At 41.6% G+C, this 57,671-nt stretch carries 51 protein-coding genes (2 of these 51 cut by a window edge); 25 read left to right on the forward strand and 26 right to left on the reverse strand.

The window, feature by feature from the left end; genetic code table 11:
* The 4 genes from AC59JO_RS24250 to AC59JO_RS24265 all read right to left on the reverse strand — a co-directional run.
* A protein-coding gene (locus AC59JO_RS24250) for a BamA/TamA family outer membrane protein (RefSeq protein WP_413666837.1) crosses the window boundary here: on the reverse strand, positions 1 to 827 show its 5' portion. 388 nt of this gene lie to the left of the window's left edge; only the first 827 of its 1,215 coding nucleotides appear in the window; it begins with the start codon at positions 825 to 827; its stop codon lies off the left edge, out of view.
* Positions 828 to 983: 156 nt separating this feature from the next.
* Complete coding sequence (locus AC59JO_RS24255) at positions 984 to 1,334, reverse strand: YMGG-like glycine zipper-containing protein (protein WP_413666836.1); 351 nt, start codon at positions 1,332 to 1,334, stop codon at positions 984 to 986.
* 97 nt (positions 1,335 to 1,431) lie between these two features.
* Positions 1,432 to 2,244, reverse strand: a complete 813-nt coding sequence (locus AC59JO_RS24260) for an alpha/beta fold hydrolase (RefSeq protein ID WP_497308602.1) — start codon at positions 2,242 to 2,244, stop codon at positions 1,432 to 1,434.
* 14 nt (positions 2,245 to 2,258) lie between these two features.
* Positions 2,259 to 3,575 (reverse strand): gluconate:H+ symporter, encoded by a 1,317-nt coding sequence (locus AC59JO_RS24265; RefSeq protein WP_497308604.1) that lies wholly within the window; start codon positions 3,573 to 3,575, stop codon positions 2,259 to 2,261.
* 350 nt (positions 3,576 to 3,925) lie between these two features.
* On the opposite strand from AC59JO_RS24265, the gene AC59JO_RS24270 reads away from it, so the two are divergent.
* Both AC59JO_RS24270 and AC59JO_RS24275 read left to right on the forward strand, forming a co-directional pair.
* Positions 3,926 to 4,282 carry a response regulator gene (locus AC59JO_RS24270; protein ID WP_413666833.1) on the forward strand — a complete coding sequence of 119 codons (357 nt, stop codon included), beginning with the start codon at positions 3,926 to 3,928 and terminating at the stop codon, positions 4,280 to 4,282.
* A 1,075-nt stretch (positions 4,283 to 5,357) separates the two neighbouring features.
* The gene (locus AC59JO_RS24275) at positions 5,358 to 5,723 is read left to right on the forward strand and encodes a response regulator (RefSeq protein ID WP_413666832.1); all 366 of its coding nucleotides are present in this window, start codon (positions 5,358 to 5,360) and stop codon (positions 5,721 to 5,723) included.
* A gap of 78 nt (positions 5,724 to 5,801) precedes the next feature.
* On the opposite strand, the gene AC59JO_RS24280 is transcribed toward AC59JO_RS24275, so the two are convergent.
* The 3 genes from AC59JO_RS24280 to AC59JO_RS24290 all read right to left on the reverse strand — a co-directional run bounded on the left by AC59JO_RS24280 (position 5,802) and on the right by AC59JO_RS24290 (position 7,996).
* A complete protein-coding gene (locus AC59JO_RS24280) occupies positions 5,802 to 6,173 on the reverse strand; it encodes a hypothetical protein (protein WP_413666831.1) in 372 nt (123 codons plus the stop codon).
* A gap of 73 nt (positions 6,174 to 6,246) precedes the next feature.
* The gene (locus tag AC59JO_RS24285) at positions 6,247 to 6,753 is read right to left on the reverse strand and encodes a GbsR/MarR family transcriptional regulator (protein ID WP_413666830.1); all 507 of its coding nucleotides are present in this window, start codon (positions 6,751 to 6,753) and stop codon (positions 6,247 to 6,249) included.
* Between the two features lie 145 nt (positions 6,754 to 6,898).
* Positions 6,899 to 7,996: a DUF922 domain-containing protein gene (locus AC59JO_RS24290; RefSeq protein ID WP_413666829.1), complete on the reverse strand. Its 1,098-nt coding sequence runs from the start codon at positions 7,994 to 7,996 to the stop codon at positions 6,899 to 6,901.
* 271 nt (positions 7,997 to 8,267) lie between these two features.
* Between AC59JO_RS24290 and AC59JO_RS24295 the strand changes: the two genes are divergently transcribed.
* The 7 genes from AC59JO_RS24295 (at position 8,268) to AC59JO_RS24325 (ending at position 17,971) form a co-directional block, all read left to right on the forward strand.
* Complete coding sequence (locus AC59JO_RS24295) at positions 8,268 to 11,360, forward strand: tetratricopeptide repeat protein (RefSeq protein WP_497308607.1); 3,093 nt, start codon at positions 8,268 to 8,270, stop codon at positions 11,358 to 11,360.
* Positions 11,361 to 11,388: 28 nt separating this feature from the next.
* Positions 11,389 to 13,269 carry a hypothetical protein gene (locus tag AC59JO_RS24300; RefSeq protein WP_497308609.1) on the forward strand — a complete coding sequence of 627 codons (1,881 nt, stop codon included), beginning with the start codon at positions 11,389 to 11,391 and terminating at the stop codon, positions 13,267 to 13,269.
* A gap of 40 nt (positions 13,270 to 13,309) precedes the next feature.
* A complete protein-coding gene (locus tag AC59JO_RS24305; protein ID WP_497308611.1) occupies positions 13,310 to 14,380 on the forward strand; it encodes an HU domain-containing protein in 1,071 nt (356 codons plus the stop codon).
* Positions 14,377 to 15,090, forward strand: coding sequence for a MotA/TolQ/ExbB proton channel family protein (locus tag AC59JO_RS24310; RefSeq protein ID WP_413666825.1), 714 nt, complete (start codon positions 14,377 to 14,379; stop codon positions 15,088 to 15,090). The genes AC59JO_RS24305 and AC59JO_RS24310 overlap by 4 nt, the downstream gene beginning before the upstream one ends.
* Entirely contained in the window at positions 15,087 to 15,488 is a 402-nt protein-coding gene (locus AC59JO_RS24315) for an ExbD/TolR family protein (RefSeq protein WP_091219820.1), read from the forward strand. Before AC59JO_RS24310 ends, AC59JO_RS24315 begins: the two co-directional genes overlap by 4 nt.
* Before the next feature lie 213 nt (positions 15,489 to 15,701).
* Positions 15,702 to 16,520: an energy transducer TonB family protein gene (locus AC59JO_RS24320; protein WP_497308614.1), complete on the forward strand. Its 819-nt coding sequence runs from the start codon at positions 15,702 to 15,704 to the stop codon at positions 16,518 to 16,520.
* A gap of 140 nt (positions 16,521 to 16,660) precedes the next feature.
* Positions 16,661 to 17,971, forward strand: a complete 1,311-nt coding sequence (locus AC59JO_RS24325; RefSeq protein ID WP_497308616.1) for a bifunctional folylpolyglutamate synthase/dihydrofolate synthase — start codon at positions 16,661 to 16,663, stop codon at positions 17,969 to 17,971.
* 138 nt (positions 17,972 to 18,109) lie between these two features.
* Here AC59JO_RS24325 and AC59JO_RS24330 read toward each other — a convergent pair whose 3' ends face one another.
* On the reverse strand, positions 18,110 to 18,625 hold the full coding sequence (locus tag AC59JO_RS24330; RefSeq protein WP_413666822.1) for a lipocalin-like domain-containing protein: 516 nt from the start codon (positions 18,623 to 18,625) through the stop codon (positions 18,110 to 18,112).
* 106 nt (positions 18,626 to 18,731) lie between these two features.
* On the opposite strand from AC59JO_RS24330, the gene AC59JO_RS24335 reads away from it, so the two are divergent.
* The 4 genes from AC59JO_RS24335 to AC59JO_RS24350 all read left to right on the forward strand — a co-directional run bounded on the left by AC59JO_RS24335 (position 18,732) and on the right by AC59JO_RS24350 (position 21,762).
* Positions 18,732 to 19,079 (forward strand): winged helix-turn-helix transcriptional regulator, encoded by a 348-nt coding sequence (locus tag AC59JO_RS24335; RefSeq protein ID WP_413666821.1) that lies wholly within the window; start codon positions 18,732 to 18,734, stop codon positions 19,077 to 19,079.
* A gap of 82 nt (positions 19,080 to 19,161) precedes the next feature.
* Positions 19,162 to 20,154 carry an L-glyceraldehyde 3-phosphate reductase gene (gene mgrA, locus AC59JO_RS24340; RefSeq protein WP_497308618.1) on the forward strand — a complete coding sequence of 331 codons (993 nt, stop codon included), beginning with the start codon at positions 19,162 to 19,164 and terminating at the stop codon, positions 20,152 to 20,154.
* 95 nt (positions 20,155 to 20,249) lie between these two features.
* Complete coding sequence (locus tag AC59JO_RS24345; RefSeq protein ID WP_413666819.1) at positions 20,250 to 21,221, forward strand: Gfo/Idh/MocA family protein; 972 nt, start codon at positions 20,250 to 20,252, stop codon at positions 21,219 to 21,221.
* Positions 21,222 to 21,249: 28 nt separating this feature from the next.
* A complete protein-coding gene (locus AC59JO_RS24350) occupies positions 21,250 to 21,762 on the forward strand; it encodes a hypothetical protein (protein ID WP_497308620.1) in 513 nt (170 codons plus the stop codon).
* 65 nt (positions 21,763 to 21,827) lie between these two features.
* Here AC59JO_RS24350 and AC59JO_RS24355 read toward each other — a convergent pair whose 3' ends face one another.
* Positions 21,828 to 22,004 (reverse strand): DUF6496 domain-containing protein, encoded by a 177-nt coding sequence (locus AC59JO_RS24355; RefSeq protein WP_167516215.1) that lies wholly within the window; start codon positions 22,002 to 22,004, stop codon positions 21,828 to 21,830.
* Between the two features lie 280 nt (positions 22,005 to 22,284).
* On the opposite strand from AC59JO_RS24355, the gene AC59JO_RS24360 reads away from it, so the two are divergent.
* From AC59JO_RS24360 to AC59JO_RS24375, 4 genes are all read left to right on the forward strand, one after another.
* Positions 22,285 to 23,379 (forward strand): AI-2E family transporter, encoded by a 1,095-nt coding sequence (locus AC59JO_RS24360; RefSeq protein WP_413666817.1) that lies wholly within the window; start codon positions 22,285 to 22,287, stop codon positions 23,377 to 23,379.
* A 349-nt stretch (positions 23,380 to 23,728) separates the two neighbouring features.
* A complete protein-coding gene (locus AC59JO_RS24365) occupies positions 23,729 to 24,691 on the forward strand; it encodes an MBL fold metallo-hydrolase (protein WP_497308623.1) in 963 nt (320 codons plus the stop codon).
* 17 nt (positions 24,692 to 24,708) lie between these two features.
* Positions 24,709 to 25,593 (forward strand): alpha/beta hydrolase, encoded by an 885-nt coding sequence (locus AC59JO_RS24370; protein ID WP_497308624.1) that lies wholly within the window; start codon positions 24,709 to 24,711, stop codon positions 25,591 to 25,593.
* Between the two features lie 47 nt (positions 25,594 to 25,640).
* On the forward strand, positions 25,641 to 26,528 hold the full coding sequence (locus AC59JO_RS24375; RefSeq protein ID WP_497308626.1) for an alpha/beta hydrolase: 888 nt from the start codon (positions 25,641 to 25,643) through the stop codon (positions 26,526 to 26,528).
* A gap of 126 nt (positions 26,529 to 26,654) precedes the next feature.
* On the opposite strand, the gene AC59JO_RS24380 is transcribed toward AC59JO_RS24375, so the two are convergent.
* On the reverse strand, positions 26,655 to 27,224 hold the full coding sequence (locus AC59JO_RS24380; protein ID WP_497308628.1) for a hypothetical protein: 570 nt from the start codon (positions 27,222 to 27,224) through the stop codon (positions 26,655 to 26,657).
* A gap of 61 nt (positions 27,225 to 27,285) precedes the next feature.
* Positions 27,286 to 27,822, reverse strand: coding sequence for a GNAT family N-acetyltransferase (locus tag AC59JO_RS24385; protein ID WP_497308630.1), 537 nt, complete (start codon positions 27,820 to 27,822; stop codon positions 27,286 to 27,288).
* Between the two features lie 212 nt (positions 27,823 to 28,034).
* On the opposite strand from AC59JO_RS24385, the gene namA reads away from it, so the two are divergent.
* Positions 28,035 to 29,105, forward strand: a complete 1,071-nt coding sequence (namA, locus tag AC59JO_RS24390; protein WP_497308632.1) for an NADPH dehydrogenase NamA — start codon at positions 28,035 to 28,037, stop codon at positions 29,103 to 29,105.
* Positions 29,106 to 29,221: 116 nt separating this feature from the next.
* Positions 29,222 to 29,641 carry an OsmC family peroxiredoxin gene (locus AC59JO_RS24395; RefSeq protein WP_091219764.1) on the forward strand — a complete coding sequence of 140 codons (420 nt, stop codon included), beginning with the start codon at positions 29,222 to 29,224 and terminating at the stop codon, positions 29,639 to 29,641.
* Positions 29,642 to 30,246: 605 nt separating this feature from the next.
* Here AC59JO_RS24395 and AC59JO_RS24400 read toward each other — a convergent pair.
* From AC59JO_RS24400 to AC59JO_RS24435, 8 genes are all read right to left on the reverse strand, one after another.
* Entirely contained in the window at positions 30,247 to 30,609 is a 363-nt protein-coding gene (locus AC59JO_RS24400) for a hypothetical protein (RefSeq protein ID WP_413666810.1), read from the reverse strand.
* A gap of 238 nt (positions 30,610 to 30,847) precedes the next feature.
* The gene (locus tag AC59JO_RS24405) at positions 30,848 to 32,083 is read right to left on the reverse strand and encodes a cytochrome c3 family protein (protein ID WP_497308634.1); all 1,236 of its coding nucleotides are present in this window, start codon (positions 32,081 to 32,083) and stop codon (positions 30,848 to 30,850) included.
* A gap of 106 nt (positions 32,084 to 32,189) precedes the next feature.
* Positions 32,190 to 33,686, reverse strand: coding sequence for a RagB/SusD family nutrient uptake outer membrane protein (locus AC59JO_RS24410; RefSeq protein ID WP_091219752.1), 1,497 nt, complete (start codon positions 33,684 to 33,686; stop codon positions 32,190 to 32,192).
* 17 nt (positions 33,687 to 33,703) lie between these two features.
* Positions 33,704 to 37,120: a TonB-dependent receptor gene (locus tag AC59JO_RS24415; RefSeq protein WP_413666808.1), complete on the reverse strand. Its 3,417-nt coding sequence runs from the start codon at positions 37,118 to 37,120 to the stop codon at positions 33,704 to 33,706.
* A gap of 264 nt (positions 37,121 to 37,384) precedes the next feature.
* On the reverse strand, positions 37,385 to 38,416 hold the full coding sequence (locus AC59JO_RS24420) for a FecR family protein (RefSeq protein ID WP_497308637.1): 1,032 nt from the start codon (positions 38,414 to 38,416) through the stop codon (positions 37,385 to 37,387).
* A gap of 77 nt (positions 38,417 to 38,493) precedes the next feature.
* Positions 38,494 to 39,084, reverse strand: a complete 591-nt coding sequence (locus AC59JO_RS24425; protein WP_413666806.1) for an RNA polymerase sigma-70 factor — start codon at positions 39,082 to 39,084, stop codon at positions 38,494 to 38,496.
* A 676-nt stretch (positions 39,085 to 39,760) separates the two neighbouring features.
* Positions 39,761 to 41,335, reverse strand: a complete 1,575-nt coding sequence (locus tag AC59JO_RS24430) for an AGE family epimerase/isomerase (RefSeq protein WP_497308639.1) — start codon at positions 41,333 to 41,335, stop codon at positions 39,761 to 39,763.
* A 4-nt stretch (positions 41,336 to 41,339) separates the two neighbouring features.
* A complete protein-coding gene (locus AC59JO_RS24435; protein ID WP_497308641.1) occupies positions 41,340 to 43,838 on the reverse strand; it encodes a glycoside hydrolase family 9 protein in 2,499 nt (832 codons plus the stop codon).
* Between the two features lie 313 nt (positions 43,839 to 44,151).
* On the opposite strand from AC59JO_RS24435, the gene AC59JO_RS24440 reads away from it, so the two are divergent.
* The gene (locus tag AC59JO_RS24440) at positions 44,152 to 45,312 is read left to right on the forward strand and encodes a hypothetical protein (protein WP_413666803.1); all 1,161 of its coding nucleotides are present in this window, start codon (positions 44,152 to 44,154) and stop codon (positions 45,310 to 45,312) included.
* Positions 45,313 to 45,345: 33 nt separating this feature from the next.
* Here AC59JO_RS24440 and AC59JO_RS24445 read toward each other — a convergent pair whose 3' ends face one another.
* On the reverse strand, positions 45,346 to 45,798 hold the full coding sequence (locus AC59JO_RS24445; RefSeq protein WP_413666802.1) for a hypothetical protein: 453 nt from the start codon (positions 45,796 to 45,798) through the stop codon (positions 45,346 to 45,348).
* Positions 45,799 to 46,193: 395 nt separating this feature from the next.
* Between AC59JO_RS24445 and AC59JO_RS24450 the strand changes: the two genes are divergently transcribed.
* The 5 genes from AC59JO_RS24450 (at position 46,194) to AC59JO_RS24470 (ending at position 49,873) form a co-directional block, all read left to right on the forward strand.
* The gene (locus tag AC59JO_RS24450) at positions 46,194 to 46,742 is read left to right on the forward strand and encodes a hypothetical protein (RefSeq protein ID WP_413666801.1); all 549 of its coding nucleotides are present in this window, start codon (positions 46,194 to 46,196) and stop codon (positions 46,740 to 46,742) included.
* A gap of 22 nt (positions 46,743 to 46,764) precedes the next feature.
* The gene (locus tag AC59JO_RS24455; protein WP_413666800.1) at positions 46,765 to 47,430 is read left to right on the forward strand and encodes a hypothetical protein; all 666 of its coding nucleotides are present in this window, start codon (positions 46,765 to 46,767) and stop codon (positions 47,428 to 47,430) included.
* Entirely contained in the window at positions 47,414 to 48,220 is an 807-nt protein-coding gene (locus tag AC59JO_RS24460) for a sensor histidine kinase (protein WP_413666799.1), read from the forward strand. Before AC59JO_RS24455 ends, AC59JO_RS24460 begins: the two co-directional genes overlap by 17 nt.
* 26 nt (positions 48,221 to 48,246) lie before the next feature.
* The gene (locus tag AC59JO_RS24465; RefSeq protein WP_413666798.1) at positions 48,247 to 48,894 is read left to right on the forward strand and encodes a response regulator; all 648 of its coding nucleotides are present in this window, start codon (positions 48,247 to 48,249) and stop codon (positions 48,892 to 48,894) included.
* Positions 48,895 to 49,177: 283 nt separating this feature from the next.
* Entirely contained in the window at positions 49,178 to 49,873 is a 696-nt protein-coding gene (locus AC59JO_RS24470) for a Crp/Fnr family transcriptional regulator (protein ID WP_413666797.1), read from the forward strand.
* 27 nt (positions 49,874 to 49,900) lie between these two features.
* On the opposite strand, the gene AC59JO_RS24475 is transcribed toward AC59JO_RS24470, so the two are convergent.
* The 6 genes from AC59JO_RS24475 to AC59JO_RS24500 form a co-directional block, all read right to left on the reverse strand.
* Positions 49,901 to 50,269 (reverse strand): PIN domain-containing protein, encoded by a 369-nt coding sequence (locus AC59JO_RS24475; protein ID WP_497308669.1) that lies wholly within the window; start codon positions 50,267 to 50,269, stop codon positions 49,901 to 49,903.
* Positions 50,270 to 50,302: 33 nt separating this feature from the next.
* Positions 50,303 to 50,539, reverse strand: a complete 237-nt coding sequence (locus AC59JO_RS24480; RefSeq protein WP_413666796.1) for a hypothetical protein — start codon at positions 50,537 to 50,539, stop codon at positions 50,303 to 50,305.
* A gap of 81 nt (positions 50,540 to 50,620) precedes the next feature.
* Positions 50,621 to 51,562, reverse strand: a complete 942-nt coding sequence (locus AC59JO_RS24485) for a helix-turn-helix domain-containing protein (RefSeq protein ID WP_497308645.1) — start codon at positions 51,560 to 51,562, stop codon at positions 50,621 to 50,623.
* A 528-nt stretch (positions 51,563 to 52,090) separates the two neighbouring features.
* Positions 52,091 to 53,620 carry a RagB/SusD family nutrient uptake outer membrane protein gene (locus AC59JO_RS24490; RefSeq protein ID WP_497308647.1) on the reverse strand — a complete coding sequence of 510 codons (1,530 nt, stop codon included), beginning with the start codon at positions 53,618 to 53,620 and terminating at the stop codon, positions 52,091 to 52,093.
* Positions 53,621 to 53,645: 25 nt separating this feature from the next.
* Positions 53,646 to 56,927, reverse strand: coding sequence for a SusC/RagA family TonB-linked outer membrane protein (locus AC59JO_RS24495; protein WP_497308649.1), 3,282 nt, complete (start codon positions 56,925 to 56,927; stop codon positions 53,646 to 53,648).
* 379 nt (positions 56,928 to 57,306) lie between these two features.
* Positions 57,307 to 57,671, reverse strand: partial view of a hypothetical protein gene (locus AC59JO_RS24500; protein ID WP_497308651.1) — the 3' portion only. 514 nt of this gene lie beyond the right edge of the window; 365 of the gene's 879 nt are visible here — the last part of the coding sequence; the start codon falls outside the window, past its right edge; its stop codon occupies positions 57,307 to 57,309.

Raw genomic sequence — 57,671 nt, forward strand, 5'->3', positions numbered from 1 at the left:
GGGCCGGAGTTGGTTAACTGCAGGTATTTACGCATATCAATATATAACGACCGCCAATCGGTATGGCTTCCAAATGCTTTTGCATTAACACGATAAACCACATTGGCATAAGCGCCGGGAAGCGGGTTGATAGAGTTTTTGCGCGAATCGTATAGTAAATTGAGCGTTATGCCCGATGAAAATGCATCCTGATCGGCAGCGGTGCCATATTTATAGCCGGTAAACTTACGCAGGTTTTGATCGCCATTGCTTTCAATATCCATGTAGTAATCCAGATTATAGCCTAAGCCTGCATAAAAGTAGGGTTTGATCTGCTTTAACACGCTTTGATAAAACCGGATGTAATTATAATTTACCAGGAACTTATCTTCGGGCCCCTGATTGCCGCCTAAGCCCCATGTATATTGCGGATAAACCATCAGCCGGGTATCCCCCTGTATATTCCACTCGTTATTATTAAGCCAGATATTTGACCGGATAGGCAAACCATACCGCCCTTTTAAATTAAAATAAGGGGTAAAAGTAAAGCTCGATAAATTGGTAGTAGCCGCATCACCAAGGTAAAAACCGGCAGTTGTTGAAGTAAACAGCGCCCTGCCCCCGCTCCGGCCATCTGTTGATGAAATTGGGAAAACAGAAAAGTAAATCTTTTTTCTTTCGGTTGTTTGCTGCCGGGGCTTTACTTTAAAAAGCGAACGTGCAATATCAATAACATCTCTTTGTGGTACTGTATCTTTTTTTATGCTCACGGTATCGGTACCCGCTTCCTGCGCCAGCACCATAGCCGGAATAAAACATAAAACTAATACAGATAACCGTCCTACCATCGTGCTTTAAACAGAAAACTCACCCAGCTGTTTGATCGTTAATAATGTTATTAACGGATAAAACAGTGTAATCGCTTCAATTTAGTTAAATTTTAATTTAAATAAAAAAGGCCTGTAACTATTATTAATTACAGGCCTTTTATAAAAGCTTTTAAATTAATGGTACGTTGTTGTTTTGGTTACAGTTGTTTTGGTGGTAGTATAATGATGGTGCGGATGTGCCCTGCGCCATGCAATACGTGCTGCGCGTTGCCTTTTTTCTTCGCGCCTGCGGGCTTCATTACCAATAATGTAACCACCACCCGCGCCAAGAGCACCGCCAACTAAAGCGCCGCCTGCGCTATGCGTAATAAGGGCACCTGCAACAGCGCCACCTGCGCCGCCTATTATAGCTCCCTTACCTTGTTTACTGATTCCTTTTTTTTGTGTTGTTTGTGCACCGGCATTAATACTGATCGATAACATCAGGCCAATTAAAAAGCACATATATATCATTAACTTTTTCATTTTGGTATGTATTTAATTAATAAGTGTTAACAGAAATACCTATGCAAATAGCAGGCCGTTATTTAAAAATTCGATAAAAGATTATTAACCAGCAATTCTATTTCAGGAAATCCATCACAGCTTTTGAAAATACGGGAGTGCGGCTGGCGCTGTTATGATCGCCGGGAACGTAAACGAGCTTAGACCCTGGAATGAGTTTATTGAGGGCAACTTCATCGCCGTTGTCATGATCTTCAGTGCCATCTATAAGCAGCACCGGGATTTTCACTTTGGCTAATTCCTGTTTACCTGTTGATGGTTGCCACTTTTGCTGATAAGCCAAAGCAAGCTCGTCAAAGGGGTTGCTGCGGATGTATTTAATCATCCCATCAACATCATGAAAGCTGGTATCGCCCATTAAAGCCTTATAGGCATGGATCCGGCGCGGCCATTCGGGATTGGTATAAGCGTCGCCCATGCCGCCCATTACAGCCTTTTTAATACGTTTATCAAGCACAAACACCCGCGATGTAATGATCGATCCGCGGGAGTATCCAACAATATTATATTGTTTAAGGCCAAGGTTCGTGGCTAAACCCATAATATCTTTTGCTTCGGCATCGTTAGCGTAACCGGCGTCGGTATGTGGCTTGTCCGACCGGCCGTTACCACGCTGATCCAATATAATTACTTTGTAGCCTGCGATTAACAAATCATTATAAAGCTGTCCTTTTTTCCAGCCTTCGCCGGTGCCCGAAAAACCATGAACCAGTATTACCGGGAAGCCATCGCCTTTTACCTCGTAATAAATCTTAATGCCATCAAACGAGTTATAGTAGCTGCCTGCTGTAGCAGCCTGCTGCGCCCTAACACAGTTGCTGATGATCAGCATAAAGAAAAACAGGCACAAACCGGCTGGTAACTTTTTCATAACAAGTACAGTTTTTATTTAACAAACAGGTTAATAATCATTACACCCACAAGCCCGATAACAGAAACAAGGGATTCCATTATCGACCATGATTTGATCGTATCTTTGATACTCAAATTAAAATACTCTTTAAATAGCCAGAACCCCGAATCGTTTACGTGCGAAAATGCCAGACTACCGGCCCCGATAGATAACACCATTAAATTAGGGTTAACATGATTTTGCAAAACCAGGGGCGCAACGATACCTGCGGCTGTTAGTCCGGCTACTGTTGCAGAGCCCAAACTAATGCGTATAATAGCGGCAATTACCCAACCGAGCAGCAGGGGCGGCAAATTAAAAGCCTGCAACTGCGCTGCTATTTGGCTGCTTACGCCACTTGCAGTTAGAACCTCTTTAAAAGCGCCCGATCCTGCTATGATTAATAATATCAGTGCAACATCCTTTACTGCATCAGTAAAACTCCCTGCAAGCTGGCCCATTGTTTTACCTTGCTTTACACCCAAAGTATAAGTGGCCACAATGAGCGCTACCAGCATAACAATTGAGGGATCGCCGAGAAATGTAATAAATTTTGCTAAACCTGGGTTTTGTATGTTAAGATATGGAAAAAATGCAGTAAGCATTAACAACATAACCGGCAGTAACGCCGTAAAAAAACTGTTAAATGCTCCCGGAAGCTTTTCAGGAGGTAATTCTTCGGCCCGGAAAGTAGCCAGTGGCTCTGATGGAATTTTTTTTAGAAACAGGGCAAACACAGGCCCTGCCAATATGATGGCAGGAATAGCTATTACAAGGCCGTAAATAAATGTTGTAGCCATATTAGCGTGAAACAGGGCTACTAATGCTGATGGCGATGGATGCGGGGGTAAAAAGCCATGCGTTACCGATAACGAAGCAAGCATTGGCAACCCTATATAAACAGCCGGCAGTTTATATTTATAAACTACCGAAAATATGAGCGGTACCATCAGCACAAAACCAATACCATAAAACAATGGAATGCCGATAATAAATCCGGCAACAACCAACGCCCACTGAATATATTTTTCACCTACTGCGGCAACAAGTACGCCTGCTATTTTTTGCGCGGCTCCGCTTACCGCCACAAGCTTGCCCAGCATGGCACCAAGGCATATAATGATCAGCAACTGGCCCAAAATATCGCCCATTCCTTTTTGCAATGAAGCGGTTACTTTATTAATGGGAATGCCCAATAGCAAACCAGTTACTATTGAAACAATCAGGAATGCGATAAAGGGATTTACTTTTACAAGGCTTACCAGCAAAACCAGCAGCACAATACAAAAAAGGATAGTTAACAGTACCATTAAATTATATGTTTATGTATGGCCAGTGGTGTATAACCAGAGTATTGGACACCCGCTGCGGCCAACTAAAGTAACAACAAAATTTGAGTTTCGGATTTTTAATGGCAAAAGCTTTTAAACAGCTTGCGTAGCTTTTTTGCCCTTATAACCCGAAAAACCGGAAGCCTGCGTAATTATTCTGCAACCTGTTACTATTTATCGTCCGTTTCATTTTTTTTTAAAAAATAGTTTTAATTTTGCATTAAAGTTTTATCCGATTAAGATTAAGCCCAAACCACTATTTACAGGATACTGTATTTTAACGAGCATACTTTAATACCTTTTCGGCATTTATTTCTTTAATTTTTATTATGGTTAAGCGTATTTTAGTATTGGATGACAATCAAGACATTCTTGATATTGTTCATGAAACCCTTACTTATGAGCAATTTGAGGTTAAAAGTACATCGGTAAGCACCGATGTTCTGCCGCTGATTGAGAGTTTTGAACCAGATCTTGTTATACTTGATTACCGTGTGGCAGGTACCAATGGCGGCGAAATTTGCCGTAATATAAAAGTACACCCTAAATTTGGCAATACACCTGTAATTATCTTTTCGGCCTATGTAAATAATGAAAGCGAACTCATTAGCTACGGCTGCGACTCCATAATCAATAAGCCCTTTGATTTAACCGAACTTGTTGAAAAGGTAAATAGCCTGCTTTAAAATAAGCCACCTTGCTTTAGTCCATCAACATTGCTGCCGCCTTTTTCCATTGTACATTTTAAGCTTTAGTTACAAGTTTTTTCCATGTGATAAAAGGCTGGAATTATCAAAAAAATAAAAAAAGAACATAAAAGAGCATCGCTTTACAAATACAGTTTCATTTTCCTATTTTAATTTAATAATTATCAATATTTCAATACTCTTATTAAGATATTGATAATTATATTAACTTTGTTTTATAAGTTAATATCAATAAATAATTAAATACAATAACCCCTGATTGTATTATGGTACTATCGATAACTGAACACGAAAAAAAGGAAGTAAGGAAAGCACCGGTATGCCCCAGGTGTAAATCAGAACTTGACAGCCGCGTGCCAAGAGGTTTTTTGGTGAAAAAATTTCTTTTTTTTCTTCCCTTAAAAAGATATATCTGCTATAAATGTCAACGTAAGCGGTATATACTACGATAATTAATTTAATTAATTTCTTAAAAGTAAATTAACAAGCACTTAAAAGTACTTTTCTCTTATTTTCTTCTCCATAAATACTATAGATATTGTATTTTGGCTTCCTGTTATTTTAAAATTTGTGGAAGAAAACGAAGCCAACTCAAGAAAAAGGTATTACTGTTCGAAATGCGGAGCCCCTTATCATTTCCAGATGCGAAGAAATTGGTTTTTAAAAAACGTTCTGTTTTTTGTACCGGTCAGAAAATATTTTTGCGCAAAGTGTAAAAAATCTGCCCACGTTTTTATAAAATAACACCAGTTAGCTGCATCCATTTAGATACGTCGATATTCTGATTGCCCCCGGTATTTACAACCATTCCTATACGGCATTATTCTGTTATTTTAGAACGCCGACCTTATTTGTATACAATTGAACATCTGCCATACTTTATTGAACCTATCAGATTATTAAACCTTCTGCATAAAAACACCCCAAAACACAAATTTGGCTCTAAAACAATCGAGTATAATACTTGGTATAAAAATTGCTCAATGTAACCTGATATTGAATAAGCTATATCAAAATTTCATTTTTTGCTGATACAATTTTTAACAGATTACTTATGCGACGGATATTAGCGGTGGACGACGACAAAGACATTTTAGAGATCATAAAATATATTCTGGAAGACTCAGGTTACGAGGTTGACACATTAACCGAAGGCAAAGCATTGTTCGACCGTATAAAACAGCATGAACCTGATTTAATTTTGCTTGATATTATGCTTGGCAATTTAGACGGCCGCGAACTTTGCAAAGCCCTTAAAAATCAACAGGAAACTAAAAACATACCTGTGATATTAATTTCGGCCAGCCATAACCCCGGCGTACTTACCCAGGCCGGATCACCCGATGATTTTATAGCCAAACCATTTGATATTGATGCATTGCTGAACAGCATAAGCAGGCAATTAAAAAGCGCTGCCTGATATACGATACATATCTCCAAAAAAACGGGGCAGACAAACACTTGCCCACCCCGCCAAATCAAAACAAAAAACTAAAAATCAAACATTTATATTAAATGCCTTTTCCCGTTTAGCGCGGTTACGCAGCTTAAAGAAAATGACAAGGTTTAGGAAATGCATACCGCCTAATATTAAAATGATCCACCCCAGTTTATAGCTCAATACCTCTACCACTACCTGCATACTGGCTATAGAGCCATACTCTTTAAGGGCCAGGCTCATATAGCCTATGTTTACCAGGTAGAAGCCTACCACCAGCAGTTTGTTCACAGAATCGGCCAGCTCGTTGTTGCCGTGAAATATATCTACCAAAAAGATCCGCCCGTTTTTAAACAGCACTTTGGCCACCCATACAGTTAATGCAATACTTGCCAGCAGATAAATAACATAGGTTAAAATAAAGTAATTCATGACGCCTAGGGTTTTATTTATTATTAATAATTTAGAATTTTCAGAAAAAATTGAAATTTTGATTTAAAAAAAATTATTTAAATACTTTCAGTATCGAACCGAAAAACCAGTTCTCTTCGGCTTTAAGCATGGTATCAAGTGTTTTGTTCACATTGTTAGCCAACTTGTTGATATCAGTAACCGTGGTTTTAAATGTTTTATAAGCCGGATCTTTTGCATCACCTTCTACCCCTGCCAGTTGGTCAAGGATTTTAATGATAGGTGTAAGCTCGCGCTTTTTACGTTCTTCGGCTACACGGCGGGCAATAGTCCATACATCCTTTTCGGCGTAAAAAAACTCTTTGCGTTCACCGGTTTTATGCTGCTTTTCAACCAGGCCCCAGTCAATTAAATCGCGCAGGGTCATGTTTGCATTGCCTCGCGATATGCTTAACTCGGCCATTACTTCTTCGGTAGTCAAGGCTTCCGGCGAGATCATCAGCAAGGCATGTACCTGGGCCATGGTGCGGTTTATCCCCCACTCCGATCCCAGCTTACCCCATGCCTCAATGAATTTTAACCTTGCCTCTGTCAATTCCATGCACAAATATAGATAAGTTTTTAAACTTTCAAAAAAAAATGAAAATTAAGGCTAAAGGCTAAACGAACTCATAACTTTAGGGTTACAAAACATTTTCAACAAGGACATACAGTTTGTCTCCTATCTCATGTCTCACATCTAAAATCTACTGCCTCAACCACCCATCTATCTTCGTATTCCACTCCTGCTGATAGTATTGGTTCGTACCGTGATTAGTTTCATTATCATACTGTTCCTGCAACAGGTTCATCTCCCGGTACGAGTCGAGGTATTGTACATTAATGTAGCCATCATAATTATCAACCGGCAGTTTCATAGCTATAAGTGCCTGTTTAAAATGCCGGGCCACCACCTTTACAATATCAAAATGTCGCTGTTCGTGGTTCAGTGCAAACGCTGTACGGCCCTCGGGTTTTACCCAGGCAGCACTTTTAGGTAAAAATACCTTCATGCTTATCCTCACAACAACAATAGCTTTGCTCACTTCTACCTGTTCGGTATAACCAAAACCAGGCATCACTTCGGCAACGTACTTCCCGCCGCGGGCCTTATCCTGAAAATCATTCCAGGTCAGGGGCCTTTTAGCCGAATAGTAAATGGTGTCCCCTTCGGGCTGTTCCGAATAATCTGTGAAGATCAGCTTCACCCCCTTGGCAAGTTTAATATTGGTATCAGCTTCGCGGTTTATCCATTTATTAAAAAACTGAAGACCGGCTTCAAGTGTCCGGCTTATCAACAGCCCTGTATCGTATTGCTGTGTTGCGCTGCGGTAGTAGGTTGTGGAGGCCGGGTAGTCAATCAAATGCACGTTTCCGTCATCTTTTTTCAATTCAAACCATAACTGTATCTCCAGCCGGCCTGCTATCCTGCCATCGGACATAGGCGTTTCATTGAGTTTCAATTTTTTTATGCGGATGTTTACCGCACGCAGTGTTTTATTTACAGGGATAGCATAGTCGGCAAATTGCTTAACTGCTGTGGATGCTCCTCCCTGTAAATCCGCCTTATATTGCACCGCCGGTAAATTCCCCGGTGCAGGCAGTAACCAGGCAACGGCATTGCGTTCTGCCCGTTCATCAATAACATTAGCTATATAAAACTCATTTGGTTTGTCAATTAACTGCCTGTTTGTTAAAACAATTTCAGCATTTGTTTTTTGTGCTTTTGAATTTAACGGACAAAACACAAACATGTACAACATTACCGGCAACCACAATCCAGCACTGTTAAAAACCCTGTTCATAATTGGTAAAAATAAAAGATGCGATATAGCACCCCAAGGTTATTATAATGCTCAAAATACAAATAAATTGCATCCCTGTATGCTTAATTGTTAACTTTGGGTACTCTTCGCCGAAGCCCCGGCAATACTCAACAATTTTAAAGTTTTCCACACGGGTATTATCTTTAGTATTACCTTCGTTAAAAGAAGTGTTATCCACAATTGTTAATTTCTAATGTGAAAAGCCTCTTTTTGGTTTAGCTATTTTCGCACTATCGTTAGTATGCGCTTTATGATCAAAACAAGATACATCACCCTGCTCATTCCCGTATTTTTAGTTTCAACCGCACGAGCCCAGCAAAACCCTTCCACTCAAATCTACCGCACCTATCATGCGGCTTTGGACTTGATGGACAAAGGGAAATTTTCTTCGGCTGCCGAACAGTTCCGTTTGGTTGAAGCTTACAAAATTAAAACCAGCACTCAGCCGCAGTTTGAAACCGAGCTGTCGCTCACCAAAGAAAACTGCCAGTATTACGAAGCCTATTGCGCCCTTAATTTAGGGAACGATGATGCTGAAAGCATGTTCCTTCGTTTTATAAAAGAACATCCGGAAAACCCGCTTACCAAACAGGCTTTTTTCCAGATCGGTAAATCATATTTTAAACAAGGTAAATATGAAGATGCTATCCGCTGGTTCAATAAAGTTGAAGCCGGCGAGCTTAACGGTCATGACAACACCGAGTATAAATTCCGTAAAGGTTATGCCTACTTTGAGTTAAAGGATTTTAAAAACGCACAATTACTTTTTGGCGAAGTAAAAAATAAGCGCACTGAGTTTACCGAAGATGCTACTTACTATTTTGCCTACATCGCTTACTTAAACAAGGACTATCACCTTGCCCTGGTAAACTTTGAAAAGCTTAAAAACTCTAAAAAATACGAAAACAGCTATCCTTATTACATCTCAGCTGTTTACTTTTTAGATAAACGTTATGATGATGTGATCAATTACGCTGTGCCTATTGTAAACAGCACCCATCAGCAAAACGAAACCGAAATGCTGCGCATCATAGCTGCGTCATACTTTGCCAAAGCCGATTATGATAACGCGGTTAAGTACTATGGCCGTTTTGAAGACCGCGACCAGGGCCGTACCCAAAATACGCAGGACAGCTACCAGATGGGTTATACCTATTATAAAGTAGGCAACTACGCCAAAGCCGCCAGCGAGTTAGAAAAACTGGTTGAACAGCATGATGTTTACAGCCAAAGCGGTAACTATACCCTGGGCGATGTGTTCCTGAAAATGAACAATAAACAGAGTGCCCGTAACGCTTTCCTTAATGCATCAAAATTGGATTACGATAAGCAGTTACAGGAAGACGCCCTTTATGAGTACGCCAAACTATCATACGAGCTTGACTTTAACCTGCAGGCTTTAGGCGCTACAAGGTTATACCTGGCTACCTACCCGCGTTCAAAACGTATTGATGAGGTTAAGGTATTATTGGGTGAAGAGCTATTGAACTCGCGCAGCTACAAAGAAGCTGTTGAAATCCTGGAACCAATCCCTAATAAAAGCCAGAGTGCACGTTTAGCTTATCAAAAAGTTACTTACTATCGCGGTCTGGAATTTTATAATGAGCGTGCTTTTGAAAACGCTATTGGTATTTTCCTGCGTTCGTTAAAAGATCCGGTTGATAGTAAAACCGAGGCATTAACTACCTACTGGATGGCCGAGGCCATGTTTGAGGTGCGTAAATACGGCGAATCTGTAGAGAATTTCGAAAAATTCCTGAGCATGCCTGAGGCTAAGGAAACCGATGTAGCCAATTATGCAAACTACGCTTTAGCTTATGCAGCCTTTGGCGATGAGCAGTATAAAAAAGCAGCCAATTACTTTGAGAAGTTTTTACAGGGCGATGTAAAAGACGCCAATACCCAAAACGATGCCATCACCCGCCTGGCCGATAGCTATTTTGTGATGAAAAGCTATGGTAATGCGATGACCTATTATAACCGCATCATAGCTATGCACAACCAGGGCGAAGATTACGCACTGTTTCAGCGTGGTATGATCCAGGGCTTACAGGGATCGTTAGACACCAAGATCAGCACCCTGAATGACGTGCTGAACAAGTTTCCAAACTCTGATTATGCCGACGATGCATCCTTCGAGATAGCTTATACCTACTTCCTGAAATCAGACGGAGAGAAAGCTAAAACCGATTTGAACGCCATGATCCAGAAATATCCGCGCAGCAGCTACATACCGCGTGCACTGGTTACCATCGGTTTAATCGATTATAATGCCGGCAACGATGACCTTGCTATTGAATCATTCAAAAAAGTAGTACAGGATTACTCTTCAACAGATGAGGCCAAACAATCTTTGAAACAGATCGAAAAGATCTATACTGATAAAGGCGATGCCCAAACATTTATCAACTATGCAGGTACCACCCCTATCGGTAACTACACTACATCTGATCAGGAAAGCATCATGATCACTGCGGCTAACAACCTTTACCTTAAAGGAGATTGGCAGGGTACTGTAAGCGCTGTAAACGCTTATTTTGATAAATTCCCGGGCAAACAGATCTATGAAAAACAAGCCCGCTTTATTCGGGCACAAGGTTTAGCAGCATTAGGCCGTACAGACGAGGCCGTAGTTGATTATAACGTGATCCTGAACGACTGGACAAGTGCCTACAGTGAAAAAGCCCTGATCAGTATGGCTAAACTGTACATGCAGCAAAAGAAATATAACGAAGCTGTAGTGTTCCTGAAACGTTTGGAAACTAATGCCGAATACAAGGCCGATTATACCTTCGCTATTACCAACCTGATGTACTGCTACTCCGAAATGTTAATGACCGACGATGCTATCAAGTACGCAGAGCTGGTTAAAACCAATGATAAAACATCGCAGGAGGATAAATTCAAAACCGGTCTTTACGAAGGTAAAGCTTACCTGGCAACCGGGGACACCGCTATTGCTGTTAAGCAATTTACCTACACTGCAACAAACACTAAAACCGTTGCAGCTGCCGAAGCCCGTTACAACCTTGCCTATATCGAATACGATAAAGGCCGCTACAAAACAGCTCAAAAAATGTGTTTTGATTTAGCCAAGGAAATGCCAAACTATGATTACTGGGTTGCCAAAATATACATTTTATTATCAGATACCTATGTAGGCTTAAAAGATACCTTCCAGGCTAAAGCAACCCTGCAAAGTATCATTGATAACTATAAAGCCGATGACGACATATTACCTACTGCTAAAGAAAAGCTGGATAAACTGAGCGGCCGCAAAACCAAAGCTCCTGCTGCAAGTACCAAAGAAACTGCCCAGCCAGATACAACTAACAAACAGTAACAAAGAGTAATATAAAAAAAGACAAGCAATGAACTCAAGATACACATATACGCTGCTTACCTTAATAATAGCATTATACTTTGTTCCTGCCCAGGCACAAACAAAGAAACCCGCGAAGAAAGCAACTGTAAAAACTGCAACAAAAAAACCGGCTACCAAGCCAGCGCCTAAAAAAGCCGCACCAAAACCGGTAACCAAAAAAGCTGCTGACAGCAAAAGCTTAGGTGATGCAGCTGCAAAAACTGTGGCAGATACCACTAAAAAAGGTGGTGGCAATAACCCTAATGCATCTGCCAACGGTGGCAGTTTATCAGAAGAGATTGTGGTAACTACAGCCTACAAACCTGTACTGGCCGATGCTGTAAAGATCCGCCGCAATCCTGACCTGGAGGATAAAGTGCCGTTTAAAGCGCCACTAACCTATTCACCGCTTGATAAACGCCAGGAGCAAAACTCCGAGATAAGGCAGCTGGACCCAATGAAAAGGCCAGCCGAGCAGGATTCTGTTTTAACCAACAACTTTGCTAAAGTTGGTTTCGGCAACTTAAAAACCATTTATGGCGAAGGTTACTTTGCCAATGGCCGCGATCAGGCATTACAATTTGGTGGTTTTGTTAAACATCTATCTCAGTCAGGCTCGTTACAAAAACAAACTCAAAGCCGTGATGATGTAGGTGTATTTGCCAAAAGCATTATTGGCGATAACAACATATCGGGCAGGATCAACTATAACCGTTTAGGCACTTATTTTTATGGTTATAACGGAGATGTCCCCCCAGACAATAGCTTTGTGCCAACTAAACAACACTTCAATACCATAAGCGGTGAGGTTGAACTGGCCAAAAATTATAAAGATGTTGAAAACGATTTCACCTATGCTGTAAAATTAAAAGGTTATGCATTTAGCAATGCTTACCAGGCACGTGAAAACAATGTGGTTATCTCGGGCTTTTTAAACCAGACCGTTAAACAATTTTATGCAGGCTTAAGCGCTTCCTTAGATCTGGCCACCCAGAAAGACAGTCTTTACAGCCTTGGTAATAACATTGCAAGGATTAACCCTTACATCAAATTTCAGGGTACTAACTACAAGATAGATGCGGGAGTTAACATTGTGAAGGAGTTTGGCGACTTTGGCAAGTTTTACATTTTCCCGGCAGCAAAGCTTGAGGTACAGGTAGTGCCTAAATATGTGCGTTTGTTTGTGGAAGCTAAAGGTGATGTAAACCGCTCTTCACTGCACGATTTTGCGATGATCAACCCATTCCTTGGTCAAAACCTCAATATTAAAAACTCAGTTGATCAGTTGGATATTGCCGCCGGTTTAAAAGGCACCCTTGCTCCCGGTTTAAGTTTCAAAGCTTCGGTATACCGCAACAGCATTAAAAATATGCCTTTAATGGTGAGTAACTTCAATGCAGAAGACAACAAATTCACCGTTATTTATGATGACGGCAAAGCCCGTGTAAACGGCTTCAACGGTGAGCTGGACTTTAAAGCAACAGACGATTTTAACATTTTCGGTCGCGTTGAAATAAAAGATTACCAGATGGCATCTGAAAAAGAACCATGGAACCTGCCTAAGTTTTTATTAACTGCAGGTACTTCAATACATATCGACAGCAAATTGACTGTTACCGGTTCGTTGCTTATCCGCGGTGCAACTAACGACAGGTTATTGGTATTGGCGCCAACACCAAATACACCAGGCGGCAGCCCGGTTTACAATCAGGTTAAACAGCCAATTAATGGCTTTGGCGATTTAAGCGGCAGTGTAGAATACAAGATCAACCGCAGGTTTTCGGTATTTGCGCAGGCTAATAACATCCTGAGCAGTTCGTACCAAAACTGGTTATACTACCCTAACTACGGATTTAATATATTTGGTGGCGTTGGATACTCGTTTTAAGCCCTGTTTGATGTTTTAAAATTAACTGTATTTTTACCGGATGGATATAGCCAATTATTTAAGCGAACTACTTGGCCGGTACACTGAAGTAAGTGTACCCGGTTTAGGCTGCTTTTCGCGCTTGCGTGTAAATGGCTATTATGATGATGCACAGGCAACATTTTATCCGCCAGGTCATAAACTGCATTTTGATCATCAGCCTAAGGACGACGAGATCTTAACGCAATATATTGCCGAAAAGAAAAAGATTTCGCTGGCATCATCCAAATATTTCACCGAAAAATATATCAACAGCCTAAAGCAGGAGCTGGCACTGCATGAAGTGTCTTTTGCACAGTTAGGCTGGTTTTATATGCAGGAAGGCAAAATTGCCTTCAGGGCACAGGAGCAATCACAAGGGACTGATCCTTTGTTTTTTGGCCTTACACCAGTTACACTTAACAAGGTGAACTATGTACCGCCACCACCTCCGCCGCCGCCTTTGCCAACGGCTATACCTTTACAGCAAACTTATACGCCTCCGCCAATTACCACAATTCCGGTTAATAACGAGCCCGAGTATGTTGCTGATGAGCAGGAAGCAAAACGGGGGGTAAGTATCTGGATTATTATTGCACTGATAGTAGCTGCACTTGCGGCTGCAGTATTTGGCGTTTATAAATATAACCCTGCATTGTTACATCTTAATGATAGGGATACAACAGAGCAGCCAAAGGTTGAACAACCAAAGGCAAATCCTGTTGTTAAGCCGGATACTACTAAAAAAGACTCTGTCCCTGCTCCGGCCGATACCACTAAGGCAATTTCACAACCGGTTGCTGCGTTAAATAAATCAACTGTTAGCGCCGATACCGTTGTAAAAACCGAATATGCTATTTTCCTGGGTTCGTTTAAAACCGAAACCAAAAGCGAAGAGGCTGTTAACGATTATAAAAGAAAAGGCATTGATGCCCGCATACTGAAAGGCCCCGGAACCGGTCCGCGTATCAAAATCATTATCGGTGGGTTTGCTTCATCAGATGAAGCTGAAACCATGAGAAAAAAACTTATATCACAAGGAAAAATAACTAAAGACACATACTCAAAACAAATTACTGATTCTACGAAATGACTTTATTATTAATACAGCAACTTACCGATACCGCCAAACACCTGGCAGACACCGCAAATCACGCAGTAACAACAGCCGCCGCACCAGCAGAAGAGCTTCGCTTTGGCGACCTGCTTATTAAAGGTGGTTGGGTAATGATCCCGATAGGTATTTTAGCTGTACTGGGGCTGGTAATATTTTTTGAGCGTTACTTTACTATCCGCAAAGCATCGCGCGATGAATCAAACCTGATGGTACAGGTACGTTCAAGTATCCACTCGGGCAACCTTGAATCGGCTATTGCTATTTGCCGTAATAACAACACCCCACTGGGCCGTATGCTGCAGAAAGGTTTATTACGTATTGGTCGCCCCATAAAAGATATCGAAGGAGCTATCGAAAACGTTGGTAAGCTTGAAGTATCCAAACTGGAAAAAAACATCGGTATTTTAGGTATCGTAGCAGGTATCGCCCCCATGTTTGGATTCCTTGGTACTATTGCCGGTGTAATCAAGATCTTTTATGATATCTCAAAAACTGATAACATCAGCATGGGCGTAATTTCGGGTGGTTTATATGTAAAGATGGTAACATCAGCCGCTGGTTTGTTTGTAGGTATCGTAGCTTATGTGTGCTACCACATTTTAAATATGATGGTTGATAAGGTAATTCTTAAACTTGAAACTGATGCCATTGAATTTATTGACCTGTTAGAAGAACCGAGCAAATGAATTTAAGAAAACGACACAGGGGCGCATCGGCAGAGGTACATACATCGGCAATGAACGATATCATGTTCTTCCTGCTGCTGTTTTTCCTTATAGCATCAACAGTTACCAATCCTAACGTTATCAAACTGGTATTGCCTAAATCATCAACAGGGCAATCGGTATCTAAGAAAACTATTACGGTATCAGTAACTAAAGACCTGAAATACTACGTAGATAAAAAGGAGATTCCGGTAGATGCCCTGCAAACCACGTTGGCAGGCTATAAAAACCTGGCTACAGAACTTACCATCGTTTTGTATGTTGATAAAACTGTAGCTATACAGGATGTAGTACAGGTGATGGACGTAGCACAAAAATTAAATATTAAACTGGTTTTAGCAACAGAACCTAAGGGATAACAGTGGCAGTTGCAGTTTAACGTTTGCAGTAGCTTATTGCAGTAATATACTGTAACTGCTTAAACAAACTGCCACTTTTTTAAAGTAGCAGTTGTTCTTTAAGTAGCAGTTGCAGTTTTAAGTAGCAGTAATCATTAACATAGTAAGGTAAACAAACTGCCACTCGCTACTGCCACTGCAACTAATTAAAAACTTATTGCGTTAATTAAAAAAATGGAGTACAGGGAAGAAAATAACTATCCGAAGGCATTTATAGCAACAGGCATTATTATGGCTGTGCTGATAGCGGCATGTTATTTTATCGTATTCAAAAACCCGCCGGTTGAAGAAAACGGAACAGGCGGCATATTGGTAAATTATGGTACGGTTGATGAAGGTATGGGCGATGATTACATGAGCACCGAAGAGCCCTCTGTAGCCGAAAAAGCCAACCACACCAAACCGGATAAGGTTACCGAAAGCAAACCAACCGAAGAAAAGCCTACGCCCGAAAGCAGTGAAAAAACGGTAGTTACACAAAATAATGAGGATGCGCCTGAAGTGGCTGCACCTACCAAAAAGCCAAGCCAGAATGTGGCCCCTACTCCACCGGTAAAAACTCCGCCGGCGAAACCTACTGTTAACCAAAATGCCCTGTACAAAGGCAAAGCCTCAACAGGTACCGGTGAAGGTGATGGCACAGGCAAAACTCCGGGCAACCAGGGTAAAACTACAGGTACTACACTTACCAATAACTACAACGGAACAGGCTCAGGAAACGGTGGCAGCCTGAATATGGCACAGCGTAACTTTGTAAGCCGTCCGTCGGTAACTGATGCTAACCGTCAAAGCGGTAAAATCGTGGTTGATATCAGGGTCGATAAAGATGGTAACGTAACTTATGCACGTGCCGGTGCCCGCGGAACTACCATATCTGATGACGCATTGCTTCAGAAATGTGAGGATGCCGTACGCAATTCCAAACTAAACCCACTCGATAATGCGCCCGATCAGCAACAGGGTACCGTTGTTTTTGTATTTAAGGTAAATTGATCTTTTTGAAAGCGAATGGACCATAGTTCATAGTGTTTGATCGAATAATATTACAATTACCCGTTGTCTTTTAGTAAGCTTCAGTAGTATTTTTGCTTCGTCAAGTAGTGGTTCAAACCATGAACCATGAACCATCACCCATGAACTACAAACAAACCATCCAATACCTATATACCCAGCTGCCCATGTTTACGCGTGACGGGGCTTCGGCTTTTAAAAAAGACCTTACCAATACACTTGAGCTTTGCAGACGGCTGGACAACCCTCAGCACAAATTTAAAAGTGTTCATGTAGGCGGCACCAACGGCAAAGGTTCAACATCGCACATGCTGGCGGCCATTTTGCAAACTGCCGGTTACAAAACAGGGCTTTACACTTCGCCCCACCTTAAAGATTTTCGCGAACGCATCCGTGTTAACGGGCAAATGATCAGCGAGCAAACAGTTATTGACTTTGTTGAAAATCATAAGACTGATTTTGAGGAAATAGCCCCTTCCTTTTTTGAAATGACTGTCGCCCTTGCTTTTGATGTTTTTGCAAAGGAAGAAGTAGATATAGCCATAATTGAGGTAGGTTTGGGCGGCAGGTTGGATTCGACTAATGTGATCACCCCACTCGTATCGGTAATTACCAACATCGGCTGGGACCACATGAATATGCTGGGTAATACTTTGCCACTTATAGCAGGCGAGAAAGCAGGGATTATCAAACCGGGCATTCCTGTTGTTATTGGAGAGAAACAAGAGGAAGTAGCTAAGGTTTTTATTGATAAAGCTGTACAAGTTGATAGCAAAATCCGGTTTGCATCTGAAGAGTGGGTTACAGAAAAGGTGAAAGCTGAAAGGCAAAAGGCGAAAGGAGATACCGAATTATTGGAACTCCACGTCCAAAGTAAAAACTTTGAAGTCAAGACTTGCGACTTAGCACTTGATCTCCCAGGAACCTATCAGCTTAAAAATATAAAAACGGTTTTATCTGCCAGTGATGAACTGCGTGAGCAAGGGTTCAATATTACTGATGACCATATTCAAACGGCCTTGTCTCAGGTCAAAACGCTCACAAGCTTGCATGGCCGTTGGGAAACTCTGAGCCAAAATCCGCTTACCATCTGCGATACCGGGCATAACCCGGATGGTATTGAGGAGGTAATGAAAAACATTGCCGCTGTTAAATACAATCACCTGCACATGGTTATCGGGATGGTTAATGACAAGGACACCGGGAAAGTATTGCCGATGTTTCCCAAAGATGCTACATACTACTTCTGTAAACCGGATATCCCCCGAGGACTGGATGCCGAAATCATGAAAACCCAGGCTGAAGCTCATGATTTAATTGGTGATGCTTATCCATCTGTAAAAGAAGCATTGCTATCGGCACAAAAAAATGCAGGTAACGATGATCTGGTGTTTATTGGGGGCAGCACTTTTGTGGTGGCAGAGGTGGTCTGAATCAGAATTTACAGAATTTAAGGATTTTCAGAATCTTAATGTAGAAATAGATACCCTTTGCATCAGGAGCTCTCTTATAAAAAGCATTTTCTGTTGCTTCAAACGCTATAAAATATGAACCTGAAGTAAAACATCCTGCTAATTCTTAAATTCTGTAAATTCTGATTCTGACAATTTCTTCCAAACTACTTCCCCCGTTGCCGCACCTCCGGTAGTTGGAGCAGGCACAATATACTTAAAAATATCTCCCGAAATTATAAACGGCCGCTTTTGCTGCGTTCCCTCCCAATTGGGGAATGACGCATGTTGGATATTAAAGATGATATTCCCCCCTTCAATTTTATACGTGCCATAGTGGGCGTTGCATCCTTTAACAGAAGCCCGGTTTTCCTCATCGGTTCCCTTACTTTTATCACCTGCTGCAAATTTAGGCCGCCCTTCACTGTAGATTTGTAAAGTATAATTTCCTTGAGTATCGAACATCAGGATCCCTTTTGGCGAATCTCCATAAAGATGAACCCGGCTACCATCGGCAGCAATATTATCAACAACCACCAGTTCATAAGTCCCGGTTAAATTATTAGCGCCGATTTTGTTTTGTGCCGATGCCATGCCTGCAATCAGCAAAAAGATGAAAAGCAATTTATGTTTCATGCAGCAAATTTATATTTGCTATATTCCATTAACAATAAGGCACAAAAAAGTAGCCTGGTTACTAAAAAGTTACCATGCTATAAATCAATTACATTATTTTTAATTGATGGATAAAAAATCGAATCATCCTACACCAAAATGTGGCATTGACTACGCTTTTCAGCGGATAGGCGGTAAATATAAGGGCCGTATCCTATGGCGTTTGCGCAATGGCACCATGCGTTACGGTGAATTACGCAGGACAGTAACGGGTGTAACTTCAAAAATGCTGACACAGGCCTTGCGCGAATTGGAAGATGATTGCCTCATTATAAGGCAGGTTTATGTTGAAGTACCTCCAAGGGTTGAATACACCCTTACCGATACCGGTAAAGAACTTCTTCCATTTTTACAGCTACTACGAGATTGGGCCAAACACCAAATGCAGGTTAATGACATAGTTGCTATGCCTTAGTTTTAATTTCAGCAAAGTCAAAAATACCTTTATTAATCTGCCTAAAGTCCTATTTTTATCCGTCCAATCTTCACCTTAAAATATGACATATATAGCATCTGCCAACAGGTATCAAACCATGCAGTATCGTCGCTGTGGCAACAGTGGCATCAAGCTTCCGGCAATTTCACTGGGCCTTTGGCACAATTTCGGTCATGTAGATGTGGCCGATAACTACCGCAAAATATTACACCTGGCTTTTGATAGCGGTATCACCCACTTTGATTTAGCCAACAACTACGGCCCGCCTCCGGGCTCGGCCGAAGAAAACTTTGGCAAAATCCTGAAAGAAGATTTTCGCGATTACCGCGATGAGCTCATCATATCAAGCAAAGCCGGTTATACCATGTGGCCCGGCCCTTACGGCGACTGGGGCTCAAAGAAATACATGGTAGCTAGTCTTGATCAAAGTCTTAAACGCATGGGACTTGATTATGTAGATATTTTTTATCATCACCGCCCCGATCCAAACACACCGCTTGAGGAAACTATGGCAGCATTGGATCTGATCGTTCGCCAGGGAAAAGCCCTCTATGTTGGTATTTCCAACTATCCTGCCGAACTGGCTTCAAAAGCCATCAGGATATTGAAAGAGCTCGGCACACCATGCCTTATTCATCAGCCCAAATACTCTATGTTTGAGCGCTGGGTTGAAGGTGGCTTACTGAACGTTTTAGGTAACGAAGGCGTAGGCTGTATCCCCTTCTCGCCATTAGCGCAAGGCTTACTTACGGATAAATATTTACACGGGATACCTGAAGATTCAAGAGCGGCGCGGCCAACCGGTTTCCTTCAAAAAAGCCACATTACCGACGAACGCCTGAGCCAGATCAGGGATTTGAACAGCCTGGCTGTACAACGCGGGCAATCACTGGCTCAAATGGCACTGGCCTGGATCCTGAAAGATGAGCGGGTAACATCTGTACTGATAGGCGCCAGCAGACCTGAACAATTATCAGATTCTTTGAAAGCTTTAGATAACATTCAGTTTTCGGCAGAAGAATTGGCGAGGATAGAGGAAATTTTGGCCCCCTAACCCCCTAAAGGGGGAACTATGGTGGGTATTCTATAATTATAAAAATTAATAATTAAAAAAATCTCCCCCGAAGGGGAGATTTGGAGGGGCTAACAATGATAAACTGGGGTATTATAGGTTGCGGTAACGTAACAGAGAAAAAAAGCGGACCTGCATTTAAAAAAGTGGCGGGCAGTAACCTTGTGGCCGTTATGCGCCGCGATGCGGCAAAGGCAGCTGATTATGCTGCACGTCACGGTGTAAGCAAATGGTATAGCGACGCCGGTGAGTTGCTGAATGACGGGGAACTGAACGCGATCTATATAGCTACTCCTCCGGCTTCTCATCTTGATTATGCCATTACCGCTCTAAAAAAAGGCTTTAATGTGTACGTCGAAAAACCGGTAACCCGTAATTCGGCCGAGGCAAAGGCTATGGCAGCGGCTGTAAAAGAAGGTGATTCAAAACTTACGATTGCTCATTACCGCAGGGCTCTACCTATGTTTTTAAAGGTTAAGGAGTTGATTGATACGCGGGTAGTAGGCGACATCCGTACGGTGCAGATCAGGATGTGGCAAAGCCGCAAACCCGGTTTGGTTGCCGATGTAGAAACAAACTGGCGTGTACAGCCCGAGCTATCCGGCGGGGGATATTTTCATGATCTTGCCCCTCATCAGCTCGATTTGATGTTATACTATTTCGGCGAGCCGGAAATGTATCATGGATTTTCGCTCAACCAATCTGGCGCAACTCCCGCCGATGACCATGTTTGCGGGCAAATCCTGTTCAAAAACAAAGTAGTGGTAAACGGATCATGGTGTTTCAATGTTGCCGAAAGTGAAACTACCGATACCTGCGAGATCACCGGCACCAAAGGAAAGATAACCTTCCCCTTTTTTGGCAATTACATTAGTTGGAAAACTGATACGGAAGAAGAAACCATAACCATTACTCATCCCGAACATATCCAACAACCATTTATAACCAAAATAGTAGCTTATTTTAAAGGCGAGGGCCCTAACCCCTGCCCTATTGATGAAGCCGTAACGCTGATGGATATCATCGACGCTTTTACATTAAAAAAATAATTAGTTACCCTGACCTTACCGAATAACGATGAAGAAAATTATTTTCCTGCTTTTAGCTGTTGTTACTCTTAGCTTCAAAACAAAAGCACAAACTTTCCATGTACCTGAAAACTATACGCTAAAAGAAAAAGCCGACTATAGCAAATACGAAGACGATGTTATAAAAGGAATTGATTGGCTCCAGGATACGCCATGGCCGCTTGAAGAACAAAAACGCATGGAAACCAACGCTTTTTTGATGAAATGGATTCAAGGGAGCCCCACGGTTAGCATTGAAATTAATGGCAGCGTAGCCAAAATGACGGAAAAGAATCCGCAGCTGCTAATGACCTTTATGGGCGGTTATACTAAATATGCACTTCAAAACAAAACAGCATTTGATAAAAGCAAGGCCAATCAGGCAGGGGTAAAAGCCGTGATTGATAAATATGTTGTCGAAACAGATCATAAAAACAATAGTCTGCTCAACAAACTTGCCAAAATTGATAAGGACGGTAAGTTAGCCGACTGGATGGCATCTGATTTTAATAAAATAAAGTAAATCCCCAGGGCAAGCTCAATGAAAACAGCAGCAAGTATTATTCATTGAGCTTGCCTGGGCCTTTATCAACTTTTCTTTTTAGGCACTTTGGCCCCCTCTTTCCGGGCTTCGGATAGCCCGATAGCTACTGCTTGTTTTTTGCTGGTAACCTTTTTGCCGCTGCCGCTTTTCAGCTTCCCTTCTTTCATTTCGTGCATGGTTTTCTCAACCTTTTCTCCGGCTTTTTCTGAATACTTTGCCATGGTGTTAATTTTAAAGTAAATGATATTATTACAATGCAAAATATTTGCCAAACATTAAATAAATAACAGTTTTTTGATGGTGATAATGGCAGTTTGTTGTCCATGTTATTATCGTGGTTAAAGCTGCTGCTTAAAACTGCCACTGCTATTAAATCCGCCCGGATCAATAATTTAAACGTTTCACGTTTTTCACCCAATCGGTTTCCAATTATTTCCTATCTTCAAAACATCTGAAAAACTTACGTGTTAAGCCATCATAAATACCCCAACATATACCCGTATGCCAACAAAAAAACTCCTCGCACCATTTTATGAACGTCTTGCTTTAGTACTTATCGGCTTTATGGCCCTGGGATACCTGGTTATTATGGGCAAGGATCTGCTTGATCCAATGATCTTTGGTTTCATCTTCGCTATCCTGTTGCTTCCGGTTTGTAATTTTCTGGAACGTAAGCTTAGGTTGCCACGAAGTATGGCATCGCTGGCTTCTATATTGTTATTGGTTGGCGCTATTAGCGGTATACTGTATTTGGTTGGTTCACAAATCTCAAACATGGCCAACGATTGGCCTATGCTTCAAAAACAGGTTAAACAATCAATACAGGACCTTCAGGAATGGATCCAGCATGCTTTTCATGTTAACGCGGCCAAACAAATGGCCTATGTTGATGATACTGCAAAAAAACTCATGGAGTCGGGTACCGATGTACTTGGCACTACTTTCGGAGCAATTTCGTCGCTCATGCTGTTTTACGTATTCATCCTGATATTTACTTTTTTTACACTGCTCTACAGACGTTTACTTATCCGGTTTATAGTATGGGTTTTCAGGGATGAAAATGAGCATGTGGTAATGGATATTGTTGAAAATATTCAAAGTATTTTACGGCAATACATACTGGGCCTGCTGCTGGAGATGGTGATCGTTGCTGGCGTGGCCATTACTGTTTTTTGGATGATAGGCATTAAATATGCCGCTTTGCTGGGCATCATAGTAGGCCTTTTCAATATCATTCCATACATCGGCATCTTCACTGCCCTGCTTTTAAGTACTGTTATAACTTTTGCTACGGGTAGTATAAGTAATACCGTAGCAGTGGCCGTGAGTGTTATTGGCATTCATGCTGTTGATGCCAACTTTTTATTACCCACCATAGTTGGTTCAAAGGTTAGGCTTAACGCCCTCATCTCTTTTATAGGCATCATTCTGGGTGAAATGATTTGGGGTTTATCGGGCATGTTCCTTTCTATTCCGGTTATTGCCATATTTAAGATCATATTTGACCGTATCGAAACCCTTAAACCATGGGGCTATTTATTAGGTGGCGATTATGAATACAAGAAATCTGCAGCCAAGGCTATGAAAACGGAATAAAATTCCAAAAAGGGGTAACCATATCTGTAAACTTTCGTTTAAATAACCTAAACTTTTAATTTTGCAGAAACTATTGATGCCCCTAAACAATGGAAATTGTAAGAGATACCCCTCGTGTTGTTTACAGATGTAAAAAATGTAATGAGCCATTAAACAATAGGCGCAAGCGTGGTTTGTTGCTTAAGGTAACGTTATTTTGGCTCCCTATAAGAAAATTTTTCTGTGAACGCTGTCTAAAAACGCGTTATGTAATGTAGCTATTCATAAAAACACGCAGCATTTTACTTTGATTATTTGGGCATATCCTTAATTTAGTAGCGTAGCATACTAAAGCTAAATCTGCCTAAAAATGAACTTCAAACGTAAATTACTTTCGTTTACTTATATTTTTCTGCTGCCTGCCATTGTTTTGGCACAAAGCCCCAAGACACCTGCTTTCAAACTGGTTCCGTTAGGTGTACTCGGAGGTATTGATGAAAGTAACCTGTCGGCTTATATGCTTGCCCCAACAGGCAGTAATAACTATATCTGTCTTGATGCGGGCACTTTGCATTATGGTATTGAAAAGGCTGTGGCTAATAAAACCTTTAATGTGCCTGCAAGCACTGTGCTCAGGCAGTATATCAAAGGCTATTTCATCTCCCACTCGCACCTTGACCATATTGCCGGACTTATCATTAATTCGCCTGAGGATAGTACAAAAACCATTTATGCACTCAATGATTGTATTGAAACTATAAAAACCCACTACTTTACCTGGAAAAGCTGGGCCAATTTTGCCGATCAGGGCGAAACACCGGCACTCAAAAAATACCACTATAAAGTATTGGAACCCGGCACTGAAACCGCTGTCGAAAACACCGGACTTAAAGTTCAGGCCTTCCCCCTCAGTCATTCCAATTTAACCAGCACTGCTTTTTTAGTAAATAGCAATGACAATTACTTGCTTTACCTGGGCGATACCGGTCCGGATGAAATTGAAAAAAGCAGCAACCTGCAAAACCTGTGGCAAGCCATTGCCCCGCTGATAAAAAGCAAAAAACTGAAAGCTGTCTTAATTGAAGTATCCTTCCCTAATGAGCAACCGGATAAAACCTTGTTCGGTCACCTTACCCCGAAATGGCTGATGACCGAGATAAACAAACTTGCGACGATTACCGGCACCGATGCAATTAAAGGTTTAAATATCGTAGTAACGCATTTAAAACCACCTGTTACCAGTATCAGCAAAATCAAAACTCAGCTAAAAGCTGCCAATAAATTACAGTTAAACCTTATATACCCACAACAGGGCAGGGCACTTAATTTTTAAACCTAAAAATCTGCACTATGAAATTACTTAAACCTGTTTTTTTATTTCTGCTGATTATAAGCAGCTTCGGTTCGTTTGCCCAACAAGGCAAAGTGCTTGAAGAGCAAAACATAAAAAGCAAAATCTTAAAGCGCCACGTCAACTATGCTGTTTACCTCCCTCCCGATTATGAAAGTGCCAACCGGACTTATCCCGTAGTTTATTTACTACATGGCTATACCGACGACCATACCGGCTGGCTGCAATTTGGCGAGGTTAACCGCTACGCTGATAAAGCCATTGCTGATGGCACTATCCCACCAATGATCATAGTAATGCCCAATGCCGATTCGAGCTGGTACATCAACTCGTACGATGGCAAGGAAAAATACGAAGACTTTTTTTTCAAAGAATTTATGCCGCATATCGAAAAGGTATTACGCATTAAGGCCGAAAAAAAGTATCGCGGTATAGCGGGTCTTTCGATGGGTGGCTACGGAACACTGATCTATACGCTTAAACACCCCGATCTGTTTGCCGCGGGTGCTGCCTTAAGTGCTGCAGTTTTCCCGGATGATCAGCTTAGTAGCACTCCTGATGATACTTATGAAAAAATATTTGCACAGCTTTATGGCCGGGGGTTAAAAGGAAAAGATAGGATTAATAGTGCGTGGCAAAGTAATTCTGTTTTAAACCTGGTACAATCCAAAACTACCGATGAATTGAAAGCTGTAAGATATTGGATAGATTGCGGTGACGACGATTTTCTGAGCAAAGGCAACTGCCTCCTGCATATCGCCCTTACCGAAAAAAATGTACCGCATGAGTTCCGCGTACGTGACGGGGCACACACCTGGACCTACTGGCGTACCGGCATTACTAATGCTTTGCAATTTATAGGTGACAGTTTCAGGCAGAAGTAGTAAATGTGCAGATATGCAAATGGTAATTTGGTTGAAGAAATAAGAATATGAGTGTTATAAAAAGAATTTTTCTGGTTTGCTTATTGTTAGTTTCTGTAAATGCGTTTGCACAAACTACAGGCAAGGTAATTGAAGAGCAATACGTAAAAAGCGATATTTTAAATCATAACATAAAATACGCGGTATACCTGCCTGCTGATTATGAAACATCTAACCGTACCTACCCCGTGGTATACCTATTACATGGTTACGGTGATGACCATACCGGCTGGCTGCAATTTGGCGAAGTAAACCGCTATGCCGATAAAGCTATTGCCGATGGTACCATCCCCCCGATGATCATTGTTATGCCCGATGGTGGAACAAGCTTTTATATCAATGCCTACAACGGCAAGTTAAACTATGAAGATTTCTTTTTCCAGGAGTTTATACCGGCTATCGAAAGAGAATACCGCATAAAAGGCACTAAAGAATATCGCGGTGTAGCAGGCCTTTCCATGGGTGGGTTTGGAACATTGGTGTATAGCATTAAACACCCCAATATGTTTTCGGCAGCGGCAGCCCTGAGTGCGGCGGTACGCAGCGATGATGATTTTATGGCCGTAACCGATGAACGCTGGAAAGAAGTATACAGCAAAGTATTTGGCCCCGATCTTAAAGGGAAAGAACGCCTTAACGCTACCTGGCAGGCTAACTCCATACTGGGTTTGGTGCAAAGTAAATCGGCCGATGAGCTTAGTAAGGTACGTTTTTGGATTGATTGCGGTGACGACGATGCCCTGAGCAAAGGCAACAGCCTGCTGCATATTGTCCTAACCGAAAAGAAAGTGCCCCATGAATTCCGCATCCGCGACGGTGCCCATACCTGGACGTACTGGCGCACCGGTATTACTGATGCATTGGCATTTATTGGGGATAGTTTCAGGCAGAAGTAACGAACAACAACTTCATGTCATTGCGAGCGCAGCGTGGCAATCGCATACTATACAGGGCGGCTATGCTTCCGTGCGGTTGCCGCGCTGCGCTCGCAATGACATATTTTATACTAATCATATTTTATACTAATCAATCAGTATATCCTCACACTTCACTTGCAAAGCTTTCAATCGTTTATCCAGCCCGCTTAACCTGGCGGCATCCCCTATGTTTTTATAAAGCGTTTTAATCAGCGCAAGGGTATTATCATCGGCATCACAAGCCTGGGCTTTCTCCAATTGAGGCAGGGCCTTTTTAACGGCTTTAATATAATCAACATCTGTGGATGGATTATTTAAAAGCTTATTGGCATCGGGGAAGTTTTTGAGATACAAATATCCCAAAGCCCGGTGGGCTACATAATAATCGGGTTCGGCAGCAACAACGCGTTCATATAAGGGTATTGCATTTACACTTTGATTATCATCTTCATAAAGCTTAGCCAGCGAATTAAAAAAATTGATCTTTACTTTGGCAGATAGCTTAGCTGTATCCTGCATGATCTGCCGGGACAGGTCCATTGCCTTATCCTGTTCACCCTGCAGGCGTGCCAAATTAAAATCGAGGTATTTATTATAAGTATCTTCGGCGGTTTGGGCGTACAACGCTGAAACGTTCACCAATAAAAATACAGCTACCACTAATTTCCTGAACATGATTACGGGCTTGGTTTTAGCTATAACGCAGAAAAAAGTGGTTTAATATGAATCAATCCCACTATAAAACCTTAAACATCTTAACCAAAGGTAATATGACGCCGTCGGGCATAGGCTGATCGATGTTTTCCATCGCCTGATAGCCCATAGCTTCATAAAGCGGCACACCGGGCAACGTTGCACCTAATTGCAGACTTTTAAAGCCGTTATCCTGCGCAGCAGTTTCGCAAACTTTCATGATATAGCTTCCTACACCCCGCCGGGCATAATCAGGATGAACAAAAAATGCCCTGATCCTTGCCGCATCATGTTCCGGATCAAGCATCGGGTCTTCGGTTTCTTTATGCTGATCGCCGCCATACAGGGTATTGCGTTTACTCCAACCACCACAACCAACAGTAACGCCTTTTATTTCGGCCACGTAATATGTACCATCCGCAACCAGTTGTGTATCTACCCCAAAAATGTACTTAATGGCACTTTCAATTTGCTGCTGATCATAATAATTGGTACTCAAACCGCGAACAGAAAGAGCGATCAGTTCCTGTAATTCGGGGATATCATTGAAAGTTGCCAAGCGTGTTGTTATAGTAGACATGGCGGTAAAAGTACTGTTTTAGCTCTTACTGCAAAATTCGACACTTAAGAATGACCTTATTCTGAAAATTCTATAGTGCTGCAATTGCTGATTTCAGACAAGTTTTTCGCCACCAAACTCACCCCAATATCATTTTATTAGCTTTCCGGTTATTTTACAAAAACAGTACCTGCACACTGCTTGTTTTGACCATATTTGTAAAAACAAACAATATGTCTACACTATTTTCTCCCCTTAAAATAAAAAATATCGAACTAAAAAACCGCATCGTAGTATCCCCCATGTGCGAATATTCGAGCGAAGATGGTTTCGCTAACGACTGGCACCTTGTGCACCTTGGCAGCTTCGCTACCGGAGGCGCAGGCCTGATCATTACCGAAGCTACGGCCGTATCACCAGAAGGCCGCATTACCTTTGCCGATTTGGGTATATACAAAGATGAACATATCGAAAAACTAAAACAGATCACTAATTTTATAAAGGCACAAGGTGCCGTTCCCGGAACTCAGCTGGCCCATGCAGGCCGTAAGGCAAGTCACCAGGAACCATGGACAGGCGGTAAACAGATCCCTTCCGATCAGCCAAACGGCTGGAAAAGTGTTTCGGCCAGTGCGGTTCCTTTTACTGAAAATGAAGAGCCACCCGTAGCTTTAGATAAAGCTGGAATTGAAAAGGTAAAAGCTGATTTTAAAGCTGCTGCCGTAAGGGCCGTTGCTGCAGGATTTCAGGTGATAGAACTGCATGGCGCACATGGTTACCTGATTAACCAATTCTTATCTCCGTTCAGCAATCAGCGTACGGACAAATATGGAGGCAGTTTTGAGAACCGCATCCGCCTGCTGCTTGAGATTATTGAAGACATCAAACAGGTGTGGCCCGAAGAAAACCTGCTGTTTGTACGTATTTCGGCAACAGAATGGGTAGAGGGCGGCTGGACTGCCGATGATTCGGTAGCATTGGCTAAAATTTTAAAAGATAAAGGTGTCGACCTTATTGACTGCTCAACAGGCGGTAACATACCAAATGTTAAAATTCCGTTAATACCAGGTTATCAAGTCGAATTTTCCGAAAAAGTTAAAAAAGAAAGCGGTATACTTACAGGTACCGTAGGTTTGATAACCAAAGCCGACCAGGCTAACGAAATTATAAAAAACGAACGCGCTGATCTGGTGTTTTTTGCGAGGGAAATGCTCCGCGATCCGCACTTTGCCCTGCGTGCTGCACATGAGCTTGGCGAAGAAATAAAATGGCCGGTACAGTACGAGCGCGCTAAATGGCATTAATTGGTTAATGGCTAATAGTTCATGGTTCATAGCAAACCCTGAAACTATTGCCTTACAAATTAAGCCATGAACTATGAACCATAAACTATGAACTAAATACACAAAAACCGCAAACTATGAAACGTACAGCAAACGCCCATTGGAATGGTACACTACAGGCAGGTCAGGGAGAGATCACTACCCAAAGCACTGTATTAAACAAAACTCAGTATTCATTTAAAACCCGCTTTGCCGATGGCATTGGCACCAACCCGGAAGAGTTATTAGCTGCAGCCCACGCAGGCTGCTTTACTATGGCTGTTGGCGCTGCTTTAACCCAGGCAGGCTTCACCCCGAATGATTTAACCACCGACGCCATCCTTGACCTTGATATGCAGGCATTAGAGGTTACTGGCATTCACCTGGAACTTAAAGGATCAGCAATTGATGGTGTATCTGAAGAGCAGTTTAAACAGATTGCTGAAGGTGCTAAAGCTAATTGCATCATTTCAAAAGCACTGAGTGTGCCAATTACCTTAAGCGTTACTTACGCTTAATCATATTTTATATCAAGAAAAGAGGCTGCATCATAAATCATGATCAGCCTTTTTTTATTCAGTTACTTAAGCGATATAATTTGGACTGGATTGGCTCTACTAATAAGGGTAATCGTCCATAAAAAGACAGTGGCGGTAAATGACAAGCCGTACAGTTGACTCACCCGGTCTGCGCTACGCTGGACCACCCTCTCTATCATTCGGATAAAGAGGGTAAGAAAAAAAACAAATTAAAATCCCCTCTTTACGATTGCGTAGAGAGGGGTGACGAGCGCAGCAATGTCGGGGTGAGTCGATATGGCGGTTAGTTCTTTACTTATGTTTTTTCATGGGCTATTACTCTAATAAGGGGGGTTAACAGGGTTAACAGAATTTAGTACTAATATTTACATATATTGTTTATAGTCAGATAATTGAGCGTTTTTTGTGCGAAAAAAGTGTTAACCCCCTTTTTATAAATATTATCGGCTATTCAGTTCATAGGTAATACAACCCAAGGGTAATTTGATTTGTGATACAGCCCCTTATCGCCAACAACAAAGCCGCCGGTTTTGCTCCCGGCGGCTTTTGAGCACATTATTAAATTAGGGATAAATAATCAGTATTTATAGCATGAATACCAGCAACATGGTAATATGTACCAGCACGCTGAATGCAAACAACCCGAGTAAGCTACGGATACCTAAACCACCCATGCCGGCTATAATGTTACCAAAGAATAGCACAAGCGTAACAGCCAGTATAGCTATTGGAGCATTATAGTAATAAAGCAGGAAGGCAGGTATAGGTAAAAAAAGAACACCTTGTGAAACAAGAGAAAACATGAACCAAATGGTTTTATTGGGAGCCTGACTATCGGCAAAGGCTATTAATTTATTCCAGATATTGTTATTTACTTTAGTATTGGTAGTATTAGCAGAGGTGTTTGCAGCGGTCCATTCAGGAGCATTTATTTTTAAAGTAGCCATGATTGTTATCTTTTAATGATACAAAGATGCCCTATGCTGCTTACCTGCACCATGATCATAGCGCGTAAAAAAAATGATCGTGGTCACTTCTCAAAACGACGGCGTTGGGTAGATAAAAACATGTCATTGCGAGGAGGAACGACGAAGCAATCGCACGTAAGCATAGCCACTCTGTATAGCATGCGATTGCTTCGTACCTCGCAATGACATAGATTTTGTTTACTTGGAAAGCAAAAAGTTACTTCCCGGCTACTCTTAAAAACGCCAAGATCTTTTTAGTTTCATTTGGATAGATAGCAATACGGTGGGTACGTACCAGGTAGGGCGACGATTTTTTATTCGCGGTATCATTCACAGCGATGGTGTTTGATGGCTTAAGCGGCATATGACAATCGATACAATTATTTTGCATAGCCGCGCTCAGCTTCGGCGCTACTTTACAAAGGTTATGATTGGCTTCGGTATGGCAGCTCGTACATTTTTTTGAATATAGGGCAAGGTTGCCGCCGTTATTTACGTGGGTGTTATGGCAGGTACTACAATCCATATTGCTCATCATATAACACTTGCTGGCAGTAAGGAGACCATTCTGGTTGCCATGCACATCAAGCGACGCGGCATTAGTCTGAATGTTTAAATAATCAGGCTCCTTAAACCGGGCCAGGGTATCCCCCATTTTAAACTTAAAGGTTGATTCCTGGAAAGCCTGCTTGCTGCTTGAGTGGCAAACCCCGCAAGCATCCATTTTTTGCGCACGAGTAAGCGATGCAAAGCGAATTATATATTTGGCCTGCTTTTCCTCCGGATAAGCTTCGTGATAATTTACATGGTTGGCAGCAGCACCGTGGCAGCGCTCGCAATCGATACCATAAATGATGGAAGCAGGCTCAAACTCAATCTTGCGGTTCTGCATATCTACATTTTGTTGCGATGCCTGCCTGATGAACGATGCATGACATTCGAAACATCTTTGCAGAATAGGTCGGTTAAAATCAGGCTTACCACCTTCATATCCCGGGCTATTTGCCCAACCATGCACTGTGTTAAAATAAGATACCGGCAACTCAAACAGTTGCTTATCCTGCCAGTACATGTAGGTTTGGGCTTTGTTTACCCCAAAAGTGATATCCATTTTATGGGCAATATTTTCTTTACCTGCGGTATAACTTACCTGGTAAAGCTCACTGTTACGCTTCTCCATTTTTACTACCGTACCATCAGCATATTGCAGGGTATTACCATGAGGATCAAAACTTCCATGAACGATTTCAGGAGATGTTGGTCTTGATGAAAGATAATGCGCTGTATGCAGGTAGCTATCATAAACATCCTTATGGCATTTTTCACAACTTGCCGATCCTGCGAATATCTCCGCCCTTGGGTCCTGGGGCTTATCACTAAGGCATTGTACCAGTAAAAAGCTTAAAGGTATCAGTAACAATAAAGCCAAAAAGAATGTTCGCCGTTTAAGCATAATATTATCTGCTAAAAATCAAAGAAGCCAATGCAATGCCCCTCTATATAAAGATAAAAAGGCTGCCATGTAACATGACAGCCTTTTTATTAACTACCGGTCTAAATTAATAACCAGGATTTTGTTTAAGCTTGGTGCCGTTAAGGGTTTCATTTAACGGGATAGGCAGAATTTCATTAACACCTGCTTTAAAGCCTTTAGACGCTAATACTGTTGGCGCTTGTCCCCAGCGTACAAGGTCAAACCAGCGGTGGCCTTCGGTAGCCAGCTCAAGTCTGCGCTCATCATAGATGTTTTGAAGAGTTGCAGGTTTTGAAGCTAAACCAACACGGGCACGCACGGCGTTATATAAAGTCTGCGCACGGCCCTGGTCGCCGCCGCCGTTCAATTCGGCTTCAGCTTCCATCAGGTAAGTATCAGCCAAACGGATCTCGATATAATCATTAGGCCAGTTCAGGTCGGTTGTACCGGTGGTAACTTTATTAGCCAATACAGGTGCATACTTTTGTATAAAGTAGCCTGTATTCTGATAACTTGGCGAATAAGAAGTCTTGGTAGCTTTTGTTAAACTATCAATATTAACAACAGTATAGCCATAGCGTGGATCGCCTTTTAAAGCGGTAGCCAATTCGGTAGTAACCGGGTTAAAACCATAACCGCCACCATAATACACCGGACCGGTATAGCTACGAGGGCCGATCATCTGCGTGTAGATGTTTGATTTAAACTGGTTCCAGTTACTCCAGGTATAGCTTTGTGAGCCTGAGTGAACCAATTCAAATATCGACTCGCTGTTGAACTTATTTTTAGGGCTGAATACATCACCAAAGTTTGGAAGCAGTTTATAACCGTAGTTGGTATTAACATCCTGTAACATAGCGGCAGCATCTGCCCATTTTTTCTCGTACAGGTAAACTTTACCTAATAAAGCTTTAGCAGCCCCTTGTGTTACACGGCCACCTTCTGTTGCCGGAACTGTAGTTGGCAAACCGGTTATAGCAGCTTTAAGATCGGTCTCGATTTGTGTATAAACAGCTTCGGGAGTAGCCTGTGGCTGATCATATACGTTAGTAATGTTCAGGGTGGTTAATATCAGCGGTACATTTTTAAATAACCTTACCAGGTCAAAATAATAATGAGCACGTAAAAACTGGCCTTCGGCTGTATATCGTTTTAACAAATCAGCGCTTAAACCCGGTACGTTAGCCAATTTTGAAAGCAATACGTCGGTACGGTTAACGCCCTGAAAGTTAATTGCCCAAAACTGGTTTTGCGGACCTAAAGCCGGCGTAAGTGTATAGTTATTGATAGCTTGCCACTGCGGTACGTCGGACGAGCTGCCGCCACCTGCATAACAATCGTCAGACGCTGAATTGAGTGCACCAAGCGGATCAGAGTAAGTGTTATCGATACCACCTGTTTCAGTAACCAGCGGATCATATGCCGCTACTACCGCAGTAAGCGCCTCATCAGGATTTGCGTAATAATTTGACTCTAAGAATTGTCCTTTAGGGTCAAGCTCCAGGAATGATTTTTTACAAGATACTATCGTACCCATCCCCAATAAAACAATCCCTGTATATAGATAATATTTCGATTTCATGATAATTGTAATTTCTGTTATAAAGTAATATCCAAACCTGCCATAAATGTGCGTGCCTGAGGGTAGATACCCATATCAATACCGCCGCTTATTTCAGGATCATATCCTTTGTAACCTGTAATAGTTACCAAATTGTTGCTGCTCAGGAATACCCTAACCCTTTTAACATCGGCCGCTTTTAACCATGCTGCCGGTAAGCTGTAACCCAATTGCAAAGTTTTGATACGGAAATAGGCACCATTTTGCAGATAGAAATTTGATGGGTTTTTGAAGTTGTTGTTCGGGTCGGCATCACTCAAACGAGGATAGTTGCTACCGCTATTGGCAGTTGTCCATGCATTAAGCGCTTCAATTGGATAGTTAGCAGCCGGGATATCTAACCTGCGGTAAGCCTGGTAAATTTTGTTGCCCCAAACGCCTTGTCCAAATAATTTGAAATCAAAGTTTTTGTAGTTGGCACTCAGGTTTATACCATAAGTAAAAGTTGGCAGCGGGTTACCTAAAAACTGACGGTCGGCCTGGGTTATTTTGCCATCACCATCGGTATCCTGCCATTTGAAATCGCCTGGTTTTGCATTAGGCTGAATCAGCTGGCCATTTTTGGTATATGCATTAATTTCGGCCTGTGAATGGAATACACCCAGTTCTTTAAAACCATAAAATTCGCCCAGAGGTTGGCCCGGAGTAACACGGCCAATTTCATAAGTTGAGCTTTGTACGGTACCAAGTGTAAAATGGTCTATCTGGTTGCCCAAGCTCAACACGGTATTTTTGTTGTAAGAGATATTGCCGCTTACGTTATAGCTAAAATCACCTACTTTATTATTATAGCCAAGGCTTAACTCAATACCTTTGTTCTCCATATCACCTACGTTATCATAAGGTTGATCAGAGAAACCTGCATACGAAGGCAATGATACCTGCTGTAACATCCCTTTGGTAAGCTTGCGGTATACATCAACAGTTACGCTCAGGTTGTTTAACAGGGTTGCATCAAAACCGATATCGGTAGTATGGGTTTCTTCCCATTTCAGATTGGGGTTGGCCGGTGCGTTAGGGCTGTAGCCGATATACACCTGGTCGCCAAATACCGCGTTACGGCCACTGCCTATTGTGGCAGCATACCTGAACGGCTGAAGCGCCATTTCGTTACCTACCGAACCGTATGAAGCACGCAGTTTGAAGAAATCAACAAATGAGTTTTTAGGGAACCAATCCTCACGGCTCATTACGTAACCGATTTGACCGGCCGGGAATACACCGTAAACATTGTTGCTCCCAAATTTTGACGAACCATCACGACGGATGATACCTGAGAAAAGGTATTTCTGATCGTAGTCATAAGTTACCCTTCCAAAGTAAGATGCCAGAGTATGTGGCTGTACGGCATCTAAACCAAGCGCACTTGCTGCAATCCTGTTGGCAGCCGGCAAAGCGAAGTTGATAGAAGCATCGTCAAGTGAACCTACCGGTTCGCCTAAAAATGTTCCCTGCAAACCTGATGACGTAGTTTTTTGTGCACTGGTACCTACTAAAGCGGTAAGGTTGTGTTTACCAAATGAACGGGTGTAAGTAGCTGTATTATCCCAGTTCCAGGTAAGGTTCCTGTTATAAGCAGTTACCTGCGATGTTGTAGTATTTGAGGTACTTGAGTTAAGATAATACAATGGCGTAAAAGCATCAGAGCCATAATAAGCCTGCTTAGCGCTAATCTGCGAACGGATCTTTAAACCGCGGATAGGTTCAACTTCAACAAACGCGCTACCTAAAAGATTGGTAGCATCATTATAGTTACCTGCAATTGTTTGTGCGTAGGCAAACGGGTTAGTGATTTCCTGGCCTACATAACCTGAGATACCGTAAGGTAAACCTTGCGCATTGCGGATGATGTTTGCATTGGCGTAATCACCCTGGTTTGGCTGGGCGCCAACGTTATTTACGGTAACCGGGGTAATAGGGTCGAGGTTTAAAGCAGAGCTTAAAGGGCCACCGAATACGCTATTAGTGTTACCGAACGCTTTGTTTTTGCTGTACGCATAGGTAAAGTTTTCACCTACCGTAAGCCATTTCTTTAATTTGTATGAAGTATTAACCGTGAAGTTAAATTTCTTATAACCCGAAATTGAAGGCATAACCACACCCTGCTGATCAAGATAACCGAATGAGGTATAATAGTTAGCTTTATCAGAAGCGCCGCTGATGCTCAGGTTATGGTTATGAATGATGGCGTTACCTTCAAAAATCTCGTTTTGCCAGTTAGTACCCGTGCCGTATGATGCCGGGTTTGCAAAAAGAGCAGCTTTACCATCATTGGTCAATGACTCATTCCTCAAAGTAGCATATTGGGTTGCATTGGTTAGTTTAGGCTTGCTTACCGGCGACTGGATACCAACATAACCATTGTAGCTAATCTGGGCATCGCCTTTTTTACCTTTTTTGGTTGTAACGATAATAACACCGTTTGATGAACGAGAACCGTAAATAGCGGCAGATGCATCCTTTAATACGTCTATCGATTCAACATCATTAGGGTTAACGTTATCCAAACCGCCGTTATCAACCACAATACCGTCAATTACATATAACGGATCGCTGTTTTGCCTTGAGGTAATACCCCTCACCCTGATCTGAGGTGAAGAACCCGGCGAGCCTGAGCTTTGTACTACACTAACACCGGTAACACGGCCTTTCAAAGCATCGTCAACGCGGGTAACCTGCTGATCTTGCAAATCATTGGCTTTAACGCTGCTGATGGCGCCGGTAACAGTAGTACGTTTCTGCGTACCATAACCAACAACCACAACCTCGTTAATTGTTTTTACGTCTTCAGTTAATACAACATTAATAACAGTTTGGTCGCCTACTACAACCTCTTTTTTAGCGTAGCCGATAAACTGCACCACAATAACCGATTGCGGGCCGGCTACCGATAATTTGTAACCGCCATCAACACCGGTAGTGATGCCATTGGTAGTACCCTTTTCGGTAACAGTAGCTCCAGGAACCGGTTGGCCTGTATTATCGGTAACCTTACCGGTAATGGTAACTTTGGCTGCAGCCTCCTCAGTAATTACAACGCCAGGTTCAGTAGTGTTAATTGTTGGCACAGTAGCAGCCTTTTTTTCAAGTACTACCCTATCGTTCATTACATCGTAATTGATACCGTTGTTTTTAAACACCTGGTCAAGTACGGTTTTTAATGTTTGGTTGTTGATATCCAATGAAAAGCGTTTGTCGGCATCCAGTGAGCTGGCGCTGTAAATAAACTTTACATTGTTGTTTTTTTGAAGGTACTGCAAAGCCTCAAGCATGGTTGTGTTGCTAAGCGTAACATTTACCTTTTTATTAAGGATACCCTGAGCTTTAATTGGGCTTGAATAAGCTATGCTGCTTACCATTATTGCTATCAGGATCTGGCTAAAAGTGATCTTCATGATTTTACCCCACGGTATGGGCCTTCGTAAACGAAAATTCATATATTTGTTATGTTTCTTTGTTAAAAATGAGACAATTAATAGCCCGCACACCTCCCCGAGGTGTTCTTAGCGGAACGGGCTTTTGATCCTTAAAACTTAGGGGTGCTCGCAACACTTCTAAGTTTTTTTATGCAGATCATTTCTGGGTTGTTTTGCTTTCTTTCTTCTTTAGGTTTGTAGTTTTTTGTACATCTTATAATTTTTGAGCGTTTAAATGGTTGGTTATTTAAGTTCTATATGGTTATTCACAATAGCGTAATCAACATTGAGCGATTTTTTTAGCGCGTTAAGCACATCAGGTAAATTAAACCCTTCAAAATCGGCATTCAGGATGTAGTGGTTCAGCTTTTCGCTGCTCACTTTGATATTTACATTAAAGCTTGAATCAAGCACCGGGATGATATCCCTGAGCGGTTTGTTATCAAAAACAAGATGGGTGCGCTGGTACTGTTTCACAGTTGATTTTACTTCTACAGCCTCTGATGTAAGCATATGCTTATCATTTAAATAAACTGCCTTTTGGTGCGGATAAATCATTACCTCATCCCTGTTAAGCTTTGTGGAGATAGCGCTACCGCTAACCCTGGCACTTACAGAAACTTTACCGGTTAATACAGATACATCGGCCATATTACTCTGCTCATTGTCGCGCACCAGGAAACTGGTACCCCAAACTTTAGTAACTATGGAGCGGCTGCTGATAATAAAAGGGCGTTGAGGATTTTTAGTCACCTCAAAAAAGCACTCGCCCGATATGCTCACCTGCCTCGAATCGGCGGCAAACACATTAGGGTAACTGATTTTTGCCGAAGGGCTTAACCACACCGCACTGCTATCGGGCAGGGTTACTTTATAAATATGGCCGGTATTATTTGCTACGTTAAACAAGCGCGCATCACTTACTGCGGAGGTGGCCAGTTGTTGCTGATCTTTTGATTTCCAGCTATAGATAACTGCCACGGCCGATAAAGCAAATACAACCACAGCGGCGGCAGCAACGGCGTACCACTTGCGCAGCGACTTAACTTTTGGCTGTTCTTCAGCTGTTTGCAGGTGTGCAAGATTAAGATTACTGATAATACTGAAGTAGATATTTTCTTCCAGTTGCTTCTCGTCGGCAGGTGACAGGTCCGAAACATGATCATTTTCATGCTCAAAGCCGAAATACCATTGCTTTACCAAAGCTATCTCGGCTTCGGTGCAATCGCCTTTAATGTATTTCTCGAGCAAATCAATGCGTATAGGTTCTTTCATGAAAGAATATAATTCCGGTTTATAAATCACATGACGTACGGGAGATAGTGTACCCCCTACACCTATGTAACATTTTTTTAAAAAAATTTGTGCAGGAGTGCAGCCATCGCAATGAGCAGGTGATGGCTCAGGCTTAAACGAAGTCGTTTAATTGCCTTAGTAATTTGATTTTCAACGGTTTTTTCCGAAATCCCAAGCAATTGGGCTATCTCCTTGTTGCTTTTATATTCCTTACGGCTCAACTCAAAAACAGATCGGCATTTATCGGGCAGGTGGCTTATCTCGGTTTCGAGCGTATGGGTCAGATCGCGCAGCATGATCGCGTCTTCTGTTCCGGTATCGGTCTCGGTAGTTAGCAATTTAAGCGCTTCAGTATGTTTTGCGCGGATGGCTTGTTTACGGTACTGGTCAACCACCTGGTTTAAAACTGCAAGGTGCAGGTAACCGCCAATGGTAGTATTAATTTGCAGCGTATGACGTTTATGCCAAAGGTTTGAAAATATCTCCTGAACAACTTCTTCGCACAGCTCTTTGTTTTTTAAACGCTTGTAAGCATCGCCATACAGCTTCTTCCAATAACGCTGATAAATTTCCCTGAACGCACTAAGCTTATCCTGCTGCAGCAATCCCAACAAATCCTCCTCTGTCAGCCTGGTAAAATCGTTCATTTGTTAAATAACGTGGCAATTAATATTAATAAGATTGGCAAAACTCAAAATAATTAAGGCAACTAACAAGTCATGAATTGTAATACTTTTAATATAAAACCCTCATTATGTTGCTTTGACACAATAATATAAACACGTTGTACTGTTGATTTTACAGCAAACAGGGCGGGATTTCATGCCCCGGCTTGTTCGATTTTAAGCAGATTTATATTGACTGTAAATTGACACAAAATAACATTTTTTGCTACGGAGTGGGGTAAATACCGTTATGAAGAATAGAGAGGTATGATTTATAATAATAATCTTGTGGAAAAGGTTTTAATCCCGATATGATTTATCCAAAACTAACAAGCAGTTTAAAAACGATAAAAAATGGCGTCATTGCGAGGAGGAACTACAAAGGAATCCCCTACTTACAGAGCTGCCACGTATAGTTTGGGATTGCTGAGTACCCCGCAATGACGTGATTGTAAGTTATTGATTATTAGCTATATTTTCCTGATCAGTTTTATGAATATGGGCGTTGCCTGCGGCCGGGCTATCCGCTCATACGCCTGCAGGCATTACGCTCGTTGGCCGGTATCCGCTCCTATCCCTAACGCAAATTGAGAGTGTATTATATAAATTGTTCTAACCACTCGTTATCCTCCCTGTAATAATTTCTCATTTAGCCAATTCACAAAGCTTTAGCCTGAGTCGACTCATTCCCCGCCAAATCAACAGCTCCCACACTCAACTTACTGCCTTTACTTACCACAAAATGATTTAACGGTGTAAAACCTATCCGTTTGCCATTACTGTAAATATTATAACCCAGCATCCGCTTATTATCTGTAGATGTCTGCCATTTTAAAATTCCGGTAGCTTTAACCAATTTTACTTGCTTTGGTGCAGTTGGCGGTATTTTATCCGGATCGAGCTGTGCCACGCAGTTCATCAGCGCACGGAAGGTGTGGTAAGTACCTTTCCAGATCTGGCCTTTGAGGGCTGTTTTATATTGAGGTTGCTTATCTATACCGCCCTGGTACCAGTCGCCGCGCTCATGGTCAATGAGGTAGGTTTGGGTGTATTGCCAAAGGGCTTTAAACTTGTCAAAGTAGTGATGCTTATCCTTCGGATATTTGGCAGCCATGATGAGCAGTGTGTTAAGCCCCTCGGCTTGCGCCCACCAATTTTTGGTATCCTCGGTAATGGTAAGTCCGGGTTTATCTTTAAAATAATATCCTTCATCATAAAAACCGCCCACTTTGTTATCCCAACCGTTATCCAATGCGTCATCAACCATTTTTTTACCTATCTGTAAGGTTTTGGCATCATCTTCTATACCTAAAGCATGCGAGGCTTCAAGCATGAGGTAAGCCGTTTCCACATTGTGGCCGTACGAAATATGATCAAGACTATGATGCTGTTTATAAACCGCCAGGCTCGAATCGCGGTAAGAAACAGGCGTCCAATCCGGTTGAAAAAACAGGATGAGGTTACCCTTGTCGTTTGTGATCTTATCGCGTACGAGCAGCAGCATTTCCTTCAAACGTGTTTTGAGTAATTCATCGGGCCAAACGCTGTACAGTTCGGTAAACGATTCGAGTAAGTGAATAGATGAGTTTTGATCTTTATAGCCTGTTTCGGCAGTTGATTTTATGCTTGCATCCCTTACAATAGGCGTACCATCGCGTTGCATATGCTGGTAGTAACCTTTATATATCGGGTCGTGTGCATGTTTCTCCAGCCACCAAAAACCTTGTTTAGCCAGATTTAATGCGCTGGTATCGCCCGAGGCCTGGTAATAAGCCGCAAGCGCGTAAATGGCAAAGGAGTTTCCATAGGCTTCTTTAGGTGCAAAGCCGCCCTGTTTTGGATTGCCTTGTTTATCCGTAAAAATATAAAAGCCGCCATATTGTTTATCCCAAAACTTATCTCTCAAAAATTCAAAACCGTGACGAGCCCCCGCTATATAATATTTTTTGTCGGGGAAAAGTTCAGCGGCTTTACTATTGCTCCAAACATGGCGCGCCTGGGTTACTATCATTTTATCCTGATTACCCGTCGGCTTAAAATCATACGTAAACGCGCTTAAAAAACCTCCATCGACAGTATCAATGGCAGCCGGATACCAGGGTTTAAGCAATTCATCAACCATGGATATTTGCATTTCATGAGCTATCTCTTGTTTTTCGGTTTGGCTATTTTGGGCAAATACAGTGGTTGTGGTACTTATTAATACTGAAAGTAAAGTGATCTTCAATTTCATAAGCTTACTTTTTATTTAAAACATGATCAGCAGCCAAAACCAGGAACAGGTAATCGGTTGTGCCGCCGCCCAAAACGTATTCGCCCTGCTGCCACAGGTAAGGCCAGTTAAGCAATTCAGGAAAATCCGGGCGGATAAGCGCCGTGCCGGATGTGATACCACCGGGAATATACGAGCGGTCGGCCCGGTTAAAGCCGTAAGCTGTAGTCATTGATCGTGAACCCACGCCCGATACAAATGAAGCAGTATTGGAACCCGGATGGCAGCCCAGCACAAAATCAATGGCATGCAACATATAGGTATCGCTGAAAACGGCCGGGAAACCTGCATATAAAAAGTACTGTTTATAACCAAAATTCTGAATGCCCCAACCTGCTCCCCAAATGTTTGGTTCATATGGTACACCATAAGGTGTTTTGGTTCCTTGCAGCTGAATTTGAGCGTAAAGCTTTTTAACAGCTTCAATTATTTTGTTATGATAATTTGCGTCGTTGATGAGCCCCATGGTACGGCCAACAAGCCATCCTGTATTATCAATACTATTAGCGATGGCATCAGTATTGTTAACCAGATAATCGGCATAAGTTTTATCTTTTGTGGTAATGAACAGTTCGACAGCCAAAGCTATACGGTGACGCAGAGTTTGATCGGCTGTATTTTTCCAAACCTCCTGTGCTATTTGCAGACATTGCGTAGCAAGCGTATCATTATAACCCTTCATCACACGACTGGCTGCGGCCAACGCTGCCGCAGTTTCCAATGAGCGACCAGGATTATCCTCTGTAAACACCCACCTGTCGTCAGCCGCAGCGGGAGTTTTCAGTACGGGATCGATGTTATTGGCATTGGTTACAAAAGGTTTGTTGTCAGTAATATTTGCGGCATCGCCCAAAATAGTGTATTGCCTGATGGTTGGCTCTATAACGCCACGGTAAAAGCGGCCCATAGCCTGGTAACCACCTGTAATGGCTAATAAACCATGCTCAATCTGTTCCAGCATATCCGGCTTACCGTCGGGCTGGTGAATTTCTACAATATGGTTCTTTTGGTCGATAGTGGTATTATCATACTTCACGTCAAAAGCCTCATAAGCTAATGTAAGCCCATGTACCGTTTCGGCCTGCGATTCAACCCTCAGGTCAAAATCACCTGCATCATGCCAGGCACCACGGTCAAGGAAGGGCACGTTATCACCGGGTTTATATTTATTAAGCATGCTGTGTCCCTGGATATAGCCATCAAAATGATTGGAATCAATTGGAGCCATCCGGGCATCATCCATATGGCACAGGCCATGCCATACGCGGTACTTTTCGTTAACACGCATATGACACATTTGTATCGGCAAAAAGTAGGAAAGTGTTGGCTGCCATACATCATTCTTAAATACATCGGCACTGATCTGGAATGGCTCTGTTTGATAACTGCCGTATTTCACAACATACATACCCTGCTTGGTGATCTTGGTAAAATCAAATTGCAGGTAATGATATCTAAGGAAATCGCCCCAGTTGGCGGGTGTAGCCTTTAAAGCCGTTGTAAGTCCACCGTTTTCATTTATCCTTAGCAGCGATACCGGCAAAACCTTTTTATCATTTTTATCCAGCTCAATTACAGCTATCTTCTGCTGCGCCGGATGATATCCCACCTGCGATACCTGCACCACCGGCTGCGACTGCCAGCCATCTACTGCATTTGGTGTTACCAGCCATTCTATCGCATTTTTTGAAGCGCCTTTGGCAACTAATGACCTTACCACAAACCAGCCATTATTGTGCTTAGCCCGGCCGTCAAGCAGTTGCAGATTACCGCCCGAAAGGTTTTCTACAACCATGCGCTGCAAATCGGATTCAGGCACTATAGTAAGCTTTTTACCCTCGGCCATTGGCATTACCTGTGTTTCGCCTTCTTTGTCGATATAAGTTTGTCCGTCGGCTTGCTGAGGGAAAATACCGAACTGCTTATCCATATAGTACGATTTGCCAAACAGAATGCCGGGGAATAACTCCAGGTTAAAACCAACTTTACCTATCCAATTATCCGGCAGCGGTTTATCCAAATCAACTATAATCCTAAATGCTTTACCTGCCGGAATCACGCGGATATTATAAGCAAAATTCAGATCGGGATAAATAATAGGGTTAAAGCCATGACGGTTCATGTCCGGGTTAGGGAACTCCATGCGCACGCTTACCTCGCCGGTTGCTTTATTAACCACACGCTTACCTACCTTGGGTATAGGTGACCACTGCCCCGGCGTAGGTTCCAGCCGGATATCGCCATTGGTAGCTACACGCTGCCCGTTTTGGATAATGCCTACCCCACCCTGGTGCCCCTCGGGATAAAAATCATGGGCAAGCATCACGTTTACGCCTTTATATTCAAGATACTCCTGCGCGTTAAGCTTCATTAAATTAGCGGCAGGTTTAACCTGCGCGCGTAAAAAACGGGGTGATACGCAACAGGCAGCAATTATTGTTGCGAAGATAAATTTAGATTTCATCAGGATATTGGTTAACCGGTAATATGCAATACGATATTTGCACGGCTAAAAATAGTCCGGTGGCAGGGGCACGATATAATGATATATTAACATTTTGTTGCTGATTTTATACCATAACAGGGATTTTACATTGAAAACCCATCAACTAAAAACCAGCAAACACAAACACAAAACACTAATTACCAATTAATTAAAAATAAAAATACCTGCCATTGGGTATTCATTTTGTTCATTAATTGATTTAAATTTGATTACCAATTAATACCTGCGTGCCGAAAAAGGGATCAAAGAGTAGGCAACAATCCTTAAACCAATGGCCTTTCCTTTATTTTTAGCTGCAACGGCTTCACGGCCTTTGCAAACTCCCTGTTTAAAAAAAAGCGTTTTTAAATTATTGGCAGGCACTTTTATTCTTGGTCACCCGGCATTAGTTTGTGCTCAACCGGCAAATTCTGATAGTGTAAGAAACTATACCGGTAAAAAAGATTCTGTAGCTCAAAAAGCAATGCTTCCCGATTCTATCTTAAATATTTATAACCTGAGCGGGCGAAAAGATTCGGCCAGGCTCAATGAAATTATCGCTATCAGGCTCAAAACCACACTCCCTATTGATTCGTTCAAAACCCTGTATGTTGATGACATTAAAGTGGGAGAAACTGCTTTTTGGAGCAGTAACGATTATGAAAAAATAGTTTATTTCAAGATAGATGAATCGGTACAAAACCTGGCCGTTCAGTTTTTAGCCAGCAAATCCATTGATAAAGCCCGTATCCCGGTATATTTTTCTGTAGGTTATTCGGGTGGTTACATAACCAAAGGACTAATAAAAACGCAACTTGAGGTTAAACAAAAAATAACCCGGGTTTGGGTATGGATAATGGCCGTTGTAATGGCCGGTTTTCTGGCGATGGGTTTAAAAAACAATATCTTAAAAGATGACGCCAATTTATACTACAGCCTGAGCCGCACGCAACTACTGTATTGGACAGTAATTTTCTCGGTCACTTATTTATATATATGTAATGAAACAGGCGCCTTGCCGGATATTCCCGGTTCGCTGCTGGCTATCCTTGGCATAAGTGCCGCAACAATGGCTACGGGTAAGCTTATAGAAAACGACCAAAAACCTAAAACCGAGATTGATCCTAAAGCACATAGCGAAGGTTTTTTTCATGACATCCTTTCCGACCGGAGTAGCATTAATATCCAGCGCCTTCAAAATGTGCTGTTCAATATTTTGTTCGGACTAATTTTTATACAGAAAACAGTTTCATCAAATCTGTTACCTGATTTTGACAACAACATTTTACTGATGATGGGGATCAGCGCGGGAACTTACGCCGGTTTAAAAGCCACCGAACCCACCAAAGACCAGGTAACAGAGCAACATGACTCAACTACTGTTGGGAATGAAAAACCAACTGACCAACCCGCCGGAGATGACAGTAAAGGAACAGGGGGCAAAACAAAATAAAGTATCTGAATACCTTAACTTAAAACTATCTCTTTAAATTTCCATGTAAATCTCAGTTGTTACTTCCCCTTCGGTAAAGGTAAGGATCTGATAACCTGCGTTGGATTTTAATTGGATTTGATGTTCCTTAATATAGGTAAAAAGATCACCATAACCTTTCATGATGGCTTTCATGGGGTCGCCGGTAACTTTAGTGTACAGGAATGTACCTGCCATATCCATAGCTGAGAGAGAAGTTGACGACAGGTCTGCATTGCCTTCTGATACCACGCCCTGAAAGCTCCTCTGTTCGGCCGCAGGGGTAACCTGTGGATCGTCATAATAAATGCCGCAAATTTTAAATGGAATAAAAGCAATCTGAGCTGCGGTTAATTCATTTTGTACAGCTGTAACATATGACGAAGCTTCTGCATAGCTTCCTGTAAATATTTTCCCAATAAGCTTTATGGGATTGTTAACCTCTATAATCTGTACAGTACCTTCCATATCGGTTCGCTTTAAGATCAGCTAATATAACTGCATTTTCATAACAATTTACATCACCTTGCATTTGTTTGCCGTAGCCTTTCCTAATTGGTTACCCTCCCGGCTTATCCCCATGCAGCCCCTGCTTATTTAAAAAACCTTATTAGATAATAAAATACAAATAAAAAAATAAGTATTTATACGTTTCCAAACCATAAAAACACCCTTTCACACAATTTCACACTTGTTAACTTTGCCCCATAAGAAAAAATACAGAAATCAACACGAACAATAAATAATTTGTGAGAAATTTTTTCACAGTAGTATAAATATTTTCTCACTTATATAATTTATCACTACCAACATAAAATACAATTAATACAGCTATATTACCCGCATATTAAACCTATAATATCATGAAAAAACAACCTCTTAACTTATTCAGACCAATTGCTGCCGCGGCTATTATTTGCTTGTTTTTTGCCATGACATCATGCAAGCAGGCTACCCAATTTGCGCAGGTAAAGTACACTGCTGCCCAGGTTAACCATTGGCTTGACTCGTCAACAACAGACAGTTTCATTTTTCAGTTTTACAGCCCCCAGGTTGATGATGTTAAAAAGCCCTACCAGCTTGTATCATATATTCTTGATACCGCAGGCAATTACCTTAATCCGCTGCATCCAGACACGCTGGCTATTGCGAAAGACACATCTGTTAACTTAACCGGCCCCGTGGTTTTAGGCAATACCTATCTAACCAAAAAAGCAATAGTAGCTGTAATATCTACCGATGCCGGAGGCAAACGCGATTATGACTATCTTGTTTTCACACCCAAGATCGTAGCTTCAAATCAGCATCTGGTATACGCTATAGGTTTGGTAAAAGACGGAAAGTTCATTAATTATGCAGATAAAGACACGCAGGATATTGATTCAAACCCATCTCCTCCGGCAAAAATGTAATATCGGCTAAAACTGTTGCATAGTGGAACAGCTAATTAAAGGCATATCTGACTGGTCGGAGGTTTGGGCACTGCTCATTCCTTTGGCCATTCTCTGTTTAAAGAAAAAACAGCCCGCCTTTAATAAACCTGTTGTTATTTATTTATGGACAGCGCTGGCAATTAATGTAACTATTGATGTAATATGGAAGCTTAAAACAATAATACCGCGCCCGTTTAACACCAATAATTACCTGTATAACGTACATTCCGTAATCAGATTGTTATTGTTCAGCTCATTTTTTATAAAACTAAACCAACAGTTTTTATCCAAAACCAAACGGATAGTTCCGTATATTTTTTTAGGGTTTGTGCTTGTCAATTTCAGTTTTTATCAAAACTTTTTTGATTACGGGCAATTGAGTAGCAGACTGCTTTCGTTTGAGGCGGTAATTATGATGTTTTATTGTATGCAGTATTACCTGTTTAAAATAACAGACGATGAAGAGCCAGGTAAAAAACAACCCGAATTTTGGATTGTTACCGGGCTGGGCATTTACTACACTATAAATTTTTTCATTTTTTTGCTATACAATGAACTTACAATACGCCTGCACAATTTTGCCATAAGCCTGTGGAATATCCACAATTTCACGTATACCATTTTATGTGTATTTATAGCGAAAGGGTTATATGAAACAAACGAATGATGATATCAGGCTCCTGCTCTTTATGGGTATTGCGGTTATGCTTTCCTTATTCGCAAGTATATTGCTCATTTTTATATTTTTTCAGCGTAAGAAATACCAGTACCAGCAAAAAATTCAAAAACTGCATCAAACCCAGCAAAACCAGTTGATTGAAGCCGCCGTGCGAAGTGAGGAAACTGAACGCCATCGCATTGCCGAAGAGTTACACGACGAAGTGGGCGCTATTTTATCAGCATCAAAATTGCACCTGCAGGCAGTAAAGATCAATGTTATTGATAAAAACAACGAACCGAGATATGAAAAAGGACAGGAACTGCTTGACATGGCCATTAAACAGGTGCGCGGTATTTCGCACAATTTGCACTCAAGTATCCTGAAGGAGTTTGGCCTGAATGAAGCGATCAGACATTTTGTTGAGAAGATAGCAAATAACGACCTCATTTTTATTACCACAGATCTGGATGATTCATACGCAACCGAAACCAATGAAAATGATATCAGCATCTACCGCATGGTGCAGGAGTTAATGAACAACATACTTAAACATGCCAGGCCTCAAAAAATCCATATTACATCAATTTATAACCAGGATGCATTAAACATCAGCATTTTTCATAATGGAAAGGGACTCAGCCACGCACAATACGAAGAGCTGAAGTTTAATAAACAGGGCCTTGGCCTCAAAGCTATCCAAACCCGTATTATTTTGCTGAAAGGCGAAGTAGCGTTTAATTACAAACCCGAAGGATATTACATCAATATCAGTATCCCCCGGGCAATTACTATTTAACCATTACAACAATCAAAAATAAGGCGATGAAACCTATTAAAATTGCCATAGCCGATGATTATACCATATACAGGGATGGCCTCAAAATTGGCCTTACCCAGGATGAGAACCTGGAAGTAATGCTTGAAGCCGGCGATGGTGAAGACCTGATAAAGGGCATTGAAACGAATATGCCTGATGTAATTATCATGGACCTTAAAATGCCCGTTATGGATGGCATGGAAGCAACCAAACACATCAAAAAGAAGTATCCTGATATGAAAATTTTAGTAGTGACCATGTACGACGATGAAAAGTTTGTGATCCACTTAATGGAGATTGGCGCTAACGGATACCTGTTAAAAAATGCAGAAGCAGAGGAGATCAGGAGAGCAATATATTCCGTATACGAAACAGGTTATTACTTTAACAATATTGTAAGCAACGCGTTATTAAAGAAACTGGTGATAAAAGGCAACGTCAAACCATCTTTTAAAGAAGGGGTTGAACTTACCGAACGAGAACAGGATGTACTGAAACTGATTTGTGCCGAAAAAACAGCCAACGAAATGGGGCAGCAACTTTTCCTTAGCCCACGCTCGGTTGAAGGCATCAGACAACGTTTGATAGATAAAGTGGGAGTACGCAATACGGCCGGGTTGGTAATGTTTGCTGTAAAGAACGGAATAATATAAAGCTTCTAAAACGGCATTACAACTGCAACTTCTTTAGCAAACGCCATTTTACTTTAACAGTTCACCATCGTTTTACTTAAAACAAAACAATAGAAAGCAAAATCAACAGATATAACCTATAAAAAACAGATTATAAGTGCAAAATCAGAAGCTCGAAATAGTAAAAATTCATTCAAATGGAAAAAGTTAGTAAAAAATTACCATAAAAATTCAATTTATTACCAACAAATACAATTTTCATTGATATTTTTACAACAGATTTGACTGATTGATTAATATTTGAATGAAAAGAAGTATTCAATGCGATAATAACACCTGTTTTTTATGCAAAGGATGTATAAAAGAGTGGCTCCCCGCAATAGCAGCTAATAAAAAGAACTTTGCTGTAAAAAAAGGGCAGGTTATTTTCAGTGAGGGCGACCCTGTAAAGGGAATTTACTTTGTTTATGAAGGCAATATAAAAGTTCACAAAAAATGGGGAGCAGATAAAGAACTTATTATCCGCTTTGCCAACAAAGGGGCTATTTTTGGCCATCGTGTGCTGGGTAAACACGCTACCCACTACCCTATTTCGGCAACCGCTTTAGAAGCCGGCATCATATGTTTCATCGATATGGACTTTTTTGAGGCTACTTTAAAGGTAAATCCTCAGTTTACCTATCAGCTGATGCTATTTTTTGCCGATGAACTGCAGGAAGCCGAACGCAAAATGCGCAACCTTGCCCACATGCCGGTAAAAGGCCGCGTAGCCCAGGCCCTCATAAGCCTGAAAGAACAGTTTGGCATAAACCCCGATGGACATATCGATGTTGAACTTACACGACAGGACCTTGCCTCATACGCCGGCGCTACTTACGAAACCGTTTTCAGGGTGGTTAACGAATTGCTGCAGGAAAAACTGATCAGCACAAACGGCAAAAAGATCAGTATTATCAATCATGACAAGCTTTTTCTTTTAACGCAGGATGACGAACTGTAAAAGGAGGCTTTTAAATTAGAGCAGAATTTAATTTAATCCTTTAAATGGATTTATAATTTCCAGTTGTGAATCTATGATTTGACCATCATTCATATCTTCGGAATATAATATTGAACAACCGGACTCCAATGCTGTCGCTACAATTATTGAATCAAACAACTGAAAATCATATTTATTCATAATCTCCAAGGCACGCAGCATCATAGGTTCATTTACCGGAACATAAACACATTGCTGCAAATACATCTTTATCAGATCAGCAACTTTATGCTTTGAAAATTTCCATTTCCGCAGACAAACATTAATAAATTCACTAAGGTTTTGAGAACAAAAGATAGGATTATCAGCAATTATTTGAATAGCTTCTGCTTGCTTTGGGGGTAAAAAGCATCTAATGCGTAAAGCAAAATATTAGTATCGACAGCGATATCACTCATAATCATTGGCTTCATCCCTGTCAAACCTATAACCACCACTATTGAAGGTAAACCCCTTTAATCTGTCTTTCAAATACCCAACTCTTATTTCTATAGGTGTAGTTTCTTTTTCAATTGATTTAGTTTCATCGACTGAAAATGCGATAATTTCAATCATCTTTCCAACCAAATCGTCCGGTAGCTCAAGCGTAAGACTCTTTTTGTTAGATTTTAATATTGTTCTTATCATAACATCAAATTTACAAAATTCAAGCCATCATTACGATATTGATAATCATTTTCGACATTTAATAATTACAGCCAACCAACCTTACCCCGCCAAATTCCTAACCTCCACAGGCGATAAAGATGTTTGCTTTTTAAAGAAATTTGAAAAATGTGATAATTGTTCAAAGCCCAGACTATAAGCTATTTCTGAGATATTCCAGTTAGTTTGTTTGAGCAGGATACGGGCTTCCTGAACAACCCTTGCAGCTATATGCTCGGTAGTGGTTTTTCCGGTGCTTTCTTTTAATACTTTATTGAGATGATTGCTATGAACGGCAAGCCTGTCGGCATAATCTTTAGCAGTGCGGAGGACGATCTTTTGGTCGGGCGATGCTATCGGGAACTGCCTCTCCAGCAACTCAATAAATAGCGATGATACCCTTGCCGATGCATTATGGCTATTACCATAATTGGTAAATGGCTGTAATTTTTGACCGTAATGGATGAGTTCCAGTACATAGTTCCTGATCAGGTCATACTTATACAGATAATCTGAAGCTAATTCCTGTTGCATTTTTTTAAAAATAAGGGACAACTCATCTGCCTGTTCATCACTGATTTCAAACACCGGGCAGCCACCAGGGCTAAAGATTGGCAGCGCATCCAATACCACACCACTTTTCGACTGTACTAAAAACGCATCGGTAAAAACGCAGAACATTCCTGACTGATCCATACTTTGCGGCTTCCAGCCATAAGGAATTTTGGGAGTACCGAATACCAAAGCATTTTTTTCTATATGAATCACTTTATCAGCATATTCGGCAACATTGCGTCCTCTCACCAGGTTTATCTTATAGTACAGCCTCCTGTTGTAAGGTACATATGAAGGATCTTTTTTTACTCTGTTAAATATTTCCCCAACGTTAAATACGTTAAAATGCCCTATCTCTTTATTAATATCAACCGGAAGCAAATCTGCTACTGCGCCATCTGAATGTTTGGCAGCATTTTTATAAAAATCTTCAACAGTTACTGTTTTCATATGCTTATCCCTGTTAACAAAGCTACTTATAAATCCCAGGCCAAAGCACACTGATAATTGAATATGATAGATACCTGTCAATAATCAACACATTAAAAGTCACCATTCAATATAGGATCGTCAATTACAGATAACACCATTACTTGAATTTGGTAAACAACAGCGAAAAGAATAAAGTGTTACTTTATCACAATTAAACTGTCACAAGCATGGGGAACCGTGTTTTTAGCTATTAAATATGCCCAGCATGTTACAAATTAAAGGTAAAACACATGGCGCAGCCAGTCCTTTAAACGGGAGAAACTATTACGACCGGAAACATCAAAACAGAAGTATGGAAATACCAAAAGATAACGTACTAGCTTATTGTGCCGAGTGATTAGCACCAATAGCCCCGAATATCAGCATTGCGACGATATCTTCTAAGCGCCCCGGCCACCCCGGCCTGTTATTCATAACATAAAAATGGCCGGAATTTCTTCCGACCATTCGTGGGCTGAAACCCTCCTCTTCTATGTAATATCAATATTAATAACCCGGGTTTTGGTACATCTTAACAGGGTCAAGTTTGTACTCATCAAATGGGATTGGGTAATAACGATCTTTAGTAGTAAAGTTTGCCAGTGAAGCCAAACCAAAATCAGTTTGCTTTTTAGCGTGGAAGTAAGCAACCAGCTCGTCGGTTGTAAACGTGCGCAGCAAATCGAACCAGCGATGGTGCTCAAATGCCAGTTCAACACGACGCTCGTGTAAAATAGCCAGTTTAAGTGTTGGGTACCTTGCAGCGTAATCGCTGTTGGTCATTGATACCGCGTAGGTTGGCATACCGGCACGGGTACGCACCTGGTCAAGGAAGCCTGTTGCAGTAGCCTGATCGCCAAGGTAATTATTAACTTCGGCCAATGAAAGGATCACATCAGCATAACGCATCAGGATCCAGTCGTTACCACCGTAACCGTTAATACCTGCAGCTGTGCTAACATCCCTGAATTTGGTAACAAACCAATCTTTTACAATTGGATCATTTGCATATTTAACAGAGAAAGTCATACGCGGATCGCCGGTTTCGTACTCATTGATCAAATCGTGAGTAACGTTATAACCTGCACCTGTAGATACTTTTTGTGAGTTAATAGTTTCGCCTTTAGCCTGAAAGTTAGCAGCAATTGACGAGCTATAGTTCAAATCGCCCTGGATGTTAACGATCTGGAAGATCAACTCCGGACAAGTTGTTTTTTTTGCAACATCAAAAACGTCAGTGTAAGGAATGGCATTCAACGCGCCGAAAGTGCGCATGTTGTAAGCATTCATTAAAAATGTTTTGGCATTGTTAAGGTTAGTTGTACGGTTAGCCTGATCCTGTGTTGTTGCCATGGTAAGGTAAACCTGACCTAACAGGAAGTTAGCAGCGGCTTTTGAAGCACGACCGGTTGATGCCTGCAGATTAGGCAGCGGGCTGGCAATCACATCGGTTAAATCGGCAACAATTTGCTGATAAACAGTTGCCTGTTTTTCGCGGAAAGTTTGTGCTGCAACATCACCTGCTGATGATAACGCTTTAGTTACCAAAGGCACATCGCCCCAGGTACGTACCAGGTCGAAATAAATAAAGGCACGCAAAAATTTAGCTTCAGCAGCATATTTTAGTTTTACATTATTATCAGGAAAAGTAACCTGATCAATATGCGATAATACAGAATTTGCACGGCTAACTGTAGTATACAACGATACCCAATGGCTTTTCAGATAAGTATTGGTTGGCAATATAGAAAAGTTACCAAACTGGAACGGTTCGCCAGAGTTTGACTGGTTATCCTGTGTACCGGTATCATCCGAGCGCTGGTCTGTCCAAAGGTCGCTGCTTTCGCCAACGTTATTGCCGCTTCGTAATGATTGGTATATACCGTTTACTGCCAGCAAAACATCATTAGGCGTTTTGTAACTCGCATCGACTGATATGGCGTTCGGATCGCTTTCGTTCAAAAAGTCTTTTTTACAAGACGGGGCTATCGCCACAACGGCAGCAAGGCAGGCCATGGCTATAAATTTCTTATTCATCATCTATATCTCTTTAAAAAATTTATTAAAAAGTAACATTAACACCTAAGTTGTATGACCTAACCAGCGGATAAGTACCATAATCGATACCTGGAGCAAGGTTAGGGTTTTGAGTGTTGTTTGAGGCAGCACCTGAGTAGTTGTAATCAACATCAGGATTATAACCTTTGTATTTGGTGATGGTAAATGCATTAACCACACTTGCAAATACACGGGCTTTGCTCAGGCCTAAAGTTTGTTGTAAAAAGCCAGGTAAAGTATAACCTAAAGTCAGGTTGGTACAACGCAGGTATGAGCCGCTTTGCAGGTAAAAGGTTGATAAACGGGTGCTGTTACTTTGTGTACCTGCACGTGAAGCGCGGTAAAATGAACCGTCCCCCGGATCAGCTTCGTTACGGTAACGTTGTGCAACGTTAGCATACTGGTTGCCTGAACCTTCACCATTGTACAGGTAATAATCCTGTCCGTCAAGGATCTGGTTGCCGTATGAGCCGTTGAATGAAGCGCTTGCATCAAAACGTTTGTAGGTACTGTTGAAAGCAAAGCCGTAGGTAAATTTAGCGTACGGCGAGCCGATAACGGTTTTATCAGCATCGTTAACAATACCGTCTTTATTGGTGTCAACAAACCAAAGATCACCAATTTTGGCAGGGTTGGTTTGTGAAGCTGACGGAGCGGTTTTACCAAGGTTTGAAGCATTGATTATACCACCAACTTTAAAGCCATAAAACATACCTAAAGGCTGACCTTGTGTTGTAATGCTGGTTAAATATGAACGCTCTGCACCGTTGATGATGATTGTATTTTGCGCAGGCAATTTAACTACCTTGTTACGGTTTAATGAAATATTACCGCTTGCACCAAAAGTAAAGTCTTTGTTGTTGATGATCTTACCGTCTAACTGCAAGTCAAAACCGGTGTTACGGATCTTTGAATCGCGCAGGTTGGTAAGGATGGTAGTACTACCCGAAATAGCCGATATTGGCTGGTTGTACAACAGGTTGTATGAATAACTCAGGTAATAGTTGGCAATAACCTGTAACCTGCCGTTAAATAAACCTATGTCAGTACCAAAGTTATACTGTGAAGTGGTTTCCCATTTCAGGGTGTTGTCTTTAAGGCCACCAGGGTAAGTAGCTGTTACAGCGCTGTTACCATCAAGCACTACACCGGTAGGGCTTGCCAGAGTTTGCTGAATGTTGTAGTTACCAATGTTGTAGTTACCACTTTTACCCCAGCTTGCACGAATTTTAACCGTTGATTGATCACCAAGGAAGTTGTGGTAGAACGATTCGTCAGAAAGGTTCCAGCCTGCTGCTACTGAAGGGAAATAACCATACTTATTTGCCGGGCCGAAACGTGATGAACCATCAGCACGGAACGACGCTGTTAAGAAATATTTGCCGGCATAGTTATAGTTAGCACGACCAAGATATGACAACAAGGTGTAAGCATTTTTGTAAGCTGAGTTTAAGCTAAAGTTAGCCGCCAAAGCTCCTTTGTTTGATATTTCAGGAATATTATCATTCTGGAAACCATCAGCCCTAACACTAAAATAGTCGTTAGTTGTACGTTGCGCGGTATAACCAGCTAAAGCGTCAAAATGGTGTTTACCAATCTGCTTATTGTAGTTTAGGGTAAACTCGGCAAGCTTATCAACTGTTGTTAAGTTTGAAGCCTGTGCGTTGGCAGCCAATATTGATTGCTGAGACCCCGGAGGGAAAGCACCGCTACTCAATGTAGTAGGATAATAATAATCGTACTTTTCGGTATAAGTTTGAGTACCTAAGTTAGTTTTAAAATTAAAACCAGGTAATATATTATACGTTACGTTAGCATTATAAGTGCTGCGATAACCTTTCCTGTTAATTTTAACGCGCTCGGCAAGGGCCACCGGATTTTCGATACCCTGGTAACCATACTGAGTAGAGCCTGCAGCTTCGGCATTAGTAGCCAATGAACCATCAGCGTTGTAAGCCGGCAGATATGGCATGTAGATCAAAGCGCCCAATACCGGTCCATGGTCAAAACGGCCTTCAGGAATTTCCTGGTTAGTGTTTTGAGTGTATGCTACGTTTGCACCGATGTGGATACGTTTGCTTACATCCCCCTCAACGTTTGAACGGAAGTTATAGCGTTGCTGACCTGATGATACAATTATACCAGGGTTGTTTTGATAAGAACCGCTAACATAGTAACGCACATTATTAGCTGCACCACCAGAAAATGAAAGGGTGTGTTTTTGGAAAATTACATTATGGTATAATTCATCCTGCCAATCGGTATTTACAGTTTGTTTGATAGGGGTTTGAGTAGCAAAGTTGTATAAACCATCCGGAATACTAACGCTGCCGGTGTTACCAACATTGGCAACACGAGTGCTGTTAGGGTCAGAGTACATGGTGTCATTCCAGGTATGGCCCGAATTTACCCAAAGGTCATGGTAGGCATTGTTACGACCATCGATAACCAGCAACGCAGCCTGATCGGCATCTAAAAGTTTCACTTTGTGGGCAAGCTGATCAACACCTGTCTGAACGTCATATTCAAAACGGCCTTTACCCTCTTTACCTTTTTTAGTAGTGATCAATACCACACCGCCAGATGCACGAGAGCCATAAATAGCAGCCGAAGCAGCATCTTTTAAGATGTCGATGCTTTCAACATCATCAGGGTTAATGAAGATATCATTACCTGCAGGATAGCCGTCAATTACATATAGGGGATCAGAACTGGCATTTAGTGAACCAACACCCCTCACCCTGATCTTGGTGCTTGTGTAAGGTGCACCGCTGGTTTGAGAAATCTGCACACCTGCAACCTTACCTGCAAGGGCCTGACCTAATGAAGGGGCTGAAAGATTAAGATCACCCGGTTTTATACTGGCAATTGCACCGGTAACATCGCTTTTACGGATAGTTTGGTAACCGATGGCTACAACCTCGTTAAGCATGTTTGATTTTGGCTTCATCTTAACGTTATAAGTTGACGAGTTGCCAATAGCTACTTCCAATTGTTCGTAACCAATAAAGTTAAAGAGTAACACGGCACCTTCTTCGGCAGAAATGGTGTATTTACCGTTTGTGTTAGTTGAAACACCCTTATCGGTACCCTTAATACGTACCGATACACCGGGTAAAGGAAGGTTAGTTTCGTCGGTAACAGTACCGGTAATTTGCTTTGCAGCTTCAGACACTATATTTTTTGCCGAAGCGTTTGAGATAAAAGGTTTTAGCAAAACCAGTAAAAATAATGCAGGGATGAAAAAAAACCTGCTCAAAAGATTTGGATTAATCTTTTTATTCATATTTTTAAAATTGATTGTTGAAAGAAATGACTTAAAGCCTTGGACCGCTTTTGAGTTATTTGACAATTATCCCGGACCAGGTGAGTGTTAGCGCATTCACCGGTTCTTAGTTTTATCGCCGAGCTCGATGTTAAGTTGAAGTTAATGTTACATAGGCGACTATTTTTAAAGAAGTGAGCAAATAATTAATAATTTCATAATTATTATTGCGTTAATATTAAACAATATTAATACAGAGTTATTAATATTGCAATAATTACAGCAAAGCTAAACCAGTTATCTTAATCAAAGGATACCTTAGTGTTAAATTTGCATTAATAAAAAATAAAAAAATCACCACCCTTTTACAGGCTTTTTTACTTTGGTTCATTTATTTAAACTACCATGAAGTAGTGGTAAAATTCACGTTATTTTTACGTGATGAGGTTACGGCTATCCCCTTTTCATCACCGCCAAGCAATGAAAAGCCTTCCAGTTCATCCCCCCTGTTTATACCGTCAACCTGGCTCAGCACTACCTGTTTACCTGCCTCAATCGACTTTTTAAGATCAACATACGTAAACCGCCATTGCCTGCCCTCAAGCTTGTTTTGGATAAGGACTAAAACACCTTTATCAGCTTTCCAAAACAGATTTTGCACCCAGGGTGTACAGGTAAACTTTTTGTAAAGAACACCGGGTTCCTTAGTGCTTTTAGCTTTGGCCAGCTTTTCGGGATCGTATAAACGTACTTCGTTGCCATGGT

It is taken from the genome of Mucilaginibacter sp. A5337 (genome assembly GCF_059690695.1).

Excerpts from the sequence above, each read along its gene's own strand:
- AC59JO_RS24255 (WP_413666836.1), bottom strand. The coding sequence starts at position 1,334 with ATGAAAAAGTTAATGATATATATGTGCTTTTTAATTGGCCTGATGTTA.
- AC59JO_RS24260 (WP_497308602.1), bottom strand. The coding sequence starts at position 2,244 with ATGAAAAAGTTACCAGCCGGTTTGTGCCTGTTTTTCTTTATGCTGATC.
- AC59JO_RS24265 (WP_497308604.1), bottom strand. The coding sequence starts at position 3,575 with ATGGTACTGTTAACTATCCTTTTTTGTATTGTGCTGCTGGTTTTGCTG.
- AC59JO_RS24270 (WP_413666833.1), top strand. The coding sequence starts at position 3,926 with ATGGTTAAGCGTATTTTAGTATTGGATGACAATCAAGACATTCTTGAT.
- AC59JO_RS24275 (WP_413666832.1), top strand. The coding sequence starts at position 5,358 with ATGCGACGGATATTAGCGGTGGACGACGACAAAGACATTTTAGAGATC.
- AC59JO_RS24280 (WP_413666831.1), bottom strand. The coding sequence starts at position 6,173 with ATGAATTACTTTATTTTAACCTATGTTATTTATCTGCTGGCAAGTATT.
- AC59JO_RS24285 (WP_413666830.1), bottom strand. The coding sequence starts at position 6,753 with ATGGAATTGACAGAGGCAAGGTTAAAATTCATTGAGGCATGGGGTAAG.
- AC59JO_RS24290 (WP_413666829.1), bottom strand. The coding sequence starts at position 7,996 with ATGAACAGGGTTTTTAACAGTGCTGGATTGTGGTTGCCGGTAATGTTG.
- AC59JO_RS24295 (WP_497308607.1), top strand. The coding sequence starts at position 8,268 with ATGATCAAAACAAGATACATCACCCTGCTCATTCCCGTATTTTTAGTT.
- AC59JO_RS24300 (WP_497308609.1), top strand. The coding sequence starts at position 11,389 with ATGAACTCAAGATACACATATACGCTGCTTACCTTAATAATAGCATTA.
- AC59JO_RS24305 (WP_497308611.1), top strand. The coding sequence starts at position 13,310 with ATGGATATAGCCAATTATTTAAGCGAACTACTTGGCCGGTACACTGAA.
- AC59JO_RS24310 (WP_413666825.1), top strand. The coding sequence starts at position 14,377 with ATGACTTTATTATTAATACAGCAACTTACCGATACCGCCAAACACCTG.
- AC59JO_RS24315 (WP_091219820.1), top strand. The coding sequence starts at position 15,087 with ATGAATTTAAGAAAACGACACAGGGGCGCATCGGCAGAGGTACATACA.
- AC59JO_RS24320 (WP_497308614.1), top strand. The coding sequence starts at position 15,702 with ATGGAGTACAGGGAAGAAAATAACTATCCGAAGGCATTTATAGCAACA.
- AC59JO_RS24325 (WP_497308616.1), top strand. The coding sequence starts at position 16,661 with ATGAACTACAAACAAACCATCCAATACCTATATACCCAGCTGCCCATG.
- AC59JO_RS24330 (WP_413666822.1), bottom strand. The coding sequence starts at position 18,625 with ATGAAACATAAATTGCTTTTCATCTTTTTGCTGATTGCAGGCATGGCA.
- AC59JO_RS24335 (WP_413666821.1), top strand. The coding sequence starts at position 18,732 with ATGGATAAAAAATCGAATCATCCTACACCAAAATGTGGCATTGACTAC.
- mgrA (WP_497308618.1), top strand. The coding sequence starts at position 19,162 with ATGACATATATAGCATCTGCCAACAGGTATCAAACCATGCAGTATCGT.
- AC59JO_RS24345 (WP_413666819.1), top strand. The coding sequence starts at position 20,250 with ATGATAAACTGGGGTATTATAGGTTGCGGTAACGTAACAGAGAAAAAA.
- AC59JO_RS24350 (WP_497308620.1), top strand. The coding sequence starts at position 21,250 with ATGAAGAAAATTATTTTCCTGCTTTTAGCTGTTGTTACTCTTAGCTTC.
- AC59JO_RS24355 (WP_167516215.1), bottom strand. The coding sequence starts at position 22,004 with ATGGCAAAGTATTCAGAAAAAGCCGGAGAAAAGGTTGAGAAAACCATG.
- AC59JO_RS24360 (WP_413666817.1), top strand. The coding sequence starts at position 22,285 with ATGCCAACAAAAAAACTCCTCGCACCATTTTATGAACGTCTTGCTTTA.
- AC59JO_RS24365 (WP_497308623.1), top strand. The coding sequence starts at position 23,729 with ATGAACTTCAAACGTAAATTACTTTCGTTTACTTATATTTTTCTGCTG.
- AC59JO_RS24370 (WP_497308624.1), top strand. The coding sequence starts at position 24,709 with ATGAAATTACTTAAACCTGTTTTTTTATTTCTGCTGATTATAAGCAGC.
- AC59JO_RS24375 (WP_497308626.1), top strand. The coding sequence starts at position 25,641 with ATGAGTGTTATAAAAAGAATTTTTCTGGTTTGCTTATTGTTAGTTTCT.
- AC59JO_RS24380 (WP_497308628.1), bottom strand. The coding sequence starts at position 27,224 with ATGTTCAGGAAATTAGTGGTAGCTGTATTTTTATTGGTGAACGTTTCA.
- AC59JO_RS24385 (WP_497308630.1), bottom strand. The coding sequence starts at position 27,822 with ATGTCTACTATAACAACACGCTTGGCAACTTTCAATGATATCCCCGAA.
- namA (WP_497308632.1), top strand. The coding sequence starts at position 28,035 with ATGTCTACACTATTTTCTCCCCTTAAAATAAAAAATATCGAACTAAAA.
- AC59JO_RS24395 (WP_091219764.1), top strand. The coding sequence starts at position 29,222 with ATGAAACGTACAGCAAACGCCCATTGGAATGGTACACTACAGGCAGGT.
- AC59JO_RS24400 (WP_413666810.1), bottom strand. The coding sequence starts at position 30,609 with ATGGCTACTTTAAAAATAAATGCTCCTGAATGGACCGCTGCAAACACC.
- AC59JO_RS24405 (WP_497308634.1), bottom strand. The coding sequence starts at position 32,083 with ATGCTTAAACGGCGAACATTCTTTTTGGCTTTATTGTTACTGATACCT.
- AC59JO_RS24410 (WP_091219752.1), bottom strand. The coding sequence starts at position 33,686 with ATGAAATCGAAATATTATCTATATACAGGGATTGTTTTATTGGGGATG.
- AC59JO_RS24415 (WP_413666808.1), bottom strand. The coding sequence starts at position 37,120 with ATGAAGATCACTTTTAGCCAGATCCTGATAGCAATAATGGTAAGCAGC.
- AC59JO_RS24420 (WP_497308637.1), bottom strand. The coding sequence starts at position 38,416 with ATGAAAGAACCTATACGCATTGATTTGCTCGAGAAATACATTAAAGGC.
- AC59JO_RS24425 (WP_413666806.1), bottom strand. The coding sequence starts at position 39,084 with ATGAACGATTTTACCAGGCTGACAGAGGAGGATTTGTTGGGATTGCTG.
- AC59JO_RS24430 (WP_497308639.1), bottom strand. The coding sequence starts at position 41,335 with ATGAAATTGAAGATCACTTTACTTTCAGTATTAATAAGTACCACAACC.
- AC59JO_RS24435 (WP_497308641.1), bottom strand. The coding sequence starts at position 43,838 with ATGAAATCTAAATTTATCTTCGCAACAATAATTGCTGCCTGTTGCGTA.
- AC59JO_RS24440 (WP_413666803.1), top strand. The coding sequence starts at position 44,152 with ATGGCCTTTCCTTTATTTTTAGCTGCAACGGCTTCACGGCCTTTGCAA.
- AC59JO_RS24445 (WP_413666802.1), bottom strand. The coding sequence starts at position 45,798 with ATGGAAGGTACTGTACAGATTATAGAGGTTAACAATCCCATAAAGCTT.
- AC59JO_RS24450 (WP_413666801.1), top strand. The coding sequence starts at position 46,194 with ATGAAAAAACAACCTCTTAACTTATTCAGACCAATTGCTGCCGCGGCT.
- AC59JO_RS24460 (WP_413666799.1), top strand. The coding sequence starts at position 47,414 with ATGAAACAAACGAATGATGATATCAGGCTCCTGCTCTTTATGGGTATT.
- AC59JO_RS24465 (WP_413666798.1), top strand. The coding sequence starts at position 48,247 with ATGAAACCTATTAAAATTGCCATAGCCGATGATTATACCATATACAGG.
- AC59JO_RS24470 (WP_413666797.1), top strand. The coding sequence starts at position 49,178 with ATGAAAAGAAGTATTCAATGCGATAATAACACCTGTTTTTTATGCAAA.
- AC59JO_RS24480 (WP_413666796.1), bottom strand. The coding sequence starts at position 50,539 with ATGATAAGAACAATATTAAAATCTAACAAAAAGAGTCTTACGCTTGAG.
- AC59JO_RS24485 (WP_497308645.1), bottom strand. The coding sequence starts at position 51,562 with ATGAAAACAGTAACTGTTGAAGATTTTTATAAAAATGCTGCCAAACAT.
- AC59JO_RS24490 (WP_497308647.1), bottom strand. The coding sequence starts at position 53,620 with ATGAATAAGAAATTTATAGCCATGGCCTGCCTTGCTGCCGTTGTGGCG.
- AC59JO_RS24495 (WP_497308649.1), bottom strand. The coding sequence starts at position 56,927 with ATGAATAAAAAGATTAATCCAAATCTTTTGAGCAGGTTTTTTTTCATC.